Below are 57,671 nucleotides of genomic sequence, written 5' to 3'. Positions count from 1 at the left end.
TATAACGCCAACATCAAAGCACTGGAAAGTATTTCTGCCATCAACGAGGCTGCGAGCCTCAATGCAGATATGGACGATGTGGTCTACAAAATCGGAAATCTGCTGAATGTTCAGATGTAAGATAACTATATAAGGAGGTCTGTCATGTCTTTTACTATGGAAATCCCGAGCACAGAGCAGCTGAGGGCTGTCATTGCCGAGGAAGCCAAACCTGAGCCTGAAGAGCTTACCCGGCTTAAGGAGCTGGCCAAAAGCAATGTTACCAGCATTTTGGAGCTTGATCTGGAGTCCTTGGAGAAACGCCAAGCGCTACTGCAATCCATTGACAGCTTCGGTATGGGAACTATGCGCTCCTCTTCGGATAAAAACGCCCTCCTGCAGGTATCCGTGGGCAATCTCTCCAAAACCGGAGATGAAGGCGGCCAGGTTGCGAAAGGCTTGACGGAGCTTCACCTCCAGCTGAAGGACCTTGATCCGAGTGCTGTTGATTTTGCCAAAAGCGGGCTGCTGGGCAGGTTCTTCAATCCGCTGCGCCACTATTTTGCCAAATATCAGAGAGCCGACGCGGTCATCTCCGACATTATCCTGTCGCTGGATAAAGGCAAGACCATCCTGAAAAACGATAATACGACACTGCAAATTGAGCAGCAGGCGCTGCGTGAGCTGACCCGGAAGCTGCAGAAGGAAATTGAGCTTGGACTACTGATGGACCAGGAGATTGAGACGCAGATTGAAGCGGCCAAGGTACGCGGGGAAGCCGAGGAGAAAATCCGCTTCATAACTGAGGAGGTGCTGTTCCCGCTCCGCCAGCGGGTCATGGATCTGCAGCAGATGCTGGTGGTCAACCAGCAGGGAATTATGGCGATCGAGGTGGTCATCCGCAACAACAAGGAGCTGATCCGCGGCGTGGACAGAGCCAGAAACGTGACCGTCTCGGCGCTCAAAATATCAGTTACCGTCGCAAGCGCCCTATACAACCAGAAGATTGTCCTGAAAAAAATTGAGCTGTTGAACCAGACGACCGACAACCTGATCAGTGGTACTTCACGAATGCTCAAGGAGCAGGGTGCTGCGATTCACAAGCAGTCGCTGGAAACGAGCATCTCAGCCGATACATTGAAGCAGGCGTTCACCGACGTATTATCCGCCCTCGACTCCATCAGCACCTACAAGCAGGAGGCCCTGCCCAAAATGCGGGAGACGATCAGCCAGTTCCGTGAATTGACCGACAATGGAGAGCAGCAGATTCTCCGGCTGGAAAAAGGCTCGACACTCGGACTGTAAGGCATTCTTCCAGCGATTCCCTCCTGACTCCCTGAGGTAATAAGCCTTAGGGAGGTGTACATATGAATCATGCAATCTGCAGACGTATTATGAAAAGCGTTATGTGTCTCTTGTTGTCGCCTGTACTGGTGCTGGGCTCCTTTACTCCTGAGGCTGCATCCGCCGGCTTCGCGGCCTCCTGGCCGTATAAGGCGGGCAAGCTTGGCGCCAGCCAGATGGTTGTCGTAACAGCCTCATCTTCACGGTCCACTACAGGAGTGCTTACTTTACGCGAGAATCGGGACGGAAGCTGGAAGACGGTGCTATCAGGCATCCCTGTAACCCTGGGTGCAAGCGGCATCGGCAAAACAAAAGAAGGCGACAAGCGCACGCCCTCAGGGGTATTCAGGCTCGGGGAAGCCTTCGGTTCTGCGGCTGGTCCGGAAGGCCTCAAACTCCCGTACAGCAAAGTCGGCAGCCGGGACTACTGGATTGATGACCCCGGCGCTGCCGAATACAATCAGCGGGTAACCTTTACCAGAGATCCCGGGAGCCGCTGGGCGTCCTACGAACGTCTCCTGCACCCGCTGTATAAGTATGCCGTCGTAGTAAGATATAATGATGAACCGGTGGTGCCCGGCAAGGGAAGTGCAATCTTTTTGCATATCTGGAGAGGAGCCGGCCAGCCTACTGCAGGCTGCATCGCCATGTCAGAGAGCAATCTGCTGAAGCTGATGAAGCTGCTGGACCCTGAGCTGTCACCCGCTATTGCCATTGGAATCGCAAAGTGATATAGAGTCCCGGCAAACCGCGGGGAAAAGAAGGAAGCCTGCGCAGTCTGCGCAGGCTTCCTATGGTTCTGTTATAGTAATGATCCGGGTTAGAGCCTCCACAGTGTAGCACAGCTTGTAATCCCTGCACCGACCGACCACATGAAGAACAAATCACCGGGTATGAGTGTCCCGTCCTTGATGGCATGGTGAAGTGTTATGAACGGGCTGCTGGTCCCTGTATACCCGTAAATATCACCGATATAAGGAAATTTGGCTTCATCCTCCTGCAGCTTGCCGGCAATCTCTTTGATCACTGAAAGGTTCAGCTGGCTGAGAATGTAGTGCTTAACCTCTTCTTTGGCATATCCGTGTTTATGGAGCAGGTTTTCAATATTGGTCACGGCTGTTGGGAATGCCACATTGACATTATACTCGGGATGCAGATATATCTTTTTTTCTTCAAGCGTAAGATGCTCGCCGAACATCTGGGTCATACCGGCAGACGGAAAGAGCATGTCTTCCGCTTTTTGCGTATTGGTATAATAAGCGGAATCAATCAGGCCGGAGTCCCCTTCCTCTACCCGTTCCAGCAGAACCGCGCAGGCAGCATCCCCGCAGAGTCCTTTTGAAGCCAGATCCCCTTCTTTATAAAAGCGGGCAATCTGCTCAGAGCCGACAACCAGCGCATACCTCACTCCGGGATTGGTCATCATCGAGCGGGCTGCCTGGTCTGCGGCAACTACCATCCCCACACAGTTCGCATTGCTGTCGTATACAATACAGGACTGCTTCCCCCCGATTGCCTGGTGCAGCAGGGCTGCGTCTGTCGGCGCACTGTATTCATGCGTGCCCGAGGAGACAACGATCATATCGAGATCCTCTCCGCCAAGCCCGCTGCCCGCAAGCAGCGCTTTCGAGGCTTGAATGGCCATAAACAGCGTGCTTTCTTCATAGGTGGTCGCATAATAACGATTCTTACGGCCAAAATACTCCCAGATGCCAATAAGCTTGTCTGCAGCTTCGCCAGCCTGTTCAGCCAATTGTTCATTGCTAACTTTGAATGGCGGATGGTACACTTCAGTTCCTGCAATCCTTACGTTAACCATATCGGCCCACCTTTGTTAGTGTATTTGGTGCCTTAAGCTACCCTTTTACAATAGCCCACGCTTCGTCCACGGTATCTACGAAATGGCCGTTAAAGCCGGCTTTTGGCGCTACACGCTGCAATTGCGACTTGGCCACTACTTTTACCGGATTGACGAGAACGGCATGCTTAAAGCTGTTATACATCACGTAGCAGCGCTCCAGCACCGGCAGAATTTCCGGTTTGAAGGGTGCCATGTCGGTGCAGTCAATGATCAGCGACATCTCTTTCAGCGGCAGATGAGGCATCTGGGCTTCGAAAATATCCACCTCTTTAATGGTCTCATTGAGGTCGGCAAACCCGTGCAGGCTGATAAAAATGGTATTCGTTTCAGGGTGCATTGTTGTTTCTGCTATCATTTAAGGACATCTCCCGTTCTGTTTGTTTGACTAATAGAAGCAATGGTATGAATGTTTCAGAAAGTGTTCAACAGTTTTCAATACAGGTCAAAGCGCTCCTGCCGGGCAGGCTGTTTCTGTGTTACAGCATGATTGCAACTCTCCCTTGTTGTATTTAGACAACAAAAAAACCAAACTATATGAGCGTCCCCGCTGTCATGCCGCTGTTTCTGCGGTTTAGACCGGTGGCTTTGCGTCTTCCGCCTTTCGGCGGAGTTGCCTTTGTTCATCAGCTGGCGCCTCTGAATTACAAACATATTTGGTATTTAGTGTCTAGCTATATTTATAATTCTACATTCAAATTCCCTATTCCTGCTTGTAATAACCGAAAAATTCCCAAAGGAACAGCTTGACTCCACCTGCTCCTTAAATTATTATTATCCACAATATCAGTAACAACGCTGACAAAGGGTAAGTAGCCCTGTATTGAGGACTTCAGAGAGCCGGTGGCTGCTGCGAACCGGTGTCCGGCACAGGTGTGAATGGACTTTGTAGTTGCTTTTCCGAACCGTCTGCAAGGATGCAGTAGGGAAATGCCGGGAATCCCGCCGTTATCACGGGAACGGTATCGAGCTTCACATCTTTTGTGGACTCCGCACCGTATTGACCAGACCGGGCACCTGCCGAAGAAGCAGCGAAGCGGTTAATTAAGGTGGCATAACGATAACTTCGTCCTTAGCGGACGGAGTTTTTTTATTTGCTGAAGGGGGTGATGGCTATGGAGGATGGCTGGTGGTGGCGACGGATTATTATAAAATATACCAGGAGGGATTTTAATGAACAAAGAACGTATGCTCACAGGGGACCGCGTTACCGGCAAGCTTCACCTTGGCCATTACTCGGGCAGTCTCAAGAACAGGGTAATGCTGCAGGATCAATATGAATCGTTTGTATTTTTAGCGGATGTGCAGGCGCTGACGACCCATTTTGAGCGGCCGGATTATATCCGCCGTCATATCAGTGAGATCACACTCGATTATCTGGCCGCAGGAATTGATCCTGAGCGGACTACCCTTTATATCCAGTCGCTGATCCCGGAAATTGCCGAACTGACTATCTTTTTTTCCATGTTTGTTACAGTAAATCTGCTGCGGCATAACCCTACAGTGAAGGCAGAAGCGAAAAGCAGCCATTTTGATGAAATGTATTACGGATTTCTCGGTTATCCCGTCAGCCAGGCAGCGGACATTACATTCTGCAAAGCAACCGTCATTCCGGTCGGAGAGGATCAACTGCCTCATCTGGAGCTTACACGCAAAATCGTACGCCGATTCAATGAGCTGTATAAGCCTGTATTTGCCGAACCGCAAGCGTTGCTGAGTGAAACGCCGCGTCTGATCGGTACAGACGGCAACGCTAAAATGAGCAAAAGCCTCGGCAATGCCATCACCCTTGATTCTTCCACTGAAGAAGTAACGCGGACGATCAAAAGAGCGGTGACCGATCCGGCACGTTTACGCAAAAATGATCCCGGTCATCCGGAGATCTGCCCGATTTACGCTTATCACCAGGCCTTTAACCCGCTGGAATCAGCGGAGATCCAGGAAGCCTGTGAACGCGGAAGCATCGGTTGTGCCGCTTGCAAGGAGCGGATCACCGCAAGTTTAGAGGAACTGTTCACGCCAATGCGGGAACGCAGGGCTTATTATGCGGCCAGACCCAAGCTGGTAGATGAGATTCTGATTAGCGGAACACAGCGTACACGGGCCATTGCCAGTGAAACCATGCGTGAAGTACGGGATGCGATGAGCCTGAATTATTTTTAATGGAACTTAACTGTTTAGTTGGATTTTCGTCATCTAATTCTGCTATTACTCTGCATTCCTAATCATTAGTTGGATAATCGACATCTAATGTAGGGCGTTCAACGTATTTTGCAAACCAAAATAAAATAGTGCCCTTTGCGGGCACTATTTTTAAATCTACATTTCTTTGGATTTGCAGTGTATTCTATTAAGCCAACCGGTTACTGTCCCATCATTCCGCCGTCAACGGTATAGAGCGAAGCAGTTACGAACGATGCTTCTTCGGAGAGCAGGAAGTTCATAACGGCTGCAACCTCCTGCGATTCCCCGTAGCGTCCCATAGGTGTAGCTGCCTCATTAGCGGCTTTGAAGTCATCTGCGCTGCCTGAATTTTGTTCAATGTTACGCATCATCTGCGTGTTGATGGTTCCCGGCAGTACGGCGTTGACACGGATACCGAATGGAGCCAGTTCATTGGCCGTAACTCTGGTCAGGCCGATGACGGCATGCTTTGACATAATGTATGGAGACATTCCCGGAGCACCCATCAGGCCTGCCAGTGAGGAGGTGTTGAGGATCGCGCCGGATTTTTGCTTTTTCATGACAGGAATGACATATTGGAGCCCAAGAAATACGCCGCGGACATTGACGTTATACACCAGATCGAGCGACTTCACATTCAGCTCTTCCACCAGTCCGGAGGGGCCTTCAATACCGGCATTGTTGGCAAAATAATCAATTGTCCCGAATTTCGCCACCGCCTGGTTTACATAATTCTGCACATCCTCCTCTTTGGAGACATCGGCTCTAACGGCCAGTGCGTTGGATGCGTCCAGGCCAAGCTCCTGAATGACTGCATGAATCGCTTCCTCGTTCAAATCGACCAAAACCAGATTCAGCTTGCGCTCGGCAAGGCGGCGGGCAAGCTCTTTTCCGATTCCGCCTGCGGCTCCTGTGATGACAGCTGTTTTGACTTGTGATTGACTCATTATGATTCGCTTCCTTTGTTTTGAAGTGGGTGAGTAAGAGGATTTTGTAACAAAATCGCCTTATCTCTTGAGACAAGCTTACACCCGTTTTACTTGTTGTGACAATAATCAAAATATAAGATAGTGTCGGCTAGGCAACGCTTCAGCAAAAAATGTAACCCCGGATTCATTATTTTGAACATTTTACTGCTATTTGTTCACTTTAATTTTTAACAGTTAATCTTTTTTCTATTCTGACCTTGCGGTTATAATAAAAAGATACGATACGAATGTTACGGAGGCAGATGGCATTGGAGCGCGAAGAGGATTTGAACAGGAGAGTCAGGCGTACCCGGCAGGCACTGAAGACAGCCTTTGTCGATCTGATTCTGGAAAAGGGCTATGAAGCAGTAACCATTATGGATATCGCTGAGCGTGCTGACTATAACCGGGGAACCTTTTATAAGCATTTTGTAAGTAAGGAGGATCTGCTCCGGGATATTCATGATGATTTTTTGCGGAATGTCTCGGAGGTCTTGCTGCTGCCTTATGAAGGTATGGAGAAAATTGAGGCTACGGGTATTTATCCGTCCACCTTGCAGCTCTTTCAGCATATTGAGCAGCACAAACGGGACTATCTTGCTTTAAGCTCCGCCCAGCGCGGGAAAACTTCGGTCGGGCTCTACGATACACTGCGGAGATCCATGCGTGAGGATATGCATATCGAGATGGAGGATAACAGCCCCCCGCTCGATTATGAAATTCTGCTCAGCTACCAGCTGTCAGCCACTGTAGGGGTCATTGATTATTGGGCAGAAACCGGCTTTAAATACTCTGCGGAATATATGGCCGGGCAATTAACAGCGCTAGTTAACAGCCGAATGGATCATATTGTGTTTAAAAGAAACTGAGCTGCTGCATATAAAAGCGGCGCAGGCGCTTGTCTCCATTTCGGATACAAGCCGGCCTGCGCCGCTTATTCTTTAGTTACATATAGATATCAATCACGGTTCTTTCAGCACCTGCATAGCACTGAACCTCTTCACGGGCAATCCGCAGGCCGCCGGGACGGTATGGATTAGCGAGCCGCACTGCCTCTGCTTCCCTGCCGTTCACAGCAGCGGAGCGCAGTCCGCCCCCTGTGCAGTGATACACAAAGGTCACAGGAGAGCCGCCGTATTCAAAATCAAACCGGGTGCCGTCCAGCTCGGCAGGCAGTACCGGATCAAGAATCAGGTCGCCGCCTTCTTCACGGATCCCCAGCACATTCGAGATCAGCTGGTTCATGTAGATTCCGGGTCCGCTGGAATAGATTCTCCAGCCGCCCTTGACCGCAACCGAACCGTCACGCAGCTCCTGGAACCGCTCCTGCGCTTCATAGCGGTTGGCAAATTTGCCGTCGGAGCTGCTGAAGTAGGCATTGCTCTGGCGCAGCTCAGCATTCGGCACGCTATCACGGATACCGACCGGATTGATGGTGGCAAGGCCCTTCCAGACCTGATCGGTAGCACCGATCTTGGCCATCGCTTCCACGAACCGGATGTGGGCATGCACGTACTGCAGGCCGATTTCGCGGCCGAAGTTAGCTGCCTGCTCCGCACGTTTAAAGTGGGTGCTTACCCCGCCGGCATACTGTGCCGGATGATTCATCAGCCGCACACCGTCCGGGCACAGGAACTGTTCCTGGATCAGCTTGTAGTGCGCCTCCATCTGCTCAGGAGTAAGCAGCTCGCCGATCATGCTGCGGGTCATCGGCAGCAGGCGGTACTGGATCCCTGTTTCCTTGTCTTCCGGATGCAGCATCAGCTTGGCCTGCTCCGGATCTTCAAAGTACAGGAAGCCCGGAATTACTTCGGTGCCCAGCATATAACGGTTAAAGTCGGCCTTGATGCCTTCAGCCAACTGCTTCAGCTCGTCCGACCAGCCTGCGTCCGCATCCCGGAGCACTGTAGCCAGGCCTAGAACCGTCTGATAAGTCAGGGCCACTGTCCAGCTGCTGACCATATACTGCTTGAGCTGGGCATTCGCCGGCTGCAGCGTATCATCCCAGTCCCCGTCTCCGTAGGAGGATAAGAACGTATCATGCAGGAAGTGGGATTTGATATATTCCAGTTCTTTAACCGCATGTTCCCTCAACGTGAAGGCAGCCTCTGTAAAGTCGAAGCTGTGTTTCCGGGTATACGGAATCCGTTCTTCCAGCACCGCATAATCACGGGTTGCCCGCAGATAATCACCCAGCACTTTGAGCGGCCAGACAATGATATCGCCATGGCTCTCCTCCTGCTGAATAGAAGTGTACTTGTCAAACATGAACCACTGCGGCCAGTTACCGTCATCCTCATATTGATGGGCAAATACGGTCAGCAGGATTTCCCGTACCTGTTCATATTTATGCGTGGCAAGGAAGTACTCCACAGGACCCTGGCATACATCCCGTGTACCCCAGGCTGCTCCGCCATACTGCTCCAGTCCGTGAGGCACGGAATAGTGGACCAGCATATTGTGGGTATACCACCAGGCCAGGGCATTTACCTTGAACAGCTCTGCCTGCTCCCCGCTCTCTTTTCTCAATTGAAAGCCGTTCATGACACCTGCCAGAAAATCACGGTAACCGGTTCTCTCCGCTTCAAATCCGGCTGCCGCAGGAGTGCGGAATTGTCCGTCCAGCGTTCCCTGGAAGGTAAGTGTCCACTCACAGCTTGCATCCAGTTCAAGCACCGCAAGGGAAGCACTGCCCGGCGCAGCTCCGGCTGCCAGCAGCGATTCATCCCCCGCTCTGCAGGCTGCTCCGTCCACAGTGATTTTGTAGGCCAGCTCAGGATAGACAGATGCGCTCAGGCCACTTTCGGCAGCCCGGAAGACCAGTCCGCCATCCTTATCCTGTGAAATCTGGTAAGGCAGCTCATATTCAGCAACGTTCATGGTTATCTGATTGCTGACAAGGAAGCGGTAGGCTTTTCCGCTTGCTGAACGGACATGCAGTCTGATCTCAGGCGTGTTTACCGCTGTATAGTTTGTAATGATAAAGGTATCTTCAGCCGTCTTGTAGTGCCACCGTGCGTAATTAAAGCCGATTTCAAACAGCGACGGCATGGTCAGCAGACGGAATTGTCCGTCCAGCTCGATATAGATCCGCTGGCCTGACGTTTTATTGACGTTCAGCGCATTGCGGGCATTGGACAGCATTTTGTTGAAATTGGTATTGCCGACGACCACCTGGGAATTGAAAATCCCGTACATATAAGAAGTCGTCGTCATCACCTCATTGTTCAGCCGTGCATTGTCTCCGCTCATCAGGATATGTCCGTGCGGCCGTTCTACAAGCAGCTCTTTCCGTTTAAGGACAACATGCTCATAGGTGCCGGTGAAGAAGGCCAGCAGCTTTCCGTCTTCGTGTTCCTCCTGGTACCGCTGCGGGAAAAGGCTATCCAGCTCTTTTTCGGACAGCTCCTGTGTCTCTACAGGCGTTCCGATCCGGGCAGAAGCCGCAGTCCGCTGCGGCCGGCTGCTGTACGGCTTCACAGACACAAGCGGTCGAACACTGCTCCATGCAGCCCGCAGCTGTTCAGCAAATTCAAGTCCGGTCACAGCTGCAGGATGATCCTCCCGGAACAAGCCGTAGAAGGTAAAGGCGGCTTCGCCGTTAAGCTCCGTCTTAGGAGACTGCAGTGCAGTATAAGCAAATTCGTATTGATATACGTTATTGGCAAGACTCTCTCTGTACAGGGCTTCCGGTCTGTCAGTCTCTTTGTAGGACAAGCCGAAGAACTGGAAGCCGTCGGTGGAATATCCCGTTGCCCCGCCGATTAGCCCCTGCTGCAGATACGGAAACTTTCCGCCCTGCGGCTGGTTCTGCCGGGAACAGACGACATAGCCGCCTTCCTGATCCGTAAAAACGGAGTGGTCGATATATTGGGATAAATAGGCTTCATTGCTGGTTACGGCACCAGGTGCTGCAATACCGACATCCTGGGTATAAATAACGTCCAGCAAGGCCGCATTGCCTTCAACCCGTACATCCCAGAACCAGGCATCCTCCTCTGCCAGAGTGAATGTGACCTGGTACCCCAGCTTAGCCGTACTGCCCTCGGCTCCGGTACCGACAGGAATCTCACCCTGCCACACAAGCCGCTCCCCGTCACGGCTGAAGCTGCTGCCTGATTTGACACCAAGCAGAGGAAATGCCTGAATACCGTCCGGATGGTACAGGCGTAAATACAGATTGCCCGCAGCACCGTCTACGCTGTTAGCCAGCAGCTGGTTAATCATCATCTGCCCGCCTGTCGCCTGATAAAGGTCTCCGCTTTCCAGAAATGTAAAGGTAAGACCGCCTTTTTGCAATGTAAGCTTGGAGCCGGTTGCAGTTGTCATTTCTCTTCACTTCCTTATCTGTTACGGCTTTGCACCGTTACTATGTCTGTTTGTTTACTTGAGCAAAACGAACCCGGCAGACAGCACATCACGGCTGTTAGCCCCCACATATACATTAAACCTGCCGCTGTCGCTGGCGACACTGAGGTCACTGTGATGATAGCGGAGCTGCTCCTCGATGATATTAAAGACTACTTCAGTGGTTTCGCCAGAGGCCAGCTCAACCTGCCGGAAGGCCTTCAGCTCCTTGACCGGACGGACTACTTCACCGGAAATATCGCCTACATACAGCTGGACAGTCTCAGTTCCCGTTACGCTGCCGGTATTGGTGAGCGTCACCTTTACCTCAAGCGGCTGACCTGTTGTCATCGTGTCGGCGGATAGCGTCAGTCCTTCATAAGCAAAGGTTGTATAGCTTAGTCCGAACCCGAACGGCAGCAGCGGTTCGTTCGGAGCGTCGATATACTTGGAGATATAACGGTTGCCGTCCTCCACTTCCGGCTTGGGACGGCCGGTATTGAATTGGTTATAATAGACCGGAATCTGTCCTGCTGAATCAGGGAACGACATGGTCAAACGGCCGGAAGGACTCACCTGTCCGTACAGGAGGCCGGCCAGTGCAGCCCCGCCTTCACTGCCCGGGAACCATGCTTCCAGCACGGCATCCGCCTGGTCGTACACCCCGTGCAGGTCAAGCGGACGGCCGTTAAACAATACCACAGCCAGCGGCTTGCCGAGCTTCTTCATGTCCCGGATCAATTCCAGCTGCGCCTCAGGCAGCCTGATGTTGGTCCGGCTGCCGCCTTCGCCGCTCATATCGGAAGCTTCACCGAGGGCCAGCACAATCACATCGGCACCCTCAGCTGCACTCAGCGCTTCCGCCTTCTGCTCCGCGGTTATCGTCTCAATGCCTGAGCCTTCGGCTACTGTAATAAGATCAGGATTGCCAATTACTGAGCGCATGGCATCACTGAGCTTCACCGCATGCTCCTTAGAGCCGGTCCACGACCACCAGCCCAGAATATCGCCGCTGGACGCAAAAGGACCAATCACGGCTACCCGCTGCTCCGGACGGAGCGGCAATACACCTTCATTCTTCAGCAGCACACTCGACTTCTCTGCCAGCTCGCGTGCCGCTTGACGGTGTTCGGCGGAGAATACGATTTCCTTCTCCAGCACGGGGTCAGCTCCGCGCATTGGGTTGTCGAATAAGCCAAGCTTTTCTTTGAGCTGCAGGATACGCAGCACTGCTTCATCAATCAGGGCTTCATCGACAAGCCCTTCGTCCACCAGCTGAGGCAGATGATGCAGATAGCTGGTTGTCATCATGTCGATATCCACACCGGCCCGGATCGCTTTGAATGCCGCTTCCTTATCATCCTCTGCCGCACCGTGTGAGACCATTTCCTTGATGGAGGCCCAGTCTGAAATAATGACTCCGTCAAAGCCCCATTCTGCCCGCAGCAGCTCCCGCAACAGCTTGCGATTACCGGTTGCCGGGATCCCGTCCACGATGTTGAACGAGGTCATGACCATCTCTGCTCCGGCATCCACAGCGGCTTTATAGGCAGGGAGGTAATATTCACGCAGCTGACGTTCGGACAGGTCCACAGTGTTATAATCCCTGCCGCCCTCAGCAGCGCCATAAGCGGCAAAGTGCTTGACGCAAGCAGCTACACGTGAATGATCACCTGCAAGATCATCCCCCTGAAAGCCCTTCACAAACGCTTCCGCGAATACACCGTTCAGGTACGGGTCTTCGCCGGTCGATTCCATCACCCGCCCCCAGCGCGGATCACGGGTCAAATCGACCATAGGCGCAAAGGTTACATGCAAACCGGAGACAGCGGCTTCCCTGGCTGCAATCCCGGCGCTCTTCTCTGCAAGCTCCGGATTCCATGAGCTGCCGATTGCCAGAGGGATCGGGAAGATCGTCTTAAAGCCATGGACAATATCGGCCATGAACAGCAATGGAATGCCAAGCCGGTTATTCTCCAGATGCGCTTTCTGCACCGCCATCATTTTGGCGGCACCGGCTACGCCGAGCACAGAACCGGCATTGCGGACCGCCTCACTGCCGATGCCGAGCTCTTCCATCGGACCGGTAATTTCTGATTCGTCACCCGGCTCATCATAGAACGGAGCTGCCAGCTGCAGAAGCTGGGCAACTTTTTCTTCAAGGGTCATTTGCTTCACATATTTGTTGTATAAATGCTCAGTCATGGCTGTATTCCCCCTACCAAAACAATTATTCTCGAATCGTTTTTCTATATTATTTCCTTTTAAAATAAGGATTTATTGGATGCTTAATATCATAAAATCATAAACGTTTCTATTCGTTTCGACAAAAAGCCGTGTTCTTTGGCAAATCCGCAAAGATACTATAAAGGAAGCCAATCCAGCATTCTTGTCAGCTGCCGGTCCCAATAGTCCCAATCATGGCCTCCCGGACCTTCTTCATAGGTGATATTGAGGCCGGCTGACACCGCCTGATCAAGAAAAGCGCGGTTTGCATCATAGAGAAAGTCCTCTGTGCCGCAGCACTGGTACAATCTGGGCGGAGGTTCAGCTGCTGCCGCCTTGACGGCAAGCGCGAACAGATCCTCTCCGCTGCCGCGCAGCTCATCCGCTGAGCCGAATATACGGTCGGCTTCACCAGGCAGAAAGCCGTTTGGTCCGGTCACGCGCCGGACAATATCCAGGCCTCCTGACAGGCTCACGGCAGCCGCATAACGCTCCGGATGGCGCATAGCCAGCTTAAAGGCACCGTAACCGCCCATGGAGATGCCGGCCGCAAAGGTATCCTCCCTGCGGCCTGAAATGGCAAAGGCACGCTGGACAAGCCCGGGCAGTTCCTCACTTAAATAAGTGAAGTAGGCACCGCCCTGCTTCATATCGGTATAATAGCTGCGGTCAGCCCGCGGCAATACGAGTGCCAGGCCTCTGCTCTCGGCGTAACGCTCAATTGCTGAATTTCTCGTCCACTCCGTATGGTCGCCGCCAAGCCCGTGCAGCAGATACAGCACCGGGTATTTTCCGCCCCGTTCCGCAGACGGAAGAGCATTAAGCGGAAGAACGATTCCAGCTTCTGTTGACATTCCGAGTGTTTCGGAATATAACGACATCTGCATATAAGCCAAAGTTATTCACTCCGATTAACCCTGTATTTTAACCGATTTCCGCTCCATCAGCTCAATCTTAAGCTTATAAAAATCATTAACCGCATCTCCGTTAAGCATCTGGAAGAGCAAATGGCCGGCGAGCGAGCCTGATTCGTACATCGGCTGGCGGATTGTCGTCAGCGGCGGATGAATATACTCGGCCAGCTGAATATCGTCGAATCCGATGACAGAAATATCCTCCGGCACAGAAATTTTAGCTTCTTCGAAGGCTTTCATCCCACCTACGGCCATTTCATCGTTAGCAAAGAATACCGCTGTCGGCAGCTCGCCCTGCATCAGCATCATTTTAGTGGCTTTATAGCCGCCTTCTCGGATGAAATTGCCGCTGAGCTTCCATTTGGCCTTTTCGGAAAGACCGGCTTCATGCATCGCACGGAGATACCCCTGATACCGCAGCGCATTGTCATAGGAATCGGCCGGCCCGCTGATATAAGCGATGGAGCTGTGTCCGTTCTCGATCAGGTGCCGGGTAGCACTGTAACCGCCCTGCTCACCGTCAACCACTACATTGATCAGCCCTTCACCGGCAATCAGCCGGTCCATAACAACAACCGGAAAACGTGGTCCGGCAGCTGCATGCAGAATCTCGTCTGTTATGTTATGGGCCAGTACAATGGCCCCGTCAACCCGCTTTTCCATCATGTAACGGACAGCTGTCGAGCCTTTGCCGCCCATGGAGCTGCAGGCAATCAGATCATAAGAGTTCGATAAGGCAACGTCCTGAATGCTGCGGATCAATTCCGAATAATAAGGGCCTGACAAGTCTCGCAGTATAAGGGCTATTGTATTAGTCCGGCTCCGCTTCAGATCCATAGCAAAACCGTTCTTCTGATAATTAAGCTGCCGTGCCGCTTCCAGCACCTTTTCTCTCGTCTTTGCGCTGACCTTGCTGTCTCCGCTCATCGCATAGGAGGCTGTTGAGAGCGCCACGCCGGCCAGCTTCGCCACGTCCTTAATTGTTGCCATCTGATTCAATCCTTCCTGAGCCTAGCAATTGGTTACTTATACTATTTTATGCCGGAGATCGTATATCCTTCTATGATATGCTTCTGGAAGAAGATAAATATAATAATGATAGGAATAACCATAAAGGCGGCGCCGGCCATCTGCAGCCCGAACTCCGTTCCGTATTGTCCCTTCAGCAGTGACAACCCGACTGACAGTGTGTACAGCCGTTCGTCGTTGGCAATAATCAGCGGCCACAGGAAGCTGTTCCAGGCACCGATAAAGGTCAGAATTCCCTGAACGGCAAATACCGGTTTGACAATCGGCACAATCAGCTGGAAAAAGATCCGGAGTTCGCCTGCACCGTCAAGTCTTGCCGCCTCCAGCAGATCGATCGGAATCGTCGTCATAAACTGGCGGAACAGGAAAATCGCGAATGCGCCAACCAGTCCCGGCAGCACGATTCCCGCCATGGTATTCACCAGGCCCATCTGATTGATGATCAGATAAGTCGGAATCATCGTCACCTGGCCGGGGATCATCATGGTTGCCAGGATAATATAGAAGAACTTGTTTCTGCCCGGAAAATCAAATTTGGCAAACGCATATCCGGCCATTGCATTCAGGAACAGCCCGACAAAGGAACACAAAACGATAATCAGCGTGTTCTTCAAATAGACAAGAAAGTCCATTTTAACGAACAGATCCCGGTAATTGTTAAACGTGGGATGGTTCGGGAACAGCGTCGGCGGGATAACCGTAAATTCATTTTCAGGCTTAAAGGATGATCCGATCATCCAGATAAAAGGCACCATCATCAGAAGTCCTCCGAGGATGAGCAGCGTAATCATAATTCCTTTTTCCACTCTCTTCATTTTAAGAGCCATGCCCGTTTCCTCCTTCTTAAGCCATCGGCGTTCGGCCGGAGCTTAATATTCCACTTCTTTCTTTTTGACCGCGAATTGGATCAGTGTCGCAATAATAATAATGATGAACAGCACGAATGAGCCGGAGGCCGCATAACCGAATTTGCTGAGCTGGAACCCGTTATTGTAAATAAAGAGCGCCATCGACATCGTGGCATTCAGCGGTCCGCCCTTGGTCATTACCAGCGGTTCTTCGAAAAATTGGATCCAGCCGATCAAGGTCGTAATGGTCACAAAGAAAGTAGCGAACCCCAGCAGGGGAACTGTAATGTAGCGCAGCTTTTTCCACCCGGTCGCACCGTCGATTTCAGCCGCTTCGTAATAGGAACGCGGAATCCCCTGCAGAGCTGCCAGGAAGATGATCATATTCAGACCGATTGATTTCCAGAACGCCAGCAAAATCAGCGAAAATTTAGCCAGAACAGGGTCCTGAAGCCACTGCTGCGCCGGTAAACCAAACCAGGAGAGTACGTAGTTAAACAATCCGTAAGACCCGTTATACAGATAGCCCCATACCACTGCTACCGCCACAATGTTGGTGATGGAGGGCATATAATAGATAACCCGGAAGCTTTTGAACAGCCAGCCGGTACCATAGTTAAGCAGCAAAGCAACGGCGATGGAGGCAATGACAACCATGGGTACTCCTATCACTACATAAATCAGGGTATTGTACATTGACTTCAGAAAAATCGGATCTTTAAAAATATCAATATAGTTGCTGAAGCCGATCCCGCTGATATTCGAATAATCCGCAAGGCCGACCAGATCCATATCCGTAAAGCTGATTACAAGTGCAATGATGATCGGAATGATCGAAAACAGCGTCAGCAGGATGACTGCCGGAGCGATAAACAAATATGGAACCTTATGCTTGTTCAGTTGCTTCACCAATGAGCTCACTTGCCTCACACCCTTTCCCTTTCTATCCCCTCTCTTCCGTCAGGAAGAGAAACAAGCTGACTGCCGGAACCTCAGCCTCAGGGCGAGATCCCGGCAGTCCGCCTGTTGGCATTAAGCCTGTTTATTTGTTACCGAGCAGCTCATTAGCCTTGTCGTTCAGCTTATCCAGCTCAGTTTGTGTATCAGCACCGCCGATTGTAATTTGTTCGAAGGCAGCCATTGCCGCCTGGGCAATTTCTTCATACTCTTTAACGGTAGGGGCGGGACGTGAATTTTCCAGCTGTTTACCGAAAGCGGCAATCATCGGATCACTAAGCGCTTCGTTGGACCAGGCAGCCTTCAGGGCCGGCATGGAGTTCGAAGTTTCATAGTATTTCAGCTGTGCTTCCTGTTCAGCCATGAACGCAATGAACTTGGCGGCTTCGTCAGGATTTTTGCTGTAGTTAAAGATGGACAGGTCCGCGCCGCCGATAGAGGAAGTATTGGTTACTTTTGCAGGGAGTGTAGTCACAGCCCATTTACCATCAATCTCAGGAGCTTTATCTTTAACGGTCTGGATCATCCACGGTCCGCTGATAAACATGGCCATTTTGCCGTCTTTAAATGCTGCAACGGTGTCGAGGTCTGTGCCTTTTGGCGATAACCCTTCATCATAGAAGCTTTTCAGGAAGTCAACCGTTTCAACATAAGCCGGCTGATTGAACTGTGGCTGGCGGTTGGCATCAATAATGTCACTGCCGTTCTGCCAGGCAAAAATGACAGGATAGATAGAATCTTTCCCTTCAATCGGCAGGGCATAATGACCGGCTCCGCCCTTTTCGACCAGCTTTCTGCTGGCATCCTTCAGCTCGTCCCAGGTCTTGGGACCCTCTGGATAACCTACTTCACTGAGCAGATCCGTCCGGTAAAACATAGCACGTGTCTCTACATAGAACGGAATACCTACTGTCTGATCTTCATACTTTGTGGTTTCAACAGCACCCTCAAAGAAGTTTTCCGCTTTCATGCTTGGATATTGTTCGATATAAGGGGTCAAGTCCTTCAGGGCACCGGCAGCTGCAAATTCAGGAACCCAGGTCGTACCCATCTGAACAACGTCAGGGCCGTTTTTGGATGCTACCGCTGTCAGCAGTTTATCATGCGCCGTATCCCAAGGGATCGCTTGCACATCTACTGTGATGCCGGGATTCGCAGCTTCATACATTTCAGCAATCGGTTCAACTGTATCCGCTGTACCCATAAACCATACCTTCAACGTTTTGCTGTCTCCGGCAGCAGAATTGTTTGAATTGCCGCAGCCTGCTGCAACCAAGGAAAAGCTCATCAGTAGTGCTGCAATCTTAACTCCGGTTTTCTTTTTCATTCTTCTTTCACCCCTGTTGTAGTGTGTGCCAAACTTGAAATTGCTATGAAATAAAGCCCTTTCATCGAAACGTTTCGATTATTTTCGAAAAAAAATTCGAGTTACTACACATCATTTCTCGCCTTAAAAACGCATTCAGGATATTATTAACCTGATATTCAGTCATTGAAACGAGATTAACAACGCTTTCACTTCCGTTTAACCGTATCAGGCTTCCGGATTGTAGTTGTTCTTCAACCTTTCGCTCGAATCGTTTCGATAACCATATTATAAAACTATGTGTTAGCGATTTCAAGTACCTTACACAAAAAACTTTTCCGTGGGCAGCTATGTAGAGCCGTGTACAAAAAAAGCCGAAAGCTGCTTCATTTGCGGTTTACGCATTTGAAACAGCCTCCGGCCTTAGCCGTTAATCAGCTGGTATAAATAAACGAAACTACACCGTTGGTAAAGGTCACGTAATCATAGCCTACGTACTGCCAGGTCTCTACGCGGATGCCGCCTCCTACGGCAGCAGACTTGCTCTCCGGTGTCCCCCAGCTTAACTCGACCTGCTGCTTTGTCATACCGATGCTTATGTATCCTGCCTTAATATCTTCCCACACTTTACTTGACCACTTGTACGTTTTGTAAGGGTCTGCTGTCAGAAATTCTTCTTTATCGGCCAGCGTACTTATTATCTCCGCCCCGGTCATCTCATACGTTTTCAGTACTTTTCCTGAAGCAAGCTTCATGGCAAGAACGAAGTTCCCGTTATAATCAGGAATTACATCAACGATGGTTACTTTTTGAAACCTATAATTGACATCAAAAAAATTGATCCAGTAGCTTTTCCCGATCAGGTTCGCCAGATTTCCCTGGGCCAGCTTCTTATAGATATGGGTGGTTTGCTTGGTCTGTACCTTCATTTCGGCCTTGCCGAAGGTAATCGTCATGCTCTGAATAGCGGAATCCCATACTAGCCCTGCTCCGAACGCCGACTTCAACAGCGTTGCCGGAAACACTTTTACATCACCAAAGGTCTGTACCTTTCCGCTCATCTTAACCTTCTTGCCGCTCACCATTGCCATATCACTGCCGAGCTGGAGCTGGACAGGGGTAGTATTCAGTTTAATGTTGAATATTTTGGTGTTAGCATCGTATTGCACAGAAGCACCGAGCTGCTGGAACACCGCCTGAACCGGCAGATACATTGAACCGTTAATCAGTGCTCCATCTCTGATAATAATTTTTGAACTGATGGATACCTCCAGCGTTTTGGAGATTGATCCTGATTTCACTGTAACTTTGGTAACTCCGACCGCCAGTGCCTTTAAAGTTCCATCGTTCAGCTTCTGCAAAAGCGCCGGTTTTTCAATAATCAAATCCGCATCCTTCAGCGGCACTTTCCTTGTAGATCCGCCCGTCCAGGTCTCCAAAATCTGCACAGGAACCTTGTCACCGACCGTAAGGCTGGTATTCTCCATCGTGAAGGATACACCGGTGACACCTGGCAGGGTCAGCTTCTCCAGACGGTCCGCCTGCACATCATAGTCCGCTACGCTTCCGTCCTGCGTTTTTACATACATGCCCTGGCTATAGACTGAGATCAGTCCGGTTACACCTTTAAGACCCGGGAATGACTCCGTAAGCTTATAGCGGTCAGCTTCAGAAGACCCCGTTCTCCAGACGGTACCGTCATTCATTCGTACAACCAGATTACCTTGGTCATCGAATCTGGCTTCTGCTGCATTTTCGGTGATGGTTACGGGAATATATTTAGAGAGATCATTCCTGTCAAAATTAAACCGGTTGTACAGCAGCACTTTTCCGGAATGCAGGACCACTGCCACATCGTCGACAGAACTGTAGGAATCAGAATAACTATCTATGGCCGTGACCTCTGCGCTGCTGCCGAATTGTTCAATTTTGTCGCTGAACCCCTCTGCCTTCAAGACTCCGGAACGGGTAAGCAATGCCAAACCTTTTTCCGAATCATCAAATTTCACAATATCTGTATAACTTGTCGAATCACCATAGTCGAGGTAACGAATGGTTCCTGTATTATCCAAATAATAGTTCCCGGAAATGTGTACCACCCCGGTCATGTTCTTCAGTATTTCAGGAGCTCCCTTCCCCTGTAATCGAACCAGAGTACCTGACGCGGTAATTCCATAGCCTTCCTCAATCTCAGTCAGATCGAAATCAAGCTGTTTATATCCTCCGTTGTCAACATCCTGCTTCCATACTGTACCGTCACTAAGCAGGTAACTCCCCCTGTCAAAATCAATGATCGCCGGTCCAGCCGCATGCAGCACACCCCCGGCTTGACCAAACATGCCGGCGGAGACTACCGCTGCAAGCACCCATCTTAAACCTTTCATCTTCCAAAATCCCCCTTTGTGCATGACACATTCATTAATGTATCACAAATTGAAAGATACTCCAGAGGCATTTTGATACGCCCAGGCAGCAAAAAAACTGCCTGCAATCCGCTAAGATCGCCGGCAGTTCCTTGGAAGCGCAGCTGCTCTATTTTTCGTAAACCTTGCCCTCTTTAACCTTTTGTACCTCATACATATTGACGGTCGTGCCCAGAATGTAAGCCGGCTTCTCCTGGCCTCTGCTGTTACGGTGTCCCTGGATGTGCGCGTCACTCTTCTCCCAGTTTTTCCAGGCGTCCTCGGACTCCCAGCGGATCAGGATCAGCACCTCTTCACTGTCCTTGCCCTTCTTATTGAGCGCGATGCTGATATCGATCAGGCCGGGCATTTCCTCAAGCGCTCCGGGTGTGCTGAATCTCTCGATTACCTTGTCGCTGTGTCCTTTTTCTACAACTATGGATCTTGTCTGGATTAACATAATCATTCCTCCTGTGTATAGGGAACTGCAAAAGCCTCGCAGACTCCCCCGACTGATATAGTTGAATGCGCAACTAATTCTATTCTAATTGATAATCGTTATCATTTCCAGCAAAGCTTTTTCCAGTAGCCTTTATTCTAAACTAAACTTTACCTTGCGCTGATCAGCTATAAGTTATTAAGGTTGGTATTAATTAACTATAAAGAATGAAAGCAGGTCTATTATGAATCTAACTGTCGAGCTCGCCGCCCCCCATGAAGCGTATATTATCAAAAATCTTTACCCGCTTTATCTGCACGATCTTTCGGGCCACTACGGGCTTCAGGACGGCCCCGTCCTGAATGAACACGGAATCTATGAAGAAGAACCGGAGATCCGGACGTTGGCCCAGCAATACGATGTCCAGAATATCTGGTGGGAGAAGCCGGGCTGCCTATATCCCTTTTTGTTTAAGGCCGGCTCCCGTCCAGCCGGATTTACGCTTATTGCTACGCCGCCCCACTGTGCACAAGGGGTTGATTATTTTGTTAACGAATTCTTTGTGCTGCAGCCGTTCCGTGGAACGGGCATTGCCCGTCAGGCTGCCGTCTCCGTATTTGAACGCTTCAAGGGCATCTGGGAGCTTCACACGAACCCGGCCGCCAAAAACATTATCGGGCAAACCTTCTGGCGCAAAACGGTAGCGGGCTACACAAACCAAAGCTATCATGAGGCGGTTGAAGAAACGTTTGACGGGAACAAGCTGGTATTCCGCTTCAGCAACAACATTTAGATAGGCGGGTATTATACAATGGAACTTGCCGGTGAACGTGTACTTATAAGAGACTTTTGTGAAAATGACCGGGAATTTTTCGCAGAGCTTGAGGGGCATGAGCTGACTTCCAAATTTGAAAATAACCATCCTGATGCTGTGCAGATCGAGGATGACTTCAATAATGCACTATTGCACCCGGCAAATGTGCCGCGCGAACATTTCAAGCTGATGGTATGCCGTGCAGAAGATCGGACACAGCTGGGAATTATCAGCATCAAGCTGAACTGGAAGGACATCCGGGAATGGGAGATCGGCTGGGCGCTGCACCCGGAGTACTGGAGACACGGATATGCAACCGAAGCAGTCCGGCTCCTGATCGGTTATGCCTTCAAAGAGCTGAACGCGCACCGGATCGTCGCCTATGCCAATGCCGCCAACGAGCGCTCCGAGCGCCTCATGCAGCGGGTCGGCATAACCAAAGACGGCGTACTGCGCGAAACCAGATACTGCAACCGCGAATAGTGCGATGAGCTGATCTATTCGGTACTTGAGAGGGAATGGCCGAAAAAGATGGCAGCAGGCATGTAAGTGGACAGAACAGGGAAAATTTCCTTTAGCTAAGCCGTTTGACCGGTCTTTTATACGATTTGGAGGGATTTTCCCCCTTATCGGGCGCCGGCAGGCTATCCCCAAATTGTCCGGTGCCCACAGGTACACGCAAAGCCCCCGCTAACAGATTAGCGGGGGCTTGCCGAAAGGTATTCCAGCCATTTCAGCTATAAGCCATCAGCTTTTTCAGCTATCAGCTATCAGCTTTTATAGCTATTTTAACAAATCAAACTCCATTACAGACTGGCTGTTCCCTGTCCTCGCTGTAAACTCCAGAACAAGCGATTCGGGATCATCCAGCAGAGTGCTGGCGAACAGCTCTTCAAAGCCATTCTCCGTCCCCACTGCAGACAGCAGAGGCAGCTGCACCGTGCCGTTACGGGATTCAGCTAAAACCTTGCCAGAGCCGGCTTCAAAAATCTTCCGTCTGACCTCCCATTCATTCTCCGCTTCATTCCTCAGGGCAAAGCGGGCCCGGATCATTAACGGTGACAGCTCAACCTGGCTCAGAACAACCTCGTGACCGGCAAGCAGGAAGCTCTTCTCCGGGAAAATGACCGTTGTCGGGATCTCCTTGAATTTTTGATCCAGATCAAAAGTGACTTTTATCCGCGGGGAGTAATGAATATCCGCCATAATGGTCCCCGTCTTGGGATCATCCATTTTACCCGGATCGACAGAAGCAATCAGGAAATCCGCCTCCAGCTGCGTTGGGAACGGCTTGCTGCGGTCCAGCTCGAACACGCTTTTGCCGTAATATTTATGATAGTCATCCTCCCCCCCGTATATCTTGGCATGTGCGCCGACTCCCCCGTTACGGTTCAGCAGGCTGCCGCTCTGTACATCCGTCATTCTGCTGCTGCTAAAGCCGTAGATCTCCTGATCTCCCGCTGTTTCCGCCGTGTATAAAAGAATAATACGGTTCTCGTCAGCTGTTACTGCATTCAGTGTAACCCTGTATCCTTCAATCTCCACGTCCCGGTCGAGGAACTGAACGTAATCATTGAGGACCGCAGATTCAAAGGTTGCAGAATTGATATCATAAGAATTAAATTCCCTGAACGGCTCAAGCACACCCCAGTCTACCGGCTCGGATCCGGCCGCAGTGGACTGCTGTTTATTGTGCAGCACCGGGATGATGAACAGAAGGACAGCTATCATTGCGGCTGCAGCCAGCCCGAGGACCGAACCTTTCATCATCGCAGCCCGCTTCGAGCTGTTTACCCCGCGTTCCAGGCCATTTTGAACCGCCTGCCTGATGTAGCGGTTGTCCGGTTCCGCCTGAATCTCTCGCTGCATCCGTGCTGCATCCGCCGTCATTACCTGCTCTTCCCTGCTGTTAATCATTCCATTCACCCCGATCCTTCAGTATGGTTCTGAGCTGCTTCAGCCCTTTATGCTGCCAGGTTTTGATGGTTCCCTCAGGCTTCTTAAGCAATTCCGCAATATCTGCAAGCGTCATGTCATTATAATATTTAAGCAGCAGCACATGCCTGTATTTCGGCTTGACCTGCTCCAGCGCCCAGCGCATTTCCAGCCTGCCGGTGTCCGGCTTCATAACCGGCTCCTGCATACGCTCATCCGGTGTCGGCACACTCCGCTTTCTTCTGCGCTGCTCGTCAATGCACACGTAGATTAGAATCCGGATGATCCACGCTTTAAAAGCCCGCTGATCCTTCAGTGTCCTCCTTTTAATCCACGCCCGGCAGGTTGTCTCCTGCACAGCCTCCAGTGCGTCATTACGGTTGCCAAGATAACTGTAGGCAATCTGATAGAGCCGGTCACTATGCTCCATCACCGCTTCATAGAAGCGCGACTCCTCACTGGAGGTAACGCCGGTTAATCTTTTCATCTCCACACCAGACATCGTCATCCAGTCCCCCCCTCTCTCTATCCTTTCATATGTATAAGACGGAGAGCAGCAGCAAACAGTTTTCCCTTAGTCATTCTTTTTCAAGGCATTTCAACTATATGTACATTCAAAAGAGCCCCCGGCATGGAGGCTCTTCTAAACATTATCTTAGATTATGCAAAAGTCTGCGTTACAGCACCCAGTTTCCTTTGCGGAATACCGGCTCAATCGTGCCATCAGCCCGTTCGCCGTCGATCTCCAGCTCAGCTGAGCCGATCATAAAGTCGACGTGGGTAAGGCTCACATTGGCACCCCGCTTAATCAGCTCTTCACTGCTGAGGCCTACGCCGCCTTCGATATTAACAGGATATGCGCTGCCCAGCGCGAAATGGCAGGAGGCATTTTCGTCAATACCGGTGTTGTAAAATACTCGGTTCAACCGGGAGATCGGCGAGTCATGCTGCACCAGAGCCACTTCACCCAGATAAGATGCACCTTCGTCCGTTTCCAGCAGGGAGGTCAGATGCTCACGGCCCGAAACGGCGTCGTAGGCGGTAACCTTACCGTCTGTAAAAGTAAAAGTAATCCCGTCCACAAGACGGCCGTTCAGGTTCAGCGGAAGGGTACTTGATACCGTGCCGTTTACACCGGTGCGCAGCGGCATTGTATAAATCTCCTCTGTAGGCATATTCGCCACAAAATAAACCCCGCTGCCGTTCTCGCCGCCGCCGCCGCGCCACAGATGGCCTTCCGGCAGCTCAACGCGGAGGTCGGTTCCCGGTGCGCGGTAATGAAGGCTCTTGTAACGTTTGGCGTTCATCCGGTCCTGGCTCTGCTTCAGCTGGGCAATATGCTCGCGCCACGCCGCCACCGGGTCCTCAGCACCTACGCGGTTCATCTGGAATACCGCTTCCCACATGGCATCAATCCGCTGCTCCTCCGGCAGATCAGCAAATACTTTATCAGCCCAGGCGCGTGTAGGCGCCTTGATCAGCGACCAGCTGATTTTGCTGCTGCGGGTATAGTTCTGATATTTCTTGCGGGCGATTGCCGCCGCTTTGACTGCTGTGGACACCTTGGCTGAATCTATGCCGCGCAGCAGCTCCGGATCAGGCACCTTTATATGTAAAATCGCCCCGCCTTCCTCCGCAAAGCCCTCCAGCATATCGGCATGCCACTGCGGATAATAGCTGAACGAGTCTTCAGGCGCTTTCTCGTAACGGATACGCGTGACTGCCTCGTCATCCCAGTCCACCATTACATATTTGGCACCGGCTTCATAGGCTTTGCCTACGATCAGGCGGGTAAGCTCAGCGGTTTCGAGCGGCGCATGAACCATCAGCACCTGCCCGGGCTGTACATTAACTCCGACCTTGACCACCAGATCGGCATATTTCTCCAGCATCAGTTCAAAATCCTTCATGATTGCTCTTCCTCCATATCTGTCTATATTCCAGTGAATCTCTGTAATGCTCCAGTTGTTATTTTAACGCAAAACAGACCTAATGGCGATTGTTGATCCCGGAGGCAGACTTGCAGCGGACTTGCAGCAGCCCTGCAGCAGAGCCGGAGCAGCCTAAAAAGGCAGTTCCAGCGAAGGAACCGCCTCTTTTGAATGCTGTCTATGCCCGCTTATTGTTTTTCCACCTGCAGTAATGTTACTTCTTTGACTGTGTAAGTATCCGTGAGTTTATCCTCCGCAATGACCTTCAGCTTGGCAAGACTGGCTACCTTGGCCGGATCAGCCTTGGACAGCAGCCGCCACACCTGGGGATCAGCCAGGGCATTGTACAGCTTTTCATCATCATATTCCTTGCGGTTCTGTGTAACCAGCTTGACCCTGTAGCTTCCGATTACTGTATCCGTATCTCCTTGCCCGGCACAGTAAGCCACGATTTCCTGCCTGAGCTCTGCCAGCTCCTTCTCGATTTCCTTATGCTTGGCTTTCAGCTTATAGTAATGCTGCACTTTCTTCTCCATATTGCTCACGCTCCTCTCCAGACCAATGTATGCCAAGCCGGAAAGATTCATTATAATGATTAATTCCATTGAGGACGCTTTCAATAAATTCTATAATGGAAAAGCCTGACTGCAGGGATTCTGACCGGTTTGATCGTCTAACAGCCAGCGGAGCTTGCCGGGATGTTCCCGGAGCCAAATTTTTTACGGCAGGTGAACTATGTTTGAATCCTATCTTTTCCCTATTTCCTATGCGTTTATGTCCTTTCCGGTTGCGGCGCTGCTGTTTACCCTGCCCTTCCTGATTATCCAGTACCGGCGTTACGGTTATATCCATAAGCTCCGGGCACTGATTCTTTATCTGCTGCTGCTCTATCTCATAAATGTCTTCTATCTGATCATGCTGCCTTTTCCGGCAACCAGGCATAATCTGCCGCCTGCAGGCGGCAGTCTGCAGCTTGTCCCGCTGCAGTTCATCGGGGAAATTCTGCACAGCAGCCGTTTCACCGCGGACGACCCTTCTACCTATATCACGCTGCTGAGCGAGCCTCCTTTTTATCAGGCAGTATTTAACGTGCTGCTGATGGTGCCGTTCGGCATGTTTCTGGGTTATTATTTCCGGACGAGATGGGTAGTCTGCATCCTGCTCTCCTTCTGCCTGTCCCTGCTGTTCGAGATTACGCAGATCACGGGCATTTACGGCTTCTTCGATCATCCGTACCGGGTATTCGATGTTGATGACCTGATCACCAATACGCTTGGCGGAATTGCCGGGTACAGAATCGCCCTTTGGATATCCGCGGCACTTCCGAGGATTGAACAGCTGGATGCCAATGAGGATTTAAGCGCCAAGCGGGTCACCTACACCCGGCGCGGGATTGCATGTATACTGGATGCCTGTGTTTGGCTGCCAGCCAGTGGCTTATTAAGCCTGTCTCCCGTTCCTTATCCTGTGTGGATTACTCAGGCCGTTTACTTTCTGCTCCTTCCGCGCTTAACCGGGGGCAAGACGCCGGGAAAATGGCTCGTACGCATCCGGGTGCAGAGTAAATCCGGCAGGCCGAAGCTCTGGAGACTGGCCGTCAGATACGGATTGCTGTATGCTGTTTTGCCTGGAATGAATATTTTGCTGTTTGATTCGGCATATGCTGAGACCATGAACCCTGAGCTGGCTGCTTCCGCCCGCGGCGTAGTGCTGCTGGCAGATCTCCTGTTTCTTATTCATACCGTCATTAGCATATTCCGGAAGAAGGAGCTTTTCTACGAAAGGTTAAGCGGCACCCGCAATCTGATTACCTGGCCGGAGAAGCTGCGGCAGGCTGCTGCTGACGAATCCCCGCAAATAGCCCAATAACAAGGAGAGTGTATATGCCTGAATCTTCACCTAAACCGGTTCTGAATGATGAGCAGCTGCATTGGCAGAATTGGATCATTGAAGCCGATATCTCAGCTATGCAGACAGAAATGGCCGGGGGGGCTTTAACCTCAGTGCAGCTGGTGCAGCTCTATCTGGACAGGATCAGCAGATTTGATATTGTCATTAACGCTGTCCTGGAGCTTAATCCCGATGCGCTCGAAATAGCTGCAGGGCTGGACCGGGAGCGGCTGGCCTCGGGAGCACGCAGCATCCTGCACGGCATTCCGCTGCTTGTCAAAGACAACATTGACACTGCAGATAAGCTGCACACGAGCGCAGGCTCAATCGCATTGGCAGAATCAACTGCCGCAAGCGATGCCGTGCTGATCCGGCATTTACGTGAAGCCGGTGTCATTATCCTCGGCAAAGCGAATATGACAGAATGGGCCAATTTTATGGCTCCCGGCATGTGGGCCGGTTACAGCTCGCGCGGCGGGCTCGTTCTGAATCCCTACGGTCCCGGCGAGCTGTTTGTCGGAGGCTCCAGCTCAGGCAGCGCCGCTTCTGTTGCAGCCAATCTTGTGGCTGCGGCAATCGGAACCGAGACCTCCGGTTCCATTATCGGCCCGGCCAGCCAGAACAGCGTGGTCGGAATCAAGCCGACGGCCGGCCTGGTCAGCACAGCCGGGATTATCCCCGGCATCGGTACCCAGGATACAGCCGGCCCGCTGGCACGGACAGTCTCAGATGCAGCTATTCTGCTGGGCGCAATGACGGGAGCATGTACTCCGGAGCAGCCGGACCCGAAGGCTGCAGGATTACCTTCTGCTCCAGACTATACGGCTTTCCTTGATCCGCAGGGTCTGCAGGGTGTGCGTATCGGCATTCCAAGAGCTGTCTACCAGGAGCTGGATAAGGATGTTTTGGCAATTATGGAGGAGGCCATCAGACTTCTCAAAGACTACGGCGCAATCATTGTTGATCCTGTTGAGCTGCCATGTATGGGCGCCGATTGGAGCCCGGTTATGCTTCAATATGAGTTTAAAAGAGGGCTTGACCGCTATCTGGCCGGACTTTCCGAATCCATACCTGTACATAACCTTAGTGAGTTGATTGCCTACAACGCTCAGCATAGCGGAATTGCTTTGAAATATGGCCAGGATACCTTGGTATGGCTGGAGAAGTCCGGAGACGGAATATCAGAGGAGGAGTATCTTACTGCTCTTCATAAATCCAGAGAGCTTGCGCGGGATCAGGGCATAGACTACGCCTTGCGTGAACACCGCCTTGATGCGCTGATGTTTCCCGGATTTCACGGAACTGATCTTGCAGCCAGAGCTGGCTATCCTTTAATTACAGTACCTGCCGGATATGCAGCTGAAGGGATCATTACTCCAGGCGGCTACACTACAAAAGGCCCGCACGGTGTTACCTTTTCCGGTACCGCTTTCAGCGAGCCTGTACTGCTAAGAATTGCTTACGGGTTTGAACAGGCAGCAAGGCGGCGTATTCTGCCCAGCCTGTCTTAAATAATGCACTTTTATCCCATTTATCCAGTGAGGAGCGGTAATGATGAACAAGACTAGTATTCCTGTACCTGAACTGCCAAGATGCATGCCAGAGGAGCAAGGGATTCAATCCAGTGCCATTTCAGCCTTTTTGACCCGGATTAAGGAGTCGCAGCTTGCACTCCACAGCTTTATGCTGCTGCGGCACGGCCATGTAGTCGCTGAGGGCTGGTGGGCTCCGTATAGCCCGGAGCGCAAGCACATGTTATTTTCACTCAGCAAAAGCTTCACGGCCACAGCCATCGGGCTAGCTGCAGCAGAGCAGCTGCTGTCGCTGGAGGACAAGGTAATCTCCTTCTTCCCTGAGGAAACACCCGGGAACCCCGGCCCCCGACTGGCTGCAATGAATATCCGGCACCTGCTGATGATGGGCACCGGCCACACCTCGGATACCATGGAGGAAATGATGAAGGAGGCCGATGGCAACTGGGTCAGAGCCTTTCTGCAGCTTCCGGTTGACCGGGAGCCGGGCAGCCATTTCCTGTATAATACCGGAGCGACTTATATGCTGTCTGCCATTCTCCAGCAAGTAACCGGACAGACGCTGCTGGATTTTCTTCACCCGCGGCTGTTTAGCCCCCTTGGCATTATTAATCCTGTATGGGACTATTGTCCCCGCGGTATCAACACCGGCGGTTTCGGACTCAGCATCACTACCGAAGATATCGCCAGATTCGGACAGCTGTATCTGCAAAAGGGCATGTGGAACGGCAGGCAGCTGCTTCCGCAGGAATGGGTGGCTGAAGCGAGCTCGCTGCAGATTGAGAACGGGGACGGCAAGCCAGACAGCGGTGACTGGTCCCAGGGCTACGGCTATCAGTTCTGGAGATGCCGGCATGGCCTTTACCGCGGCGACGGGGCTTTCGGCCAATTCTGTATCATCATGCCTGAACAGGATGCAGTCGTAGCGATCACCAGCGGTACTCAACAGATGCAAGAGGTGATGAATGCTGTGTGGGAGCTGCTGCCGGCATTTAATGATACACAGGCTGAGCTGGAGCAGCAGCCGGATGCTGCGGCGCGTTTAGCCGATCAGCTTCGTACGCTGGCAATCACACCACCAGTTATCAGGTCTTTTTCTGCCTGGGAGTCAGCAGTAAACGGCCAGACCTACCAGCTGGAGTCCAACGGCCTGCAGATTGATTCACTGGCCATTGCCTTTGGTGACAATGAAGCCCGCGTTACGCTTCACGATCAGCACGGCGGATGTCAGGAGCTCATCCTGGGACGCGGGGCATGGGCGTCTAGTCAGGTGCGGCTGATGCCTGGTCCCGCTGCTCCTGATGCTATAATGTCCAGCTTCACATGGACGACTGAAGATATGCTGCAGCTGACACTCTTGATGGTTGAACAGCCATTCATATTCACGCTTGAGATTACGTTCAGTGAACAATCCTTAACACTGACCCAGTCTGCAAACGTAGGCATGGGAGAACAGGAGCCTGTAACGATCAAAGGCAGAATACTGGCGTAACAGCGGTTTTCCAACCTGCACAAACAAGCGGCCATTACAGCTCCTTCCGGACTGCATGGCCGCTTTTTAGCATATTAACGGATTATACTGCGGGCTCGTTTATCTTGAGAACAACCGGACAATGGTCGCTGCCCAGTATATTGCAGTCAATCGCCGCATCCACCAGCTGCGGAGCCAGCCGGGAAGAGGCCAGGAAATAATCAATCCGCCAGCCCACATTCCGCTCCCGGATCTTGGGCATATACGACCACCAGGTATACGCACCTTCCTTTTCCGGATAAAAGAATCTAAAGGTATCAATGAAGCCGGAATCCAGCAGCGTTGTCATTTTGGCGCGCTCTTCATCGGTGAATCCTGAATTGCCGCGGTTGGCTTTGGCATTTTTCAGGTCGATATCGGCATGGGCTACGTTAAGATCACCGCAGACCAGCACCGGCTTGTGCTTGTCCAGCGCAAGAAGATAGCTGCGGAAGCGGTCCTCCCATTCCATTCTGTAGTCCAGCCTGGTCAGATCGCGTTTGGCGTTTGGAGTGTAGACATTAACCAGGTAAAAGCCGTCAAACTCCAGGGTAATCACCCGGCCCTCCGGCTCGGAATCCTCCTCCAGCCCGTATCTTACCGAAAGCGGCTTGATTCTGGTGAAAACAGCCGTTCCGGAGTATCCCTTTTTCTGCGCGTAATTCCAGAACTGGTAGTACTCCTCCCCGTGGTCCAGCGTAATCTGCCCCTCCTGCAGCTTTGTTTCCTGTACACAAAATATATCTGCCGCACTCTCCTTGAAATAATCATTAAAGCCTTTGCCCACACAGGCTCTGAGGCCGTTGACATTCCACGATATCAGCTTGATCATATGCATTCTCCTTATATTTTCACTCTATATCATTTAATCTCAATCTATATAGTCTACCATACAATAGCCCGTCAGAGAGTACAGCGGTGTGATGCAATAATTTGCGCGAATCTCCTAAGTCATCTGTAACAGCAGTAATAGAATCATTGAATATAATAATCTATCAAAAGCAAAGGAGGTCTGAATACCCTGATTGCAATAACAGATTTTTAATCTGACTGTTCAAAAATGTGAGATCAGAGTATCCGCCGTACTCGCTCATAAACCCTCCTCCTTCAATAAAAGACCCCTGGCCGTTTAACCGGCCAGGGGTTTCGTATGATGATGGAAATTCGATCCGTTATACCGTCTCAGCTTCTGTCTCCGGCATGGGACCTGTATAAACCGACTGCGGCCGGAAAATCCGGTTGCTCTCCGCCTGCTCCAGAATATGCGAGGTCCAGCCGACGATTCTGCCCGCCGTAAAGGTCGGTGTAAAAATGTCCGGGTCCAGCTGCAGCGCCTTGAGAATAGCTGCAGCATAAAATTCAACATTTGTGAACAGCCGGCGGCCGGGCTTGTATTCCTCCAGCAGCCGGATGGCCGTATGCTCCACATGAATTGCAAGATCAAAGGAAGGATCCTTGCCGATCATGGCTTCCGTGGCAATCATCAGCGCTTCCGCACGCGGGTCCTTCGTCTTGTAAATCCGGTGGCCGAAGCCCATGATTTTGCCGCGGTTCTCCAGAACCTTGCGGATCCACGGCTCAGCACGGTCCATCGTACCGATCTCCTCCAGCATGGAGATAACCTCTGATGGCGCACCGCCGTGCAGCGGGCCTTTCATCGCCCCGATCGCACCGCATACCGCTGCACATATATCTGACTCAGTCGACAGGACAACCCGTGAAGCAAAGGTCGAAGCATTCATGCCATGCTCCATGCACAGGATTTGATAAGCGCTCAGCGCCTGTACATGCGCTTCTTCGGGAATACTTCCGGTCAGCATGTACAAGTAATTCGCTGCATGCCCCAGCTCTGCCAGCGGCTCAACTTCAGGCAGATTGTTTACTTTGCGGTACCTGTAGGCAATGATCGTCGGCAGAACCGATGTCAGCCGGATCGCCTGCTTCAGGGTTGGCGGCCACGTCGCGTTGTCCTTGTCGCCTAAGGCTGCTACCGCGCTCTGCAGGACAAGCATCATCGGAATCGACGGCGGCAGCAGATCAATCATTTGCTTCAAATACTCCGGAATCGTCCGCGCTGCTGCCATCTCCTGCTTGAGCAGTACCAGCTCCTCCGCTTCCGGCAGACGGCGGTTCCAGAGCAGATACGCAACCTCCTCATAGCTCTTGCTTACAGCAAGCTCCTTCGCCCAATATCCGCGGTAGACCAGATAGCCTTTCTCTCCATCCACCAGTCCGATATCTGTTTCACCTGCAACTACGCCTTCCAATCCGGTTACCTTCGCCATTGTTACATACTCCTTTTCCGTTCGCAATAAAGTTAACATCTTATAAGAAGTATATGCCGGATTTGATATATTGCATATTTATTGTTTTTTATGAATACATAAATATTTTTTATCGGCGTAGCAATCAGTCTACTTCATCAGCAGCTCCAGCTTGGATTCTGTACCGGTTTCTGCGGCCGGTGTATAGATGCTGCAGCGTAAATCGGCAGTGCCGTGTACCTGCAGCGAGGTGAGGTGGAAGAGCATTTTTCCCGCTTTGGCATGGCGGAATTCCAGTACTACATCCGGCGCACTGCTGACCCTGCTCTCCTCCCACAGCTCCTGAAAACGGGGATGCTGCCCCTTCATCTCAGCGATAAAGTCATCATACCAGCGGTCTTCAACATACTGTCCGTAATAGGCCCGGAAAATAGACAGATACCCCCTTACAAACTGTTCCCAGTTCACAGCCAGCCGCTGAAACTCCTTGCGGACGAACAAGAGGGAGATCATATTCCGCCCCTCTGCCGGGAGCTGCGTAAAATCCAGAAATACATGGGCAGCTGCTTCGTTCCAGCCCACGATATTACAGTGACGGTCTGAAATAATGGTCGGACAGGTCGTAAGCTCCTGCAGTATTTTTTGCAGAGAGGGGCTGATTACGGTAACCTCCTCCTGCTGATAGGCTGCCGGGCCGGGGCCGTTGTCCAATGCCAGAGCAAACAGATAATTCCGCTCATCCTTGGTCAGCCTCAGCGCTGCGGCAATGCATTCAAGCACCGAGGGCGACACCTTGATGTCCCTGCCTTGTTCAAGCCATGTATACCAGGTACTGCTTACCCCTGCCAGCTGTGCTACCTCCTCGCGTCTCAGACCGGGTGTCCGTCTCCGTGTACCTTCAGGCAGCCCGACGGAAGCCGGCGTAAGCGAAGCCCTGCGTGATTTGAGAAAACCCGACAATGCCTGCAATCTAGTTTCATTGGACATATTGTATCCCTGCCTTATCCAGATTTGATAATACACTAGTAGTAATTATACTAGTATAAACCACAACTTGTAATAGGATAAGCAAAGTGGAAAAATAATGTTTGTACCCTTCGGGAGAATAAACAGCCTGATTATAGGAGGATTTATATGGAACGTGTAGTTATCACCGGCATGGGAGTCATTTCACCGCTTGGCAATACTGTAGAGCAATTCTGGAGTCGCCTGAGCGCGGGAGAATCTGGTGTTTCGCCCATTACTTCATTTGATACAGCCCGCTATAAAAGCAAGATCGCCGGACAGGTCAGGGATTTCGATCCGGAAGGCCGGTTCGGCCGCAAGGAAGCCCGCCGGATGGACCGGTTCACCCAGTTTGCGCTGGCTGCCGCCGAGGATGCCTGGGCCGATTCCGGCCTGCAGCTGGACCTGATTGACCGGGAACGGCTAGGTGTATATGTAGGTTCAGGTGTAGGCGGCATTCACACCCTGATGGAACAGGCTGAGTTGCTCAGGGCACGCGGGCCGGAAAGAGTCAGCCCGACGCTCATCCCCATGCTGATCTCCAATATGGCCGCAGCTGCAATCAGTATACGGTTCGGTGCACTTGGTCCTGCCCTCTCGCCTGTTACCGCCTGCTCAATCGGCAACACTGCCATCGGTGAGGCTTTCCGGCTGATCCGTTACGGCGGTGCCGACTGTATAATTGCCGGCGGTGCGGAAGCTGCCGTTACTGAAATCTCGCTGGCCAGCTTCGGTAATGCCACTTCGCTCTCTACCCGTAATGAAGAACCGGAGAAGGCCAGCCGTCCGTTTGACGGCAGCCGGGACGGCTTCGTGATCGGCGAAGGCGGCGCCATCCTCATTCTCGAGTCACTGTCGCATGCCCTGCGCCGGAGCGCAACTATTTATGCCGAAGTTACCGGGTACGGGGCCAGCTCGGATGCTTATCATATGGTTGCAACCCACCCTGAAGGCACAGGTGCTTATCTGGCCATGAAGCTGGCTTTGGGTGAAGCGGGAATTCAGCCTGAAGAAGTGGACCTGATCAGCGCCCATGCCACCAGCACCCTGATAGGAGACCGTTCGGAAACAGCAGCGATCAAGAAGCTGTTCGGGGAAGCGGCATACCGTATTCCTGTCACAGCCAACAAATCAATGACCGGTCACGCACTGGGAGCGGCCGGCGGCCTGGAGGCGGTTGCTCTGATCAAGAGTATTGAACAGGGACTAATACCGCCTACAATCAACCAGGAGATGCCAGATGAAGTCTGCGATCTGGACTATGTGCCGAATACCGCCCGGAAGGCAGAGCTGGATATCGGCATATCCAATTCGTTCGGCTTCGGCGGGCACAACGCCGTTATCGTGCTCCGGAAGTACCGGTAATGCTTATTTCCTCCACATCCTCAGCATAGCAGCAGCCCGCTCAGCGCATTGAATACGCCAGGCGGGCTGCCAGTTGTCTAATCAGACATCGCTAAGTTATTTCGTGCTTCCTTCAGATACATGACTTCCCCAAACCGCAGTTCCGTCTCCGGACAACGCGGTAAAGGTCATCACATTCCCGTTCACCGCTTCGTTCCATTCCCGTAAGAACACACCTTTGTATTCTGCGCCCTCTACTGTAATCTTAGCGGTATGCTCTCCTTCCAGGCTCCATGTACCCGTAACCGCTCCGGTTATCTTGCCGTCCGCGGTCAGCACAATCATCTCAGATTCGACTATCTCTGCGCTGATATCCCTGCCGTGATTAACATATTTGTACTCTCCGGTAATGTCCTTTGCCTTGTAGCTGCCGATAGTCTCCCCGCCGTAACGGTGTGGTGCGACTACAGGCCAGCCGTCCTCATTCATGAACATCTGATGTACACGCACCTCATGCTCTTCGCCGCGATACGGGAAGCGTGTATGGAAAATCAGGAAATACCGGCCGCTTTTCTCATCGTAATAAGCTGAATTATGTCCGGGAGATACATAACCCTCCCCCGTGGCATCCGGCTCGGATGCACTGTTCAGAAATTCGAAATTCCCCATCAGCTTGACGCCGTACGGTGAATATACGGGATCATCGAACAGCTTGTCTGGGTTGCCGACTGCATCCAGCATCGCTTTGCCTTCAGAGTCCTCGAACGGGCCGTCCGGATTCTTGGAGCGGGCAACACGGATATTATATCCCCCGTTCGCATCAAGCCCCCCGTAAGAGAGGAACAAGTAGTAGTAATCGGTCTCAGGGCTGTACAGCATATAAGGGCCCTCTATCCGGGCATGATTGGCTCCGAGCAGTTTTTTGCCGTAGCCCTGGTCCGGGAGCGGGAAGCCGCTGGCTGGATCAAGCTCCAGGATAAAAATACCGCCCGAGTACGAACCATAGACCATCCACAATTTTCCGTCCTTATCAAAGAAGACATCCGGGTCAACCACATTCGGCTTCTGGGTGGCGTCATAAACTTCACCGTCATCGCCGATCCCGGACATACCGGATTTCAGGATAATTCCCAGGTCCTTATATGGCCCTTGAATTTTATCCGAAACAGCGATCCCCATCGCCGACAGAGGTGAATCGCCGCGGCAGGCATCATAATACATGTAAAACTTACCGTCAGCGAGCTGAATGACATCCGGCGCCCAGAGGGTGTCCGACTGTGCCCAGCTGAAGGTCTCGCTAAGTTCCTCAGTCACATTGGGAATGAGCACATTCCCGTCCTCCACCACAGAAGAGATCTGTTCCCAGGCCATCAAATCCTTGGATTTGGCTGAAGCCAGATGGGAGCCAAAGACATAATAGGTCCCGTCTGCCTTGATAACGGAAGGGTCATGGACAGAGACATTTTCAAACTTGGGTACGCTGCCTCCGTTTCCGCCGCAGCCTGATAATACGGTTAACATTAATAATGATGTTACAGCACGTTTTTTCATGACTATACCTCCTATGTATACCCTTACATTTTGCTGTGGAAAGGTAAAATAGTCAATAGTTTTATTTAAATATATAAATATTATTTCAATAATATATAAAACAAAAAAACAATTCAGCGTTGTTTAGGGCGAAAAAAAGGGCGCAAAAAAGCGCCAAGCCGTAAAACGGCCTGACGCTAATCTTACCAGTATGCAGCTCCAGTGCGTAATTAATACACCATATTACCCTTCAACCAGAACCGGCTGCGGATAAGCATTAGGTAATACACGCTGTCTCTTCTTCACAACCGCAGGAGGCTCAACAGCCGGAGCCATCGGATGCATCAGCCAGGACTTCACCAGATGGGAGTCCGAAACCTTGTACATCGGAGGTTCCTTCTCCATATCAATCGCCATAGCATAAGTGCTGCGCAGGGCAAACGCATCGCCCTTAGGCGGCTTGATCAGATCCGGAGGCGTTCCCGGAATAGCTGTCAGCATGGAGCCCTTACTGTCAAGGCTTGGCATGGAAGCCAGCAGACCCCAGGTATAAGGATGTCTAGGATCATAGAAGATTTCTTCCGCTGTTCCCATTTCCACAATCTGTCCGGCATACATAACCGCAACGCGGTCAGCCATTCTGGCTACAACACCGAGGTCATGGGTAATGAAAATAATCGCAGTATCAATCTTCTTCTGCAGATCCTTCATCAGATCCAGAATCTGGGCCTGAATCGTTACGTCAAGCGCTGTTGTCGGCTCATCGGCAATCAGCAGCTTAGGATTGGCCGCAAGCGCCATGGCGATTACGACACGCTGACGCATACCGCCGGAGAACTCATGCGGGTACTGCTGAAAACGGCGTTCCGGGGAAGGAATACCCACCAGGCCCAGCAGCTCGACAGCACGCTTGTAAGCAGCTTCCTTGCTGATCTTTTCGTGCTTGAACAATACCTCGGTAATCTGCTTTCCGACCTTCATCATCGGATTTAGGGAAGTCATCGGGTCCTGGAAGATCATGCCGATCTCTTTACCGCGGATTTTTTGCATCTGCTTTTCGGTCTTATGAATCAGGTCTTGCCCGTCGAACAAAATCTGTCCGCGTTTGTATTGTCCCTGCGGCTGCGGTACAAGCTTCATAACCGCCTGGGAGGTTACACTCTTACCGGAACCGGATTCGCCGACAATCGCCAGTGTTTCACCTTTATTCACATGAAAGTTAACACCACGGATTGCTTGTACTTCTCCGCCGCGTGTCTTGAATGAAATTGCTAGGTCCTTTACCTCTAAAAGGCGCTCCATCCTGTCACCCTCTCTGCTCTTTTCAAAAGTACGAAATAGTTCTCATTATATAGAATAGGCAATAAGTAATATTTTATCTAGCATTATGCCTCTTAGTCAAGTGCTTTTCAGAAAATGAATCATACAATACATGTCAGCTATGTTCTTTGATGACGTCCTCTGCTCTTCAGCAAACCCCAGACAACCGGAGGAGTCAACAGAAACAGCAGCAGCAGCGCCCATCCAAAGTCGTGCAGACCGACAATCTTTTCCGAAAGAAGCCGATAAAAGGCATACAGCGAATATGGCAAAGCAATGAACAGCGCCGTTACAACTCCCGGTGTATACAGCTTCAAGTAAATACTCTGTCCAAAATGGGTAAAAACATGCAGTAAAAACAAGGCGGTCACAGCTAGATACAGTGTATAAAAGGAAAAGAACACCGCAGCTGCGGTAACTGAAACGATCAGAAAATATACAAACAGCACATCCAGCGCAAAATTTCTGGTTGTCATTCGCATAGAGGATTTGTACATTTTGCGCATCCGCGGGGGAATAGCCGCTTCCACTCTGTTTCCGTAAGTAATACCCCAGCTCTCCACGGTTAAAATCTCCTCAAAATCATGAAACATGAAGCAAACAGGCAGCAGCCATAATAGACTTATCGTGTCTATATGCTGATTAAGCCAATCCAGCATTTTAACCCGTCCTCCCCCACATGAATACGGACATTTTTTGCGGGTTTACTGTTGTACAAGCTGACTCATCAGGCCGTATACTGGCTATTATAGCGCTTTGTTTTATGTCTTACTGAGTTATATTTCACAGCTTCCCGGAAAGGAATGATTAAAAAGTGATCATCAAGCCAAGAACAAGGGGCTTTATATGTACAACCGCCCATCCCGCAGGCTGTGCACAGCAGGTTCAGAAGCAGATCGAGTATATTCGTACCCGTCCGGCGCTAAAGGGTCCGCGCAACGTCCTTGTGATTGGAGCCTCAACCGGCTACGGGCTCGCATCCAGGATTACCGCCGCCTTCGGTGCAGGAGCTGCAACTGTCGGTGTCTACCGCCCAAGTACAGCTACCGAGACACGGACCGCATCTGCAGGCTGGTATAACTCGGCAGCCTTTGAACAGGCGGCTCTTGAGGCAGGCTTGCGCTCCTACAGTGTATGCGGAGATGCCTTCACCCGGGAGACCAAGGAGCGTACCGCTGACCTGATCAGGCGTGAGCTCGGCCAGGTGGATCTGGTTATTTATAGCGTTGCTACGGGCCGCAGGACAGATCCTGTAACCGGACAGGTTTATAATTCCGTGCTTAAGCCCATCGGCGAGCCCTATACCAATAAAACGGTCAATTTTCACAACGGGGAAGTGTCACAGGTTACCGTTGACCCAGCCTCTGAACCGGAAATTGAGGATACTGTTCATGTCATGGGCGGTGAAGACTGGCAGCTGTGGATTGACAGCCTGAAAGCAGCCGGGGTCCTGGCTGACAATGCCGTAACACTGGCATTCTCCTATATCGGTCCAGAGCTTACCCAGGAGATCTACCGCAAGGGCACCATAGGCCGCGCTAAAGACCACCTGGAGGCGACCGCCCGGCTACTGGACAGCCAGCTTGCCCCCGGCGGCGGACGGGCTTATGTGGCAGTCAGCAAAGGCCTTGTTACGCAGTCCAGCTCAGCCTTGCCTGTAGTCCCGCTCTACATCTCACTTCTGTACAAGATCATGAAGGGACAAGGCACACACGAAGGCTGCATCGAGCAGGCTTACCGGCTGTTCAATGAACGCTTGTATGCTGCCGGAGGCATTCCGGTTGATGAAGCGGGGCGCATCCGGATTGACGACTGGGAGCTGAAACCTTCCGTACAGGCGGAAGTTGACCGGCTCTGGCCGCACCTGACTACGGAGACTATGGATGAGCTGTCCGATCTGCGCGGCTACCGGGAGGAGTTCTTCCAGCTGTTCGGCTTTGAGACAGCCGGAATTGACTATGAGGCAGATACAGATCCTGTTGTCATTGTTCCGAACCAGTTTTAAGCTGCCGGTCTGTTTGATCTATTTACCCACACAAGAAGGCCGGGTTCCGCGGATGGCGGACCGGCCTTCTTGCACTTACGTTATCGGACTACCGTCCAATGTTCTAAATGATTTCCAGCTCTCTGCAAGATTATCTGCAGCCCAGCGGATATGATTCCCGTCTTTGTACCGGCGTGAGTCACATTCGATTCTCATAATCAGATCCAGATAGAAATCATAGAGCTTGATACGCAGACGCTCTCCCGGACTGCCGAAGGTTTGCCCGTAACCCTCATAGAAAGGCGCAGAATGCTCAAAATGCCTGAAATAATATTCCATCAGTACATCGCCCCACAGGGCCCGTTCCCAGTCAATGACAGAGACAATTTTCCCGTCCTGTACAAACAGATTGCCATTCCACAAGTCCCAATGGATCAGCCTAGGTTCTGTCACCTCATCCAGGGCTGGCAGATAATGCTCCAGCACCTTCCAGATTACCTCATCCTCTGCCGGTAAAATCACTCCCAGCTCTCTGGCGTCCTCCAGCAGTGTACGAAGCATTCCGGTGAACGACTCCCGCCATGTCCGCACATCTTCCCCTGCATCCTGTGTGAACAGCCCGAACCTTGTCCCGGTAATCCCGTTAATCTGGCGCTGATACCGTCCCAGTTCCCGCTCGATCTCTGCCTGTTCGGCAGGTGAATAGCTTTCCTTCACCTCACTGTACGGCTGGCCATATACCTTTTCCATAAAAAAATATGGGCAAGGCAGTACACTGCGGCTGTCATCGAAGCTGTACACCGCGGGAACCGGAATCCGTCCGTCTGCTGCAACAAGCCGGAGTGCTTCCACCTCAGCGGCCATAATATTGTTCTCATAGCTTAGTGTTCTGGTTTCGTCAGACGGGGCAACCTTCAAAATCACCTGTTTCCCGTCATTAAGTTCCAGATTATAAGCCGTGTTAAAAAATCCGCCGGTCAACTCTGTATATGAGAGAACAGCACAACCTTCACCAAAAGCGGCTTGCACCGCGGCCCTCAGCTGGCTGTCATCCAGCTTGACCTTAGTAAAGCTCTCCACCGGCGTTTACACCCACCACATCTCGCCAAGGGGCTCCTCAATCAGCACCTGGCGGAGATTGTCGACCGCCTTGGAGAAGCCTTCTTCAACCGACATCAGGCCGTCTTCATGCTCAATGCTGACTACATAATCATAGCCGACCAGACGCAACGCGCTGATGATGTCTGCCCAGGTCTTCACATCATGCCCGTAGCCCACGGAGCGGAACTGCCAGGCGCGGTCAAGCATATTGGTGTACGGCTGCATATCGGTAAGACCGTGCTTGTTGACGTTCACCGGATCGATCACCGTATCCTTGGCATGGAAGTGATGAATTGCTCCTGCCCTGCCGAGAATGTGAATCGCCTGCACCGGATCAATGCCCTGCCACCACATGTGGCTCGGATCAAGGTTGGCACCGATGGCATCCCCGGCAGCTTCACGCAGCCGCAGCAGGGTAGCAGGAGTGTGCACGGAGAAGCCTCCATGCAGCTCCAGACCGATCTTTACGCCATGCTCCGTAGCGAAATCGGCCATTTCCTTCCAATAAGGAATGACCTTGTGCTCCCACTGCCAGGCCAGAATCTCCTGGTAATCGTTCGGCCATGGAGCCACCGGCCAGTTCGGGTACTTCGCCCCTTCATGATCTCCCGGACAGCCGGAGAAGGTATTGACTACCTGAACCCCCAGCTTCTGGGCCAGCTTGACGGAATCGACGAATGCCTCATGGTCCTTCTGCGCCAGCTCCTTCTGCGGATGCAGCGGATTGCCATGGCAGCTAAGCGCACTGATAATCAGCCCGCGCGATTCGATCTGGTGCTTGAATTCCTGCAGCGCCGCTTCGTTCTCCAGCAGCAGCTTGGCATCGCAGTGACTGTTCCCCGGATAGCCTCCGGTGCCGATCTCTACCGCCTTAAGCCCTTTGGAAACCACATAATCCAGTGCATCCTCCAGCTTGCGACCGCCGAAAAGCACCATAAATACTCCAAGTTTCATTGACCTGCCGCCTCTCATCCATTTTATTGTCCGCTTTTAAACCCCGTAAGTATCAAAATCCTTGATAACCTCGTTCTTCTCAGCCGCTGCAAAAATCGCTTCGATCAGATTCTGCACGCGCAGCACTTCCGCATTTTTGACGATTGGTTCCGCTGTCCCCTCGATTACCGCCACGAAATTGCTGTAGAACCCGTCCGGCAGCTCGGCGGCCGGCGGCAGTCCGGCGGTGATTGTAGAGCCCTCCGACGGTGGAGCCATTGTCTTGGTAAGGCCTACTCCGGCGCGGATCGGCGTCGGCTCGCGGTGTTCAGATTCACGGTTTCGGGTTACAATCCGTCCGGTAAGCGACCAGTCCTCAATGACAGCCGATCCTTCCAGCCCCTTCACATACCATCTCGGCAGCGTAATGAAGTTGGTTGTGCCTACTTCAACAATCGCCTTGATGCCGTTCTCAAACTGCAGCACTGCCTCAAAGCCGTCGTCAACATCATTGCCGAGGATAAAGCTCAGGGTGCTGGAGACGCTTGTTACTCTGCTGTCAATCATGAACAGCAGCTGGTCCAGCAGATGCACGCCCCAGTCCAGCAGCATGCCGCCGCCCTGGGCCTTAACATGCCGCCAGTCGCCCGGAATGCCGTTCGCCCCGTGTACACGGGATTCAATCTGGAACAGGGCTCCGATTGTATCCGACTCGTGCATTTGCTTGATGATCCGGAAGTCCTCATCCCAGCGTCTGTTCTGGTGCACCATCAGCACCCGGCCGGCTTTATCGGCAGCCGCAATCATGTCCTTGAATTCGGAAGAGGACATGGCGACGGGCTTCTCACAGACAACATGCTTGCCTGCCTCCAGCGCCCGGACGGCAATCTCTTTATGCACATCATTAGGGGTAGCAATCAGCACTACCTCAACTGCCGGATCTGCCAGCACCTCCTCATAGCTTTCATAAGCTTTGTATCCTGCCTCGACAGACGCTTTCCGGCGTCCTTCCAGCAGGTCAAACGTTCCTGCGACCTCAAGGTTGGGATTCTCGCTGATCAACTGGCCGTGATAGCTTCCCATTCCGCCGTATCCGACGATAACTACAGTATGTTTATTAGATCTCATGGATTCCACTCCTGTTTGTCTGATGTTACCTCTTCATCGCCGAAAACCCTGCACATTTCTTCCAGGGTTTCCGGCTAATTTTATTCTATTCGTTGTCCGGGCTGCCGTCAAAATATACGGCCCGGCCGGTACGTGCGGATTCATATACCGCTTCAAGGATCTGGGTAACGACAAGCGCCTGCTCCGGCAGAACTACCGGATCTTTGTCTTCTCTTACCGCTTCCAGCCACAGGCGTGCTTCACGGTCGGCTTCGGTTTCAGCGGAACCGCTGTAGAAGGCCACACCGCCTGAAGAGAGATCGACTTTGGTTTCGAACAGCCGCCCGGCGCGCTCACCGTTGATGCGCAGGCCGTCCTTCATGTCGGCCCCTCCTTCAGTACCAGCCAGCAAGGTCTTAGCTTCCCCGAACTCGGAGACATTAAGCGCCCAGCTGGATTCCAGCGAGATGGTTGCGCCATTTTCCATAGTAATGAAGCCAAAAGCAGAATCCTCAACCTTGAACTGTTCCGGGTCCCAAGGTCCGAAGGCATTGGCAGCATTTTTACGCTGGCCCAGTTTGTGGAAGGTTGAGCCTACAACCATACGCGGCTTGTAGTTATCCATCAGCCACAGGGTCAGATCAAGGGCATGCGTACCGATGTCGATCAGCGGGCCACCGCCCTGCTTCTCTTCGTCCAGGAATACGCCCCAGGTAGGAACTGCACGGCGGCGCAGAGCAATCGCTTTACCATAGTAGATATCGCCGAGTTCACCGGATTCACACATGCCTTTAAGATATTCGCTATCCGCACGGAAGCGGTTCTGGTAGGCGATCGAAAGCTTTTTACCGGTGCGGCGTGCAGCCTCCAGCATCTCTTGCGCCTGGGCCGCTGTCTTCGCCATCGGCTTCTCGCACATCACATGGTTGCCGGCTTCAAGCGCTGCTACGGTAATTTCGGAATGGCTGTCGTTTGGTGTACATACATGCACGATGTCAAATCCGCCGGCTGCCAGGAGCTCGCGGAAATCGGTATATACTGCAGCGCCTTCAGCACCGTATTTATCGGCGGCTTCCTGTGCGCGTTCTTCAACAATATCGCAGAAGGCCACCATTTCGGCATCCGCCTGACGGGACAAGCTCGGCATATGTTTACCGTTTGCGATACCTCCGCAGCCGATAATAGCAATTTTGTGTTTGATGTTAGACATGAACTTTTCCCCCTTGATTAGCGTAAGCTTTTACCCAGTTCAAACTGTCCTCTACACTTGCCAGCGGTGAACGGCTGCAGAAATCCTGCTCCACAACAGCCCATTCTACGCCGGCTTCAGCCGCAGCTTCCAGTATAGCGGGAAGATTGACTTCCCCTTCTCCCAAAACAACCGTTTCCGGCGATCCGTCTTCGCGCTTCTTCACATCCTTAAGATGGATGATCGGCAGACGGCCTGCATACTTCTGAATGTAAGCAACCGGATCAAATCCGGCGAAGTGTACCCAGCAGGTATCCATCTCCACCTGGAGCAGGTCCGCAGGCACCTCTTCAAAGATACCGTCAAAAGCGGTGCGCTCCCCATAGGAATCCGTGAATTCAAAATCATGATTGTGGTAGGACAGGACTGCCCCCTGCTCACGGCACTTTTCACCGATCACCCGCAGGTTGGCCGCTACTTCTGCATAGCTGCGCTGCTCTTCCGTCAAAAAAGGAATGATCAGATTCCGGTTGCCGATGGCCAGATTGTAACGGATCTCTTCAACAGTATCATTCAGCATGGCATCATACGGACGGTGTGCTCCAAGCACAGCAAGTCCGGTCTCCTCCAGCAGTGCCTTTACTTCCTCTGCACTCCGGCCGAAATAGTGGAAAAACTCCACACCAGCATATCCAAGCTCCGCAACCTTGCGCAGCGTGCCTTCAAAATCCTGCTCCAGTTCTTCTCTAAGCGTATACAGCTGAAGACCCAGCTTTAACATTGCTCCCACTCCTATTCCGTATCAAGTTAATGTGTGTACCGCTAATGGTGTCCGCTATGAGACAAGCCCAGGCCAGCCATGCGAGTCACCTGAACAAAAGGGCTGTTATTTATTTCCACCCTGTATACTCCGCTTCAGTACTCTCCATCCCCGCTAACTGCTTATGTAGCTCCCAGAGCGACAGCACAGCCTCCTTTGCTCTCTGTATATATTTTTGCATAGCTACATGGTAATATGAAAGCGTATATAATAAAATGAATAATATGATTCAAACATGAACAATCTGGCTCTCATTTCTGTCACTCAGGAGGACTCATGACTTACACCGCACCATGCCACGTTTATACCGCCGGATTTTCCTTTCACCGCAAGCCTTTTCACATGTCCCGGGCGGACGGTGTCCAGAATTATCTGCTCCGCCTGCAGACCGAAGGACGGAGCCGGACCCGGATTGACGGCGAGCTGTATTCAGTCGAAGCAGGCGATCTGATGCTGTTTGCTCCTAACGATCCCTATTATCTGAGCATTGATAAAGAAACCTATGCTGCCGGCAAGCCGCGGGTAGAGAGCGGGGATTACCATATTTTTTGCGGCGGACCCTGGATTGAGGACTGGTGGGGACGCAAGCCGCGTCCGGCTGTACTCCGCCTGCCGCTTACCGAGCACTTTCTCGGACTGTTCCGCCAGCTCGTTCTGGAGCAGCGCCGGCTGTCCGAGTCTTCACCGGAGATTACTGCCTGTTATCTGCAGATTCTATGTATGGAAATCGACAGGCTGATGACCCAGCAGCGGGCGATTTCACCCAAGGGGTATTTAGCCTACCGGATGAAGCAATATGTGGAGGAGCATGCCGCAATCCCCTTCCGGCTGGAGGATGTGGCAGCCTATGCGGATATTTCTGTTTCGCGGGCGGTTCATCTGTTCAAGGAGGCATTCGGAACCAGCATTGTAAAATATGTCAACGATGTGCGGCTGGAAATGGCCAGGGAACGAATTACCTTCAGCCCGATGCCGCTGGAGCATGTCTCCGAAACCTGCGGGTTTGCCAATTATACGTATTTCCACCGGCTGTTCCGCGGAAGATTCGGGATGTCGCCCAAGCAGTACCGTACATACAGCCGGGAGCAAATGTAACCTGCTTGTACCCTGATCAGCCGGCTAACCCTGCATACAAAGCAAAAGGAGCGCCATCCTGATAGATCCGCTCCTTGTGTTTGATCTTATTCAGCTTCTCCCGTTTGCCCGGGGTGATCCGCACATGCTGTGAGATTGCGCCATAATCATCGGCGGTTCTCCGGTTATTCTCTGCGCACCATGTTCCGGTACGCTCTGCTCTGCGCAAGGCCTTCTGTGTTTTTGTACGTGCCATTTCAGCAACACTCCTTTATGGATTCTGCAAATATAATTCAATTTTAACATATTCCCGCTGCCGTTTCCCGGTACAGTTTTTGTTAACTTTTCTTTTACAGTCCCTTGTTCGATCAGCTCGATGAACCAGAAAATGGTATGATAGAAGAGAATTTAGCAGGACAAGCGGTTGAACCGGAGGGGGATAACGATGAAATACGATGTACTATATGACGGTGCGTTCGCAATGCTCAAGGTAGAACTGAATCCGGGCGAGAGCGTGAAGGCGGAAATGGGTGCCATGGTAGCCATGTCACCGGGCATTGAATTGAGAGGGACGGTAGACGGGGGGCTTATGCGGGGCCTGGGCCGGATGCTGAGCGGGGAAAAGTTTTTCTTTCAGGAGCTGACCGCAACGCGCGGGCAATGCGAGGTGCTGCTTGCTCCGGGAGCGCTAGGTGACATCCAGTCAATCGAGCTCGACGGCTCCTATAACCTGTATGTGCAAAAAGACGGCTTCCTGGCCGGCACGCAGGGCATTCAGGTCAACACCAAAATGCAGAACCTGGCCAGAGGTTTATTCTCGGGCGAAGGCTTTTTCATTGTAGAGATCAGCGGACGCGGGACCGTCTTCCTCTCCTCGTTCGGGGCCATCCATGCAATCAACCTGGCCCCGGGCGAAGAGATGATTGTCGACAACGGGCATCTGGTGGCATGGCCAAGCTACATGGACTACAAGATTGAAAAGGCCGCATCAGGCTGGCTGAACAGCTTGACCAGCGGTGAAGCCATCGTCTGCCGGTTCCGCGGCGAAGGGGTTATTCTCGTACAGTCCCGCAATCCCGGCAGCTTCGGCAGCTGGATCCGGTCCTTTGTTCCCAGCAAATCCTGACCCCCTACTGACCTTGTAATATACTTACCGCAAAAAGAAGCAAAGCTACGTGATCGCCGCCTTGCTTCTTTTTGTGTTGAAATGATGCTGCCGTCAAGAGACAGCCTTGCGTTCCTTGTCACCTTTACAGCCGGTCTGTCTGCAGTTGTTATAGGTGCCTTTGAAATCAAGCCGGTGATCCGTTACGCTGAAGCCGTATTCCGCCTCCAGCCGCTGCTCCAGCTCCAGCAGCCAGTCATCCTTGATTTCTTCAAGCCTACCGCAGACGCTGCAGATCAGATGATGGTGCATATGATCATGACCGTCACCCCGCAGGTCATAACGGGCTACACCGTCGCCGAAATTCATCTTTTCGACGATATGCAGCTCGCATAACAGCTCAAGGGTCCGGTACACGGTGGCCAGTCCCAGATGCGGGTAGCTGTTTTTTACTCTCATATAGACTTCTTCTACGCTTAAATGCTCCTCTTCGTTGTCGAGCAGCACCTTCACGATCGCTTCACGCTGGGGGGTCAATTTATAGTTATGCGCGGCAAACTGCTGGCTGATATTTGCAATCGGGTTCATTCTGGCTCTACCACCTTTCCGTTTAACAAGTCTGCCTGTCACTAGCTGGTAATCAGTAATCATTACGATATAAGCATAGCAAAATGTACTAAAAATGAAAAGCACCTGACATTATTATAACATTATTGCCGGAATTTCCGAATGTCTGATCCAAAATAACAACATATTTTAAACGGGAAACAATTATATCCCCCCAGAGTGAGCAGCGGCCCATCCGCAAAAGGTTATTCCACCATATCTTATAGAGACTATATAACTTCTATAAGTGAGGATGGTCCGTATGGCACAGCCTAACCGAAGACAGCAAGCCCAGCCCCTTGTAACCGCCCGCGTCCTGCGCCAGGTAGCTAAGGCCATGCTGCCCTTCTACCGGAAAATTGCCGGGAACCGCACCTTTGCGCAGCAATGGTCCGCAGCCGTTACAGGCGCAGACCTTGGTCTTATGGGCTCGTTGCTGGCCCAAATCCCCACCCTGGCCGGCGTTCAGAATTACGGGACAAACGGTATCGGCTACTTTATATCTTTTCCGTATCCGCCTCCGGTAGTCTTCTACACCAACGGAACGACTATCCCGCCGGGCACGGTGCAGTTTACCTTTAATACCCGGGTCCACCGTACGGTAGCACTTGCGGTTATCCCTTTTTACCGGAGACTGGCCGCTTCAGCCGCTTATGCTGACGCACTCGCTTCCGCCATCAACCGTAATGAGGCTAAGCGTGTGGATACCTTGGTCCGGAGACTGGTCAAAACAAAGGCACTTCAGACCGTAACGATCGAAGATCACGGGGTAGCCCTGCGCTTCAAAACCCGTTACAGCAAGTATCCGTACCGCAATCTGCTTTTCCAGGAAAATATGTAGAAAAAATTCTGCCTGCTTCTGGGTTTCGCCGCAACCTTTCCATCCATTTCTGCGTCACAATAGGTGATAACGGCCAAGCGGCCCAACCTGTGTACAGAGGTGAACACCAATGATGAAAAAGCGTGCTTTCGCAGTGATTACAACCGTTTCCCTTCTCTCCTTCTCGCTCGGGAGTCCCCTCTTTGCGGCCGGCGGCACCTTTAAGGATATCGATAATGTGACCGGCAAAGACAAGATCAATTCCCTGAAGTCGAAGGGGCTGATCAAGGGGCTGTCAGATACCCAGTTCCTGCCCGGCTCCATTGTTACCAATGCCCAGGCCGTGCAGTTTATTTCCGGCGGTCTGCAGCTAAGCCTTGCGGCCATTGACTTCAACAAGGCACCGGTAGCCAGTGAGATATTCAGCAAAGTCAAAGATAACGCCTGGTATGCCGAGGCCTTCATCAATGCCCACTATAACGGCGTGGAGATTCCGGCAAATATTGACCCGTCCAAGCCTGTGACCAAGGAATTGTTCACGAGTCTGCTGATTCAGGGTGTGGAAAAGGCCGGCAATCTCCCGATGATCAACATCGTGCCTGCCGAGATTGCCGATGAGGAACAGATGAATCCTGCCTATCAAGGCAGCATTCAGCGTTCGCTCAAATACAACATTAATGCTCTTGATGCCAAAGGCAATTTTAATCCGAAAAGCGAAATTACCCGCGCTGAAGCCGCCGTTATGCTCTATAACGCATTGGAGTATCTTAATGGCCGCCAGGCAGCATCCGGTAAATTAACCTCGTAACCTGATCATCCTGTAAATGAGGTGCTCAGGCCGTAAAAAGGCAGTCCGGCTTTTCCCGGACTGCCTTTTATTGTTCGTCTCCGCTCAATCTGTTCAGGAACTGGCGGACACGCGGATTCTGCGATTGCTTCAGCACCTGCTGCGGACTCCCCTGTTCCAGAATGAATCCCTGATCCATCAGCACAATCAGATCGGCAACATCTGCGGCAAATTTCATTTCATGGGTCACAATGACCATCGTCATCCCTTCAGAAGCAAGCTGCCTGATCACCTTCAGCACCTCACCAACCAGCTCCGGATCAAGTGCAGAGGTCGGCTCATCAAAGAGAAGAACCTCCGGCTCCACCGCCATTGCCCGGGCGATAGCCACCCGCTGCTGCTGCCCGCCGGACAGCTGATGGGGATAAGCCTCCGCCTTGTCCGACAATCCCACCTTGCCCAGAAGCTCGAGTCCCCGGCTTCGCGCTTCCTCCCGGGAACGCCTCTGCACTGTAATCTGTCCCTCCATCACATTGCCAAGAGCCGTCATATGCGGAAACAGGTTATAGGACTGGAAGACCATTCCTGTCTTTTGACGCAGACCCAGGACCGTCTTGCGGGGAATTTTGGCTTTTTCGGCGAATCGTATCTCTGTTCCGGCAACAGTGAGAATGCCCTGATCGGGCAGCTCCAGCAGATTGAAGCAGCGCAGCAGGGTTGTTTTGCCGGAACCTGAAGGACCGATGATAACAAGCACTTTACCGTGCTCCAGCCGCAGATTAATGCCTTTAAGCACCTCCAGCGGCCCAAAGCTCTTATGCAGATCCCTGATTTCGATCATACGGGCGGTCCTCCTATCTTGCCGTATAGCGGTCAAAGCGTTTTTCGAGCACATTCTGCAGCCCTGACAGCACTGAGCAGAACAGCAGGTAGAATAGCGCAGCTTCGGAATAGAGCAGCAGCGGCTCATAGGTTGTTGCAGTGATCTGCTGGGCTGTCCGGAACATCTCAACATAGGTGATGCCGGCCGCAAGCGAAGTATCTTTTACCAGACTGATAAAAGAATTGGCAAGCGGCGGAACCGACACCCGCGCCGCCTGGGGCAGGATGATTCTGCGCAGAGCCTGTCCCCGGGTCATCCCCACAGAGTACGCAGCCTCCCATTGCCCTTTGGGAATCGATAAAATGGCGGCACGGACAATTTCGGAGGAGTAGGCCCCGACACTCAAGGTAAAGCCGATAACGGCAGCAATAAACGGATCAAGCACAATGCCTGCTGACGGCAGCCCGTAAAAGATGATGAACAGCTGCACCAGCAGCGGCGTTCCGCGGATGATCCAGACATAGAATCTGGCAATCAGCTCCGGAATGCGCCATGAAGAAAGCCTCACCAGCGCTGTAGCAACTGCAAGCAGCAGGCCCAGCACGAATGAGACCAGCGCCAGCGGGATCGTATAAGCCACACCGGCCTTGAACAGGGGCAGCAGCGAATCCATAAAAATTTGCAGCTTACGGTCATCCATCGCTTAGAAGCTCCTCCAGCGTTTATTTGGAGACGTCTGCACCGAAATATTTCTCGGAAATCGCCAGATACGTTCCATCCTGCTTCATGTCTGCCAGAGCCCCGTTCACCGCCTCCACCAGCTCCTCATTCCCCTTGAGGAATACGGCAGCGCTCTGCGAGCCTTCGGCGATCTCGTCCACCTGCTTAATTTTGACATCCGGCTTCTGCTTTTTCAGATCCAGAAAGGAGAGCCCGTCATTTACCGTCGCATCAATCCGTCCGGAAACCAGCAGATCAATGGCCTGATTGAAGCCTTCTACGGCCACTATTTCCGCGCCGTTCTGACGGGCGATGTCGGAAAGGTTGCTGGTCAGCGACTGGCCGGATTTTTTGCCTTTCAGATCCGCAAAGCTCTTGATGTCGGTATTTTTTCCGCTGACAATCAGCACCGCTTTGGACATGACATAAGGCTCGGAGAAGTCATATTTGACCTTGCGCTCATCCGTAATGGACACCTCGTTAAAAATAGCATCGAAGCGTTTTGCATCCATCCCGGCAAAAATTCCGTCCCACTGGGTCTCGATAAACTCAGCTTCCACTCCGATCCGTTTGGCTATCTCCCGGGCAATGTCCACATCGAAGCCTGTGAGCGTTCCGTCAGCAGCATGATAAGTGAACGGGGAATAGGTTCCTTCGGTACCGATCCTCAGCTTGCCTGAGGCCTTTATCGTCTCCAGACTGTTCTGCTTCTCAGGGGCAGCCGTTACATCGGCGCCTCCTGTCGTTCCTTCAGCTCTATCCTTGTTATCACTGGTTCCGCAGGCTGCAAGCAGCATTCCCAGCAGCAGCAGCGGGGCCAGAGCCCATTTTTTCATGGTTTGTTCCTCCTCAGGCTGTGTTTGGCGGTGATATCGTTTGAAGTTATCATGCCCCAAAAACCTGTTCTTCTCCCTCTCCAGCGTCAGCAGCGCAAAAAAATCCCCGCCGGCCCATTCAGGTCAGCAGGGATTTTCAGTCAAAGCTTTCTTTTCGTTAACCGTGCATCATTTCGGTCTGCGGTCTGGATTCACCCTCTCCGCCTCTACGCCCTCTGCGCAGCAGCAGTCCGAGCACAGCTCCCCCCAAGGCGACAAAAATCATGATGTGGAAGGTATCGGCAAAGCCCTGAGCCATTACCGTCTGTGTGGCCTGCTTCAGCACTTCAGGTGAAGCTTTGGCAGGATCAACGCCGGATGCGGCAGCAGCTGCCTGCATTTCGGCACCGCGGGACGCTGCTCTCGAGGTAAGAATGGTAACCAGCGTCGATACCGCAAGTGAGTTGATCACCTGCTGCATCGAGTTGGTCAGCGAAGTCACCCGGTTGACCAGATGAATGGGCGCTTTATTCAGCAGGTGGGTATTCATCGGCATCATCATCATCCCCATTCCTGCTCCGCACATGATCAGCGGTACGATCAGATCCCGGCTCTCTGTAGTCAGATCCACATGGGAATACTGATACAGCGCACCGGAGACAAGGCTGAGGCCGCAGACGACGAGCCAGCGCACCCCGATTTTGTCAAAAAGAATACCCGCTACCGGCATCATCAGACCGGAGGCAATCGCCTGCGGGAGCAGCGTCAGTCCGGTGTCAAAAGCACCGAAGCCGCGGGCCTGCTGCAGAAACTGCGGAAGCAGGAACAGGGCTCCGTACAAACCGAACTGGGCGATCCACTGGACCAGAATGCCTGTGGTGAAATCAACCGAGCGCAGGATACGCAGCTCCAGCAGCGGCGTCCTGGAACGCAGCTCGGCGATGACAAAAGCAATCAGCGCCGCCAGTCCCAGCGCAAGTCCGATCAGTGTTTTATTGGAGGACCAGCTTTCCGCTCCCTGACTGACCCCGTAGGTCAGAGAGGCAAAGGCCAGCGGCCCGAGGATCATCCCCAGCTTATCCATTCCCGGTACCTGTCCTCGCTTAGCATTCGGCAGCTTGCGCAGGCCAATTAGCAGGCAGATGATGCCGATCGGGATATTGATCAGGAAGATCCATCTCCATGAATGATACTGGACCAGCCAGCCGGACAGAACCGGCCCGATGGCCGGAGCGAACAGCACCGGAATACCCATAATGCCCATTACAATGCCGACCTTGCTCTTGGGCGCGAGCCTGTATACATAGGCCATGCCTACCGGCAAAACGCAGCCGCCGCCGAGCCCCTGCAGCACCCGGAAAGCAATCAGCCATTCTGCACTGTTTGGTGTAGCACACAGAATGGAACCTATTGTGAATACCACTACTGCAGTCAGAAAGACGGTTTTGGCCCCGAAGCGGTCAGACAGCCAGCCGGACAATGGAATGACCGAAGCCTGTGCCAGCATATAACCGGTTACGATCCACTGCAGTGTTGTCAGATTGGTATGAAAGTCTTCAACCAGCGTAGATAACGCCACATTCATCGCCGTGCTGTCAAGGACAACCATAAATACACCGAATATGATTGCCAGCAGCGGCACCAGAATTCCGGACAGCCGGAACTCTGCATCCTCCTTGATTACTCCTTGCATCATCTTACTCCTCCTATGCCAGTGCAGGTTCAACACCGTTGACCGCTGCACTCTTCTCTTTATATAATGTGTTTGCGGACAATTGTCCGTATAATCCCTTAACAGTCTACGGACAATTGTCCGCTGTGTCAATAAATTCTTGTTTATCTATGCTAAATACTACCTATGCCGAAAGGAACAGCCATGACCCCTTCTAAACCTATTGTCCCATCCGCCGCACCCGACCCGTATAAGGAGCGTATCTTAGAGGCTGCACGAGAGCTGTTCACCGCAAACGGGCTGGAGGCTGTCAATATGTACGCCATCGCCAAGCGGGCCGGTATCGGCCAAGGCTCACTGTACCGCCGGTTTTCTGATAAAGGTGAAATCTGTTCATTACTGCTGCGCGACAGCACGGACCGGTTTCTGCTCAGTCTGGAAAATGAGCTGGCTCTGCCGCAGGCAGATAAGGCTGCTCTTGATCACCTGCGGAGCAGCATCAGCCGGATTGTCGGGTTTATCGAACAGCATGCCGAGCTGCTGCAGCTGATCAAATCAGAGTTTACCGGCAAGAAGCAGCTTACCCAGTTTGAACACCCTTTTTTCCGCAGGCTGAACGAGTTTCTGACCCAGCTGCTCAGACGCGCTGCCGCCGGAGGAGAGATCAGTCCGGTTGATCCGCAGTTTACAGCCACGGCTCTGATTGCAGTGCTAAGCCCGGATTTGTACCTGTATCAGATGAAGCAGCACGGCTCAACGAAGGAGCAGATTACGGACGGTATTTTCGCCCTGTTCGTAACCGGCATTCAAAAAGGGCAGTAAGCCTCTCTTTACAAACCGCCAGGTTATGGTATATTAATTAGCAATTGCGAATTGAATAAGCATCTTTTATTTCACTAGGGGAGTCGGCCGACTGAGACGGAGCTAAGCTCCGGACCCTTGGAACCTGATCTGGATCATACCAGCGGAGGGAAGTGGAGCAGGAACGATCAGCATTGTCTGTATCCAGCCGACAGACTGTATCTTTCAGACCTCTTTATTTCCTCCGGAAATGAAGAGGTCTTTTTGCGTTCAAGGTCTTTCGTAATTCAAGGAGGTAAACTAGACTGCTATGCTCTCGATTACTAATCTAAGCTATTCCTATGGCGCCGGGTCAGGCGGGCCTGTTATCGAAGGGCTGTCCCTGAACGTACAGAAGGGAGAATTTATTTCCCTGGTCGGGGCCAGCGGCTGCGGTAAAAGCACCCTGCTCCGCATCATCGCCGGGCTGCTTGAACCTTCAGGCGGGGACATTTCATTCGGAGGCAAGCCGGCAAACGGCAGCGCTGCCCGGCTTGGAAAGATCGGGTATATGCCGCAGCAGGATCTGCTGCTGCCGTGGAGAACCGTGCTGGACAATTGCCTGCTGGCGTGGGAGCTGAAGCGGAGCGGCAGCAAAGCGGCTGCCGTACAGCAGATCCGCAGCCTGCTGCATAGTCTCGGCCTTGCCGGCACGGAGAATGCTTATCCGGAGGAGCTGTCCGGCGGCATGCGCCAGCGGATTGCCCTTGCCCGGACGCTGTCCGCAGGGAGTGAGCTGCTGCTGCTTGATGAGCCTTTCGGAGCGCTTGATGCCCTGACCAAGCGCGGACTGCACCGCTGGCTGCTGCAGCTGTGGAGCAGCCTCGGACGGACGGTGCTGTTCATCACCCATGATCTGGAGGAGGCACTGCTGCTCAGTGACCGGATCTGTCTCATGCATGGCGGAAGCCTGCAGGAGATTGCTGTGCCGCTGCCGCGGCCAAGGCACGGAGAGCTGATCTATCAGCCGCAGTTTATGCAGCTGCGGGAAGGGCTGGAGCGGAGGCTGTATGAGAGCATTGCGCATTAAACGGCTTCTTCATAACTATGCCCCTGCGGCACTGCTGGTACTGGTGATCATCGTGGTCTGGGAAGTCATTGTGCGGTTCGGTGAGGTTGCCGCGTTCATCCTGCCTGCACCTTCCTCAGTCTGGGCCGCGCTGCTGGAACACCGGACTTTGCTGCTAGGTGTGCATTTGCCGGCCACCCTGCAGGAAATCCTGCTCGGCTTCCTCTTATCCGCAGGCTGCGGCACACTGCTGGGACTGGGGATGCATCTGTTCCGGCCGCTGGCCAAAGCGGTGTATCCGCTGCTGATTGTCAGCCAGACCATTCCGCTGATTGCGCTCTCCCCGATCCTGATTATGTGGTTCGGCTATTCACTCGGGGGCAAAATTGCCGTTGTTTTTCTGACCGCCTTCTTCCCGGTTGTAGTCGGCACCTACGACGGACTGTATAAAAGCGGGGAGCAATACAAGGAGCTCCTGCTGACTCTTGGTGCCAGCCGCCGGCAGCTGCTGGTCAAAACGCAGATTCCGCTGGCGCTGCCCGCCTATTTCTCCGGACTGAAGCTGTCGATTGTCTATTGCGTCATTGGAGCCACCATCGGTGAATGGCTCGGAGGCAGCCGGGGCCTAGGCTATTACAGCCGCCGGATGGCCGGCAATCTGCACAGCGCAGAGCTGTTCGCCGCTGTCTTCCTGCTCTCTGTTCTGGGAGTCCTGCTGTTCCTGAGTGTCTGCGCTGCTGAACAAATTATTGTAAAGAAAAGAGGTTTACGACGATGAGCCCTAATCCCATCTGTAACAAATCATCCAAAAGAAAAAGAAATCTGCGCGTAAAAGCCGCACTGCTGGTCCTGACCAGCCTGCTTGCTGTCATCAGCGGCTGCAGCGGATCAAATGCAGCGGATCCCTCCACGGATGCTGCCTCAGGCAATGCCAGCGGGCAGCTGCACAAGATGACAGTCATGCTGGACTGGTATCCGAATGCTGTGCATTCTTTTCTGTATGCTGCTCAGGAAAAGGGTTATTTTGCCGAGGAAGGACTAGAAGTGGTGCTACAAATGCCTGCCGACAGCAACGATGCCCTGAAGCTGGCCGCCGCGGGCAAGGTTGATCTCGCCCTCAGCTATCAGCCCCAGGTGCTGATGGCCCGTTCAGAGGAAATTCCCGTTGTATCCGTTGCCGCGCTTGTCCGTCATCCGCTCAATCATCTGCTTGTTCCGGCAGACAGCGGCATCAAGAGCCCCAAGGAGCTTGCCGGTAAAACCGCAGGCTACTCCTCCATTCCTCTCTATGAAGCCATGCTGCGGACCATGGTGGAGCATGACGGCGGTGATCCGCAGTCGATTGCGATGGTCGATGTCGGCTTTGACCTGATTCCAGCCATTACCGCAGGCCGCGTTGATGCGATCATTGGCGGCTTCATCAATCACGAGCAGCTGATACTGGACAAGGAGAACCATCCGGTAACTTCGATCGACCCTACAGCCTTCGGAGTGCCTGACTATTACGAGCTGGTGCTGGTTGCCGGTGAGCAGGGTCTGCAGGAATCCAAGGACTACTACAGCAAATTCATGAACGCGGCCCGCAAAGGACAGCAGTTCGTGCAGGATCACCCGAAGGAAGCTCTCGATATTCTGCTGGCCCACGAGGACAGCACGGCCCCGCTCGATCCGCAGATCGAGAGCCGGAGCCTGGACATCTTGCTGCCCCTGATGGACGCCGGGGACCAGCCCTTCGGATACCAGACTTCTGAGTCATGGTCCCGGGTCGCTGACTGGCTGTCCGGAAGCGGTCTGCTGTCCGGTGGAACTGAAAGCGACGAGGCGTTTTTGAATCTGTGAAAATAAGGCCAGTGTGGTGGAGTAGCTTCTATTGCAGGGTTTGAAATATTGCTCAGGGTGGAGGTACGGCTGTGGCGGGGTGAGACGGACGCGACTGGCTGCAGGAATGTGGTTAGGTTTGAGAACTAGATGAGCGGTTCCCCTGCCGTTTCAACTTTAACTGCACTTTGTACACCTATATCAGGGCAAATTCACCGTTTCTCTCAAGCCCCCTAATCGAATTGGAGTCCTCAAGATGCATAAGGTACACTAATAGAGAAGGGGATGAGGAACATGAAGAGCAATAAGTTGTACGACGAACAACGGATCAAAGTTGCCCAAGAAGCGATTAATGGAACAAAGATATCTTTCCTTGCCCGTAAGTATTCAGTTTCTCCGAGCACGATTGCGAACTGGGTGAAGTTCTACAAAGAACGATTCGGTGAGCAGGCAACACCCTCTGTTAGCGAACGTATCGAAGATGCAAAACGTGTTCAGGAGTTAGAGGACAAGATGGACACTGCGATTAAACTCCTAGGCGAAAAAGATCTAGAGATCGAGCTTCTGCGTGA

At 52.3% G+C, this 57,671-nt stretch carries 54 protein-coding genes and 2 riboswitches (1 of these 56 running past the window's edge); of the genes, 21 read left to right on the top strand and 33 right to left on the bottom strand.

All coding sequences use genetic code 11. The annotated features are described in order from the left end of the window. The 3 genes from BLR64_RS20430 to BLR64_RS20420 form a co-directional block, all read left to right on the top strand. Positions 1–120: the 3' end of a VWA domain-containing protein gene (locus BLR64_RS20430; protein WP_090716958.1), read on the top strand. It extends 1,569 nt beyond the left edge of the window; 120 of the gene's 1,689 nt are visible here — the last part of the coding sequence; its start codon lies beyond the left edge, outside the window; it ends in the stop codon at positions 118–120. Between the two features lie 24 nt (positions 121–144). Beyond that, a complete protein-coding gene (locus tag BLR64_RS20425; RefSeq protein WP_090716956.1) occupies positions 145–1,284 on the top strand; it encodes a toxic anion resistance protein in 1,140 nt (379 codons plus the stop codon). A 62-nt stretch (positions 1,285–1,346) separates the two neighbouring features. Beyond that, positions 1,347–2,054, top strand: coding sequence for a L,D-transpeptidase family protein (locus BLR64_RS20420; protein ID WP_244157785.1), 708 nt, complete (start codon positions 1,347–1,349; stop codon positions 2,052–2,054). A gap of 89 nt (positions 2,055–2,143) precedes the next feature. On the opposite strand, the gene BLR64_RS20415 is transcribed toward BLR64_RS20420, so the two are convergent. Together BLR64_RS20415 and BLR64_RS20410 are read right to left on the bottom strand one after the other, a co-directional pair. Beyond that, on the bottom strand, positions 2,144–3,142 hold the full coding sequence (locus BLR64_RS20415) for a ketoacyl-ACP synthase III (protein WP_090716955.1): 999 nt from the start codon (positions 3,140–3,142) through the stop codon (positions 2,144–2,146). Between the two features lie 37 nt (positions 3,143–3,179). Next, positions 3,180–3,539 (bottom strand): hypothetical protein, encoded by a 360-nt coding sequence (locus tag BLR64_RS20410; protein ID WP_090716953.1) that lies wholly within the window; start codon positions 3,537–3,539, stop codon positions 3,180–3,182. 179 nt (positions 3,540–3,718) lie between these two features. Continuing rightward, positions 3,719–3,809: riboswitch (cyclic di-GMP riboswitch) on the bottom strand. A 545-nt stretch (positions 3,810–4,354) separates the two neighbouring features. On the opposite strand from BLR64_RS20410, the gene trpS reads away from it, so the two are divergent. After that, positions 4,355–5,344, top strand: coding sequence for a tryptophan--tRNA ligase (gene trpS / locus BLR64_RS20405; RefSeq protein ID WP_090716952.1), 990 nt, complete (start codon positions 4,355–4,357; stop codon positions 5,342–5,344). A 200-nt stretch (positions 5,345–5,544) separates the two neighbouring features. On the opposite strand, the gene BLR64_RS20400 is transcribed toward trpS, so the two are convergent. Beyond that, a complete protein-coding gene (locus BLR64_RS20400; protein WP_090716950.1) occupies positions 5,545–6,312 on the bottom strand; it encodes an SDR family NAD(P)-dependent oxidoreductase in 768 nt (255 codons plus the stop codon). Positions 6,313–6,602: 290 nt separating this feature from the next. On the opposite strand from BLR64_RS20400, the gene BLR64_RS20395 reads away from it, so the two are divergent. Beyond that, entirely contained in the window at positions 6,603–7,202 is a 600-nt protein-coding gene (locus BLR64_RS20395) for a TetR/AcrR family transcriptional regulator (protein ID WP_167360743.1), read from the top strand. A 76-nt stretch (positions 7,203–7,278) separates the two neighbouring features. Here BLR64_RS20395 and BLR64_RS20390 read toward each other — a convergent pair whose 3' ends face one another. The 9 genes from BLR64_RS20390 to BLR64_RS20350 form a co-directional block, all read right to left on the bottom strand. After that, positions 7,279–10,662, bottom strand: a complete 3,384-nt coding sequence (locus tag BLR64_RS20390; RefSeq protein WP_090716947.1) for a GH36-type glycosyl hydrolase domain-containing protein — start codon at positions 10,660–10,662, stop codon at positions 7,279–7,281. A gap of 54 nt (positions 10,663–10,716) precedes the next feature. Further along, positions 10,717–12,885 (bottom strand): beta-glucosidase BglX, encoded by a 2,169-nt coding sequence (gene bglX / locus BLR64_RS20385; protein ID WP_090716945.1) that lies wholly within the window; start codon positions 12,883–12,885, stop codon positions 10,717–10,719. Between the two features lie 158 nt (positions 12,886–13,043). Continuing rightward, entirely contained in the window at positions 13,044–13,802 is a 759-nt protein-coding gene (locus BLR64_RS20380) for an alpha/beta hydrolase (RefSeq protein ID WP_090716944.1), read from the bottom strand. Between the two features lie 15 nt (positions 13,803–13,817). After that, the gene (locus tag BLR64_RS20375) at positions 13,818–14,810 is read right to left on the bottom strand and encodes a LacI family DNA-binding transcriptional regulator (protein ID WP_090716942.1); all 993 of its coding nucleotides are present in this window, start codon (positions 14,808–14,810) and stop codon (positions 13,818–13,820) included. A gap of 41 nt (positions 14,811–14,851) precedes the next feature. Further along, a complete protein-coding gene (locus BLR64_RS20370) occupies positions 14,852–15,676 on the bottom strand; it encodes a carbohydrate ABC transporter permease (protein ID WP_090716940.1) in 825 nt (274 codons plus the stop codon). 42 nt (positions 15,677–15,718) lie between these two features. Continuing rightward, a complete protein-coding gene (locus tag BLR64_RS20365; protein WP_090716938.1) occupies positions 15,719–16,618 on the bottom strand; it encodes a carbohydrate ABC transporter permease in 900 nt (299 codons plus the stop codon). 121 nt (positions 16,619–16,739) lie between these two features. Then, positions 16,740–17,981, bottom strand: coding sequence for a sugar ABC transporter substrate-binding protein (locus BLR64_RS20360; protein WP_090716937.1), 1,242 nt, complete (start codon positions 17,979–17,981; stop codon positions 16,740–16,742). A 413-nt stretch (positions 17,982–18,394) separates the two neighbouring features. Further along, entirely contained in the window at positions 18,395–20,344 is a 1,950-nt protein-coding gene (locus BLR64_RS20355; RefSeq protein ID WP_167360742.1) for a stalk domain-containing protein, read from the bottom strand. 148 nt (positions 20,345–20,492) lie between these two features. Beyond that, positions 20,493–20,822, bottom strand: coding sequence for an antibiotic biosynthesis monooxygenase (locus BLR64_RS20350; RefSeq protein ID WP_090716934.1), 330 nt, complete (start codon positions 20,820–20,822; stop codon positions 20,493–20,495). 223 nt (positions 20,823–21,045) lie between these two features. Here BLR64_RS20350 and BLR64_RS20345 point away from each other — a divergent pair, with 223 nt between their 5' ends. Both BLR64_RS20345 and BLR64_RS20340 read left to right on the top strand, forming a co-directional pair. Further along, complete coding sequence (locus BLR64_RS20345; protein ID WP_090716932.1) at positions 21,046–21,594, top strand: GNAT family N-acetyltransferase; 549 nt, start codon at positions 21,046–21,048, stop codon at positions 21,592–21,594. Positions 21,595–21,612: 18 nt separating this feature from the next. Continuing rightward, entirely contained in the window at positions 21,613–22,098 is a 486-nt protein-coding gene (locus tag BLR64_RS20340; protein WP_090716931.1) for a GNAT family N-acetyltransferase, read from the top strand. Between the two features lie 300 nt (positions 22,099–22,398). On the opposite strand, the gene BLR64_RS20335 is transcribed toward BLR64_RS20340, so the two are convergent. The 4 genes from BLR64_RS20335 to BLR64_RS20320 all read right to left on the bottom strand — a co-directional run bounded on the left by BLR64_RS20335 (position 22,399) and on the right by BLR64_RS20320 (position 26,017). Then, on the bottom strand, positions 22,399–23,532 hold the full coding sequence (locus BLR64_RS20335; protein ID WP_090716929.1) for a DUF4179 domain-containing protein: 1,134 nt from the start codon (positions 23,530–23,532) through the stop codon (positions 22,399–22,401). Beyond that, positions 23,525–24,058, bottom strand: a complete 534-nt coding sequence (locus BLR64_RS20330; protein WP_244157784.1) for a sigma-70 family RNA polymerase sigma factor — start codon at positions 24,056–24,058, stop codon at positions 23,525–23,527. The genes BLR64_RS20335 and BLR64_RS20330 overlap by 8 nt, the downstream gene beginning before the upstream one ends. A 169-nt stretch (positions 24,059–24,227) precedes the next feature. Continuing rightward, positions 24,228–25,460: an aminopeptidase gene (locus tag BLR64_RS20325; protein ID WP_090716927.1), complete on the bottom strand. Its 1,233-nt coding sequence runs from the start codon at positions 25,458–25,460 to the stop codon at positions 24,228–24,230. A 209-nt stretch (positions 25,461–25,669) separates the two neighbouring features. Continuing rightward, entirely contained in the window at positions 25,670–26,017 is a 348-nt protein-coding gene (locus BLR64_RS20320; protein WP_090716925.1) for a hypothetical protein, read from the bottom strand. A gap of 199 nt (positions 26,018–26,216) precedes the next feature. Here BLR64_RS20320 and BLR64_RS20315 point away from each other — a divergent pair, with 199 nt between their 5' ends. From BLR64_RS20315 to BLR64_RS20305, 3 genes are read left to right on the top strand one after another with little or no spacing between them, the layout of a single operon-like run. After that, positions 26,217–27,350, top strand: a complete 1,134-nt coding sequence (locus tag BLR64_RS20315; protein ID WP_090716923.1) for a VanZ family protein — start codon at positions 26,217–26,219, stop codon at positions 27,348–27,350. A gap of 14 nt (positions 27,351–27,364) precedes the next feature. Beyond that, the gene (locus BLR64_RS20310) at positions 27,365–28,882 is read left to right on the top strand and encodes an amidase family protein (protein WP_090716921.1); all 1,518 of its coding nucleotides are present in this window, start codon (positions 27,365–27,367) and stop codon (positions 28,880–28,882) included. A gap of 40 nt (positions 28,883–28,922) precedes the next feature. Then, on the top strand, positions 28,923–30,395 hold the full coding sequence (locus BLR64_RS20305; protein ID WP_244157783.1) for a serine hydrolase domain-containing protein: 1,473 nt from the start codon (positions 28,923–28,925) through the stop codon (positions 30,393–30,395). A gap of 82 nt (positions 30,396–30,477) precedes the next feature. On the opposite strand, the gene BLR64_RS20300 is transcribed toward BLR64_RS20305, so the two are convergent. From BLR64_RS20300 to BLR64_RS20290, 3 genes are all read right to left on the bottom strand, one after another. Next, entirely contained in the window at positions 30,478–31,242 is a 765-nt protein-coding gene (locus tag BLR64_RS20300) for an exodeoxyribonuclease III (protein ID WP_090716974.1), read from the bottom strand. 343 nt (positions 31,243–31,585) lie between these two features. Next, a complete protein-coding gene (locus BLR64_RS20295; RefSeq protein WP_090716920.1) occupies positions 31,586–32,698 on the bottom strand; it encodes a citrate synthase/methylcitrate synthase in 1,113 nt (370 codons plus the stop codon). A gap of 129 nt (positions 32,699–32,827) precedes the next feature. Next, on the bottom strand, positions 32,828–33,664 hold the full coding sequence (locus tag BLR64_RS20290) for a helix-turn-helix transcriptional regulator (RefSeq protein ID WP_090716918.1): 837 nt from the start codon (positions 33,662–33,664) through the stop codon (positions 32,828–32,830). 147 nt (positions 33,665–33,811) lie between these two features. On the opposite strand from BLR64_RS20290, the gene fabF reads away from it, so the two are divergent. Continuing rightward, positions 33,812–35,047 (top strand): beta-ketoacyl-ACP synthase II, encoded by a 1,236-nt coding sequence (fabF, locus tag BLR64_RS20285; protein WP_090716916.1) that lies wholly within the window; start codon positions 33,812–33,814, stop codon positions 35,045–35,047. A gap of 96 nt (positions 35,048–35,143) precedes the next feature. Here the strand turns inward: fabF and abnB are convergent, their stop codons facing one another. The 3 genes from abnB to BLR64_RS20270 all read right to left on the bottom strand — a co-directional run bounded on the left by abnB (position 35,144) and on the right by BLR64_RS20270 (position 38,535). Then, complete coding sequence (gene abnB, locus BLR64_RS20280; RefSeq protein ID WP_244157787.1) at positions 35,144–36,547, bottom strand: arabinan endo-1,5-alpha-L-arabinosidase AbnB; 1,404 nt, start codon at positions 36,545–36,547, stop codon at positions 35,144–35,146. A gap of 252 nt (positions 36,548–36,799) precedes the next feature. Then, positions 36,800–37,858, bottom strand: a complete 1,059-nt coding sequence (locus BLR64_RS20275; RefSeq protein WP_090716913.1) for an ABC transporter ATP-binding protein — start codon at positions 37,856–37,858, stop codon at positions 36,800–36,802. A 137-nt stretch (positions 37,859–37,995) separates the two neighbouring features. Next, a complete protein-coding gene (locus tag BLR64_RS20270) occupies positions 37,996–38,535 on the bottom strand; it encodes an HXXEE domain-containing protein (protein WP_090716911.1) in 540 nt (179 codons plus the stop codon). A 155-nt stretch (positions 38,536–38,690) separates the two neighbouring features. On the opposite strand from BLR64_RS20270, the gene fabV reads away from it, so the two are divergent. Then, positions 38,691–39,881 (top strand): enoyl-ACP reductase FabV, encoded by a 1,191-nt coding sequence (gene fabV, locus BLR64_RS20265; protein ID WP_090716909.1) that lies wholly within the window; start codon positions 38,691–38,693, stop codon positions 39,879–39,881. A 75-nt stretch (positions 39,882–39,956) separates the two neighbouring features. On the opposite strand, the gene BLR64_RS20260 is transcribed toward fabV, so the two are convergent. From BLR64_RS20260 to BLR64_RS20240, 5 genes are all read right to left on the bottom strand, one after another. After that, positions 39,957–40,940 carry a phosphotransferase family protein gene (locus tag BLR64_RS20260; protein ID WP_090716908.1) on the bottom strand — a complete coding sequence of 328 codons (984 nt, stop codon included), beginning with the start codon at positions 40,938–40,940 and terminating at the stop codon, positions 39,957–39,959. 6 nt (positions 40,941–40,946) lie between these two features. Next, a complete protein-coding gene (locus BLR64_RS20255; protein WP_090716906.1) occupies positions 40,947–41,915 on the bottom strand; it encodes a sugar phosphate isomerase/epimerase family protein in 969 nt (322 codons plus the stop codon). A 36-nt stretch (positions 41,916–41,951) separates the two neighbouring features. Continuing rightward, entirely contained in the window at positions 41,952–43,022 is a 1,071-nt protein-coding gene (locus BLR64_RS20250) for a Gfo/Idh/MocA family protein (protein WP_090716905.1), read from the bottom strand. 85 nt (positions 43,023–43,107) lie between these two features. Continuing rightward, complete coding sequence (locus BLR64_RS20245) at positions 43,108–44,211, bottom strand: Gfo/Idh/MocA family protein (protein ID WP_090716903.1); 1,104 nt, start codon at positions 44,209–44,211, stop codon at positions 43,108–43,110. Then, positions 44,204–44,971 carry a sugar phosphate isomerase/epimerase family protein gene (locus BLR64_RS20240; protein WP_090716901.1) on the bottom strand — a complete coding sequence of 256 codons (768 nt, stop codon included), beginning with the start codon at positions 44,969–44,971 and terminating at the stop codon, positions 44,204–44,206. The genes BLR64_RS20245 and BLR64_RS20240 overlap by 8 nt, the downstream gene beginning before the upstream one ends. 315 nt (positions 44,972–45,286) lie before the next feature. Here BLR64_RS20240 and BLR64_RS20235 point away from each other — a divergent pair, with 315 nt between their 5' ends. Next, positions 45,287–46,105, top strand: a complete 819-nt coding sequence (locus tag BLR64_RS20235; RefSeq protein ID WP_090716899.1) for a helix-turn-helix domain-containing protein — start codon at positions 45,287–45,289, stop codon at positions 46,103–46,105. 16 nt (positions 46,106–46,121) lie between these two features. Here BLR64_RS20235 and BLR64_RS20230 read toward each other — a convergent pair whose 3' ends face one another. Continuing rightward, positions 46,122–46,340 (bottom strand): hypothetical protein, encoded by a 219-nt coding sequence (locus BLR64_RS20230; protein WP_090716897.1) that lies wholly within the window; start codon positions 46,338–46,340, stop codon positions 46,122–46,124. Between the two features lie 189 nt (positions 46,341–46,529). Here BLR64_RS20230 and BLR64_RS20225 point away from each other — a divergent pair, with 189 nt between their 5' ends. Further along, entirely contained in the window at positions 46,530–47,210 is a 681-nt protein-coding gene (locus BLR64_RS20225; protein ID WP_068727359.1) for a TIGR00266 family protein, read from the top strand. Between the two features lie 93 nt (positions 47,211–47,303). Here the strand turns inward: BLR64_RS20225 and BLR64_RS20220 are convergent, their stop codons facing one another. Next, a complete protein-coding gene (locus BLR64_RS20220) occupies positions 47,304–47,777 on the bottom strand; it encodes a Fur family transcriptional regulator (protein ID WP_090716895.1) in 474 nt (157 codons plus the stop codon). A gap of 280 nt (positions 47,778–48,057) precedes the next feature. On the opposite strand from BLR64_RS20220, the gene BLR64_RS20215 reads away from it, so the two are divergent. Both BLR64_RS20215 and BLR64_RS20210 read left to right on the top strand, forming a co-directional pair. Then, positions 48,058–48,636 carry a hypothetical protein gene (locus tag BLR64_RS20215; RefSeq protein WP_090716894.1) on the top strand — a complete coding sequence of 193 codons (579 nt, stop codon included), beginning with the start codon at positions 48,058–48,060 and terminating at the stop codon, positions 48,634–48,636. 112 nt (positions 48,637–48,748) lie between these two features. After that, positions 48,749–49,423 carry an S-layer homology domain-containing protein gene (locus BLR64_RS20210; RefSeq protein ID WP_090716973.1) on the top strand — a complete coding sequence of 225 codons (675 nt, stop codon included), beginning with the start codon at positions 48,749–48,751 and terminating at the stop codon, positions 49,421–49,423. 67 nt (positions 49,424–49,490) lie between these two features. On the opposite strand, the gene BLR64_RS20205 is transcribed toward BLR64_RS20210, so the two are convergent. The 4 genes from BLR64_RS20205 to BLR64_RS20190 form a co-directional block, all read right to left on the bottom strand. After that, positions 49,491–50,243: an amino acid ABC transporter ATP-binding protein gene (locus tag BLR64_RS20205; protein ID WP_090716892.1), complete on the bottom strand. Its 753-nt coding sequence runs from the start codon at positions 50,241–50,243 to the stop codon at positions 49,491–49,493. 13 nt (positions 50,244–50,256) lie between these two features. Beyond that, positions 50,257–50,925 carry an amino acid ABC transporter permease gene (locus BLR64_RS20200; protein ID WP_090716890.1) on the bottom strand — a complete coding sequence of 223 codons (669 nt, stop codon included), beginning with the start codon at positions 50,923–50,925 and terminating at the stop codon, positions 50,257–50,259. Between the two features lie 22 nt (positions 50,926–50,947). Beyond that, positions 50,948–51,781, bottom strand: a complete 834-nt coding sequence (locus tag BLR64_RS20195; protein WP_090716889.1) for an amino acid ABC transporter substrate-binding protein — start codon at positions 51,779–51,781, stop codon at positions 50,948–50,950. 157 nt (positions 51,782–51,938) lie between these two features. After that, a complete protein-coding gene (locus tag BLR64_RS20190) occupies positions 51,939–53,456 on the bottom strand; it encodes a DHA2 family efflux MFS transporter permease subunit (protein WP_090716887.1) in 1,518 nt (505 codons plus the stop codon). A gap of 180 nt (positions 53,457–53,636) precedes the next feature. Here BLR64_RS20190 and BLR64_RS20185 point away from each other — a divergent pair, with 180 nt between their 5' ends. From BLR64_RS20185 to BLR64_RS20165, 5 genes are all read left to right on the top strand, one after another. Next, complete coding sequence (locus BLR64_RS20185; protein WP_208607207.1) at positions 53,637–54,254, top strand: TetR/AcrR family transcriptional regulator; 618 nt, start codon at positions 53,637–53,639, stop codon at positions 54,252–54,254. A 66-nt stretch (positions 54,255–54,320) separates the two neighbouring features. Beyond that, positions 54,321–54,422, top strand: a riboswitch (TPP riboswitch). Positions 54,423–54,543: 121 nt separating this feature from the next. After that, a complete protein-coding gene (locus BLR64_RS20180; protein WP_090716884.1) occupies positions 54,544–55,302 on the top strand; it encodes an ABC transporter ATP-binding protein in 759 nt (252 codons plus the stop codon). Beyond that, positions 55,283–56,059, top strand: coding sequence for an ABC transporter permease (locus BLR64_RS20175; RefSeq protein ID WP_090716882.1), 777 nt, complete (start codon positions 55,283–55,285; stop codon positions 56,057–56,059). Before BLR64_RS20180 ends, BLR64_RS20175 begins: the two co-directional genes overlap by 20 nt. Continuing rightward, on the top strand, positions 56,056–57,120 hold the full coding sequence (locus tag BLR64_RS20170; RefSeq protein ID WP_090716880.1) for an ABC transporter substrate-binding protein: 1,065 nt from the start codon (positions 56,056–56,058) through the stop codon (positions 57,118–57,120). Before BLR64_RS20175 ends, BLR64_RS20170 begins: the two co-directional genes overlap by 4 nt. 273 nt (positions 57,121–57,393) lie before the next feature. Beyond that, on the top strand, positions 57,394–57,671 hold a 278-nt coding region (locus BLR64_RS20165; protein WP_167360741.1), incomplete at its 3' end, for a transposase.

Origin of the sequence: Paenibacillus typhae, assembly GCF_900099765.1 — a bacterium.
In the GTDB taxonomy this organism is placed as follows: domain Bacteria; phylum Bacillota; class Bacilli; order Paenibacillales; family Paenibacillaceae; genus Paenibacillus_AQ; species Paenibacillus_AQ typhae.
This window is presented reverse-complemented; position numbering and strand designations above follow the sequence as displayed.

Excerpts from the sequence above, each read along its gene's own strand:
- BLR64_RS20425 (WP_090716956.1), top strand. The coding sequence starts at position 145 with ATGTCTTTTACTATGGAAATCCCGAGCACAGAGCAGCTGAGGGCTGTC.
- BLR64_RS20420 (WP_244157785.1), top strand. The coding sequence starts at position 1,347 with ATGAATCATGCAATCTGCAGACGTATTATGAAAAGCGTTATGTGTCTC.
- BLR64_RS20415 (WP_090716955.1), bottom strand. The coding sequence starts at position 3,142 with ATGGTTAACGTAAGGATTGCAGGAACTGAAGTGTACCATCCGCCATTC.
- BLR64_RS20410 (WP_090716953.1), bottom strand. The coding sequence starts at position 3,539 with ATGATAGCAGAAACAACAATGCACCCTGAAACGAATACCATTTTTATC.
- trpS (WP_090716952.1), top strand. The coding sequence starts at position 4,355 with ATGAACAAAGAACGTATGCTCACAGGGGACCGCGTTACCGGCAAGCTT.
- BLR64_RS20400 (WP_090716950.1), bottom strand. The coding sequence starts at position 6,312 with ATGAGTCAATCACAAGTCAAAACAGCTGTCATCACAGGAGCCGCAGGC.
- BLR64_RS20390 (WP_090716947.1), bottom strand. The coding sequence starts at position 10,662 with ATGACAACTGCAACCGGCTCCAAGCTTACATTGCAAAAAGGCGGTCTT.
- bglX (WP_090716945.1), bottom strand. The coding sequence starts at position 12,885 with ATGACTGAGCATTTATACAACAAATATGTGAAGCAAATGACCCTTGAA.
- BLR64_RS20375 (WP_090716942.1), bottom strand. The coding sequence starts at position 14,810 with ATGGCAACAATTAAGGACGTGGCGAAGCTGGCCGGCGTGGCGCTCTCA.
- BLR64_RS20370 (WP_090716940.1), bottom strand. The coding sequence starts at position 15,676 with ATGGCTCTTAAAATGAAGAGAGTGGAAAAAGGAATTATGATTACGCTG.
- BLR64_RS20360 (WP_090716937.1), bottom strand. The coding sequence starts at position 17,981 with ATGAAAAAGAAAACCGGAGTTAAGATTGCAGCACTACTGATGAGCTTT.
- BLR64_RS20355 (WP_167360742.1), bottom strand. The coding sequence starts at position 20,344 with ATGAAAGGTTTAAGATGGGTGCTTGCAGCGGTAGTCTCCGCCGGCATG.
- BLR64_RS20350 (WP_090716934.1), bottom strand. The coding sequence starts at position 20,822 with ATGTTAATCCAGACAAGATCCATAGTTGTAGAAAAAGGACACAGCGAC.
- BLR64_RS20345 (WP_090716932.1), top strand. The coding sequence starts at position 21,046 with ATGAATCTAACTGTCGAGCTCGCCGCCCCCCATGAAGCGTATATTATC.
- BLR64_RS20340 (WP_090716931.1), top strand. The coding sequence starts at position 21,613 with ATGGAACTTGCCGGTGAACGTGTACTTATAAGAGACTTTTGTGAAAAT.
- BLR64_RS20335 (WP_090716929.1), bottom strand. The coding sequence starts at position 23,532 with ATGATTAACAGCAGGGAAGAGCAGGTAATGACGGCGGATGCAGCACGG.
- BLR64_RS20330 (WP_244157784.1), bottom strand. The coding sequence starts at position 24,058 with ATGACGATGTCTGGTGTGGAGATGAAAAGATTAACCGGCGTTACCTCC.
- BLR64_RS20325 (WP_090716927.1), bottom strand. The coding sequence starts at position 25,460 with ATGAAGGATTTTGAACTGATGCTGGAGAAATATGCCGATCTGGTGGTC.
- BLR64_RS20320 (WP_090716925.1), bottom strand. The coding sequence starts at position 26,017 with ATGGAGAAGAAAGTGCAGCATTACTATAAGCTGAAAGCCAAGCATAAG.
- BLR64_RS20315 (WP_090716923.1), top strand. The coding sequence starts at position 26,217 with ATGTTTGAATCCTATCTTTTCCCTATTTCCTATGCGTTTATGTCCTTT.
- BLR64_RS20310 (WP_090716921.1), top strand. The coding sequence starts at position 27,365 with ATGCCTGAATCTTCACCTAAACCGGTTCTGAATGATGAGCAGCTGCAT.
- BLR64_RS20305 (WP_244157783.1), top strand. The coding sequence starts at position 28,923 with ATGATGAACAAGACTAGTATTCCTGTACCTGAACTGCCAAGATGCATG.
- BLR64_RS20295 (WP_090716920.1), bottom strand. The coding sequence starts at position 32,698 with ATGGCGAAGGTAACCGGATTGGAAGGCGTAGTTGCAGGTGAAACAGAT.
- BLR64_RS20290 (WP_090716918.1), bottom strand. The coding sequence starts at position 33,664 with ATGTCCAATGAAACTAGATTGCAGGCATTGTCGGGTTTTCTCAAATCA.
- fabF (WP_090716916.1), top strand. The coding sequence starts at position 33,812 with ATGGAACGTGTAGTTATCACCGGCATGGGAGTCATTTCACCGCTTGGC.
- abnB (WP_244157787.1), bottom strand. The coding sequence starts at position 36,547 with ATGTTAACCGTATTATCAGGCTGCGGCGGAAACGGAGGCAGCGTACCC.
- BLR64_RS20275 (WP_090716913.1), bottom strand. The coding sequence starts at position 37,858 with ATGGAGCGCCTTTTAGAGGTAAAGGACCTAGCAATTTCATTCAAGACA.
- BLR64_RS20270 (WP_090716911.1), bottom strand. The coding sequence starts at position 38,535 with ATGCTGGATTGGCTTAATCAGCATATAGACACGATAAGTCTATTATGG.
- BLR64_RS20255 (WP_090716906.1), bottom strand. The coding sequence starts at position 41,915 with ATGAAACTTGGAGTATTTATGGTGCTTTTCGGCGGTCGCAAGCTGGAG.
- BLR64_RS20250 (WP_090716905.1), bottom strand. The coding sequence starts at position 43,022 with ATGAGATCTAATAAACATACTGTAGTTATCGTCGGATACGGCGGAATG.
- BLR64_RS20245 (WP_090716903.1), bottom strand. The coding sequence starts at position 44,211 with ATGTCTAACATCAAACACAAAATTGCTATTATCGGCTGCGGAGGTATC.
- BLR64_RS20240 (WP_090716901.1), bottom strand. The coding sequence starts at position 44,971 with ATGTTAAAGCTGGGTCTTCAGCTGTATACGCTTAGAGAAGAACTGGAG.
- BLR64_RS20235 (WP_090716899.1), top strand. The coding sequence starts at position 45,287 with ATGACTTACACCGCACCATGCCACGTTTATACCGCCGGATTTTCCTTT.
- BLR64_RS20230 (WP_090716897.1), bottom strand. The coding sequence starts at position 46,340 with ATGGCACGTACAAAAACACAGAAGGCCTTGCGCAGAGCAGAGCGTACC.
- BLR64_RS20225 (WP_068727359.1), top strand. The coding sequence starts at position 46,530 with ATGAAATACGATGTACTATATGACGGTGCGTTCGCAATGCTCAAGGTA.
- BLR64_RS20220 (WP_090716895.1), bottom strand. The coding sequence starts at position 47,777 with ATGAACCCGATTGCAAATATCAGCCAGCAGTTTGCCGCGCATAACTAT.
- BLR64_RS20215 (WP_090716894.1), top strand. The coding sequence starts at position 48,058 with ATGGCACAGCCTAACCGAAGACAGCAAGCCCAGCCCCTTGTAACCGCC.
- BLR64_RS20210 (WP_090716973.1), top strand. The coding sequence starts at position 48,749 with ATGAAAAAGCGTGCTTTCGCAGTGATTACAACCGTTTCCCTTCTCTCC.
- BLR64_RS20205 (WP_090716892.1), bottom strand. The coding sequence starts at position 50,243 with ATGATCGAAATCAGGGATCTGCATAAGAGCTTTGGGCCGCTGGAGGTG.
- BLR64_RS20200 (WP_090716890.1), bottom strand. The coding sequence starts at position 50,925 with ATGGATGACCGTAAGCTGCAAATTTTTATGGATTCGCTGCTGCCCCTG.
- BLR64_RS20195 (WP_090716889.1), bottom strand. The coding sequence starts at position 51,781 with ATGAAAAAATGGGCTCTGGCCCCGCTGCTGCTGCTGGGAATGCTGCTT.
- BLR64_RS20190 (WP_090716887.1), bottom strand. The coding sequence starts at position 53,456 with ATGATGCAAGGAGTAATCAAGGAGGATGCAGAGTTCCGGCTGTCCGGA.
- BLR64_RS20185 (WP_208607207.1), top strand. The coding sequence starts at position 53,637 with ATGACCCCTTCTAAACCTATTGTCCCATCCGCCGCACCCGACCCGTAT.
- BLR64_RS20180 (WP_090716884.1), top strand. The coding sequence starts at position 54,544 with ATGCTCTCGATTACTAATCTAAGCTATTCCTATGGCGCCGGGTCAGGC.
- BLR64_RS20175 (WP_090716882.1), top strand. The coding sequence starts at position 55,283 with ATGAGAGCATTGCGCATTAAACGGCTTCTTCATAACTATGCCCCTGCG.
- BLR64_RS20170 (WP_090716880.1), top strand. The coding sequence starts at position 56,056 with ATGAGCCCTAATCCCATCTGTAACAAATCATCCAAAAGAAAAAGAAAT.